This window comes from Protofrankia sp. BMG5.30 (assembly GCF_001983005.1).
Lineage (GTDB): Bacteria > Actinomycetota > Actinomycetes > Frankiales > Frankiaceae > Protofrankia > Protofrankia coriariae.
The window spans coordinates 1-49,966 of record NZ_MOME01000047.1 but is presented as its reverse complement, the minus strand read 5'-3'; the positions used below and the strand labels follow the sequence as shown (position 1 = coordinate 49,966).

The 49,966-nt window shown below is 69.7% G+C and carries 51 protein-coding genes; 33 read left to right on the top strand and 18 right to left on the bottom strand.

Annotation, left to right across the window (positions count from 1 at the left end):
- Positions 1-971, bottom strand: a 971-nt coding sequence (locus BL254_RS21320) for an Ig-like domain-containing protein (protein ID WP_254858370.1), incomplete at its 3' end; no start/stop codon positions are given.
- A gap of 341 nt (positions 972-1,312) precedes the next feature.
- Between BL254_RS21320 and BL254_RS21315 the strand changes: the two genes are divergently transcribed.
- The 3 genes from BL254_RS21315 (at position 1,313) to BL254_RS27410 (ending at position 4,894) form a co-directional block, all read left to right on the top strand.
- Positions 1,313-1,636, top strand: coding sequence for a hypothetical protein (locus tag BL254_RS21315; protein WP_217699340.1), 324 nt, complete (start codon positions 1,313-1,315; stop codon positions 1,634-1,636).
- 576 nt (positions 1,637-2,212) lie between these two features.
- Complete coding sequence (locus tag BL254_RS21310; protein WP_047224191.1) at positions 2,213-2,758, top strand: class IV adenylate cyclase; 546 nt, start codon at positions 2,213-2,215, stop codon at positions 2,756-2,758.
- A 1,728-nt stretch (positions 2,759-4,486) separates the two neighbouring features.
- A complete protein-coding gene (locus BL254_RS27410) occupies positions 4,487-4,894 on the top strand; it encodes a BlaI/MecI/CopY family transcriptional regulator (RefSeq protein WP_076844781.1) in 408 nt (135 codons plus the stop codon).
- Positions 4,895-5,051: 157 nt separating this feature from the next.
- On the opposite strand, the gene BL254_RS21300 is transcribed toward BL254_RS27410, so the two are convergent.
- The 3 genes from BL254_RS21300 to BL254_RS21290 form a co-directional block, all read right to left on the bottom strand.
- Entirely contained in the window at positions 5,052-5,510 is a 459-nt protein-coding gene (locus BL254_RS21300; protein WP_013875256.1) for a Fur family transcriptional regulator, read from the bottom strand.
- Entirely contained in the window at positions 5,483-5,929 is a 447-nt protein-coding gene (locus BL254_RS21295; RefSeq protein WP_076844779.1) for a Dps family protein, read from the bottom strand. Before BL254_RS21295 ends, BL254_RS21300 begins: the two co-directional genes overlap by 28 nt.
- Positions 5,930-7,047: 1,118 nt before the next feature.
- Entirely contained in the window at positions 7,048-7,275 is a 228-nt protein-coding gene (locus BL254_RS21290; protein WP_013875254.1) for a hypothetical protein, read from the bottom strand.
- 77 nt (positions 7,276-7,352) lie between these two features.
- On the opposite strand from BL254_RS21290, the gene BL254_RS21285 reads away from it, so the two are divergent.
- From BL254_RS21285 to BL254_RS21260, 6 genes are all read left to right on the top strand, one after another.
- Positions 7,353-7,664, top strand: coding sequence for a hypothetical protein (locus BL254_RS21285; RefSeq protein WP_047224194.1), 312 nt, complete (start codon positions 7,353-7,355; stop codon positions 7,662-7,664).
- A gap of 26 nt (positions 7,665-7,690) precedes the next feature.
- Positions 7,691-7,954: a hypothetical protein gene (locus BL254_RS21280; RefSeq protein ID WP_139342435.1), complete on the top strand. Its 264-nt coding sequence runs from the start codon at positions 7,691-7,693 to the stop codon at positions 7,952-7,954.
- A 1-nt stretch (position 7,955) separates the two neighbouring features.
- Positions 7,956-8,585, top strand: coding sequence for a 5-formyltetrahydrofolate cyclo-ligase (locus tag BL254_RS21275; protein ID WP_254858359.1), 630 nt, complete (start codon positions 7,956-7,958; stop codon positions 8,583-8,585).
- Positions 8,586-8,804: 219 nt separating this feature from the next.
- Positions 8,805-9,203, top strand: a complete 399-nt coding sequence (locus tag BL254_RS21270; RefSeq protein ID WP_076844775.1) for an FmdB family zinc ribbon protein — start codon at positions 8,805-8,807, stop codon at positions 9,201-9,203.
- A 188-nt stretch (positions 9,204-9,391) separates the two neighbouring features.
- Positions 9,392-10,219, top strand: coding sequence for an SAF domain-containing protein (locus BL254_RS21265; protein ID WP_076844794.1), 828 nt, complete (start codon positions 9,392-9,394; stop codon positions 10,217-10,219).
- A gap of 416 nt (positions 10,220-10,635) precedes the next feature.
- Positions 10,636-11,007, top strand: coding sequence for a hypothetical protein (locus BL254_RS21260; protein ID WP_076844773.1), 372 nt, complete (start codon positions 10,636-10,638; stop codon positions 11,005-11,007).
- A 26-nt stretch (positions 11,008-11,033) separates the two neighbouring features.
- Here BL254_RS21260 and BL254_RS21255 read toward each other — a convergent pair whose 3' ends face one another.
- Complete coding sequence (locus BL254_RS21255) at positions 11,034-11,504, bottom strand: hypothetical protein (protein WP_076844771.1); 471 nt, start codon at positions 11,502-11,504, stop codon at positions 11,034-11,036.
- Between the two features lie 373 nt (positions 11,505-11,877).
- Here BL254_RS21255 and BL254_RS21250 point away from each other — a divergent pair, with 373 nt between their 5' ends.
- The 6 genes from BL254_RS21250 (at position 11,878) to BL254_RS21225 (ending at position 17,871) form a co-directional block, all read left to right on the top strand.
- Entirely contained in the window at positions 11,878-12,273 is a 396-nt protein-coding gene (locus BL254_RS21250) for an STAS domain-containing protein (RefSeq protein WP_047224199.1), read from the top strand.
- Positions 12,274-12,749: 476 nt separating this feature from the next.
- Positions 12,750-13,853 (top strand): phosphate ABC transporter substrate-binding protein PstS, encoded by a 1,104-nt coding sequence (pstS, locus tag BL254_RS21245; RefSeq protein ID WP_076844769.1) that lies wholly within the window; start codon positions 12,750-12,752, stop codon positions 13,851-13,853.
- 126 nt (positions 13,854-13,979) lie between these two features.
- The gene (gene pstC, locus BL254_RS21240; RefSeq protein ID WP_047224222.1) at positions 13,980-14,999 is read left to right on the top strand and encodes a phosphate ABC transporter permease subunit PstC; all 1,020 of its coding nucleotides are present in this window, start codon (positions 13,980-13,982) and stop codon (positions 14,997-14,999) included.
- Positions 14,996-16,054: a phosphate ABC transporter permease PstA gene (pstA, locus tag BL254_RS21235; RefSeq protein ID WP_076844767.1), complete on the top strand. Its 1,059-nt coding sequence runs from the start codon at positions 14,996-14,998 to the stop codon at positions 16,052-16,054. The genes pstC and pstA overlap by 4 nt, the downstream gene beginning before the upstream one ends.
- Positions 16,055-16,149: 95 nt before the next feature.
- Positions 16,150-16,926 (top strand): phosphate ABC transporter ATP-binding protein PstB, encoded by a 777-nt coding sequence (pstB, locus tag BL254_RS21230; protein ID WP_076844765.1) that lies wholly within the window; start codon positions 16,150-16,152, stop codon positions 16,924-16,926.
- 120 nt (positions 16,927-17,046) lie between these two features.
- Positions 17,047-17,871, top strand: coding sequence for a response regulator transcription factor (locus BL254_RS21225; RefSeq protein ID WP_235433693.1), 825 nt, complete (start codon positions 17,047-17,049; stop codon positions 17,869-17,871).
- Positions 17,872-17,994: 123 nt separating this feature from the next.
- On the opposite strand, the gene mshD is transcribed toward BL254_RS21225, so the two are convergent.
- A complete protein-coding gene (mshD, locus tag BL254_RS21220; protein ID WP_254858357.1) occupies positions 17,995-19,164 on the bottom strand; it encodes a mycothiol synthase in 1,170 nt (389 codons plus the stop codon).
- Between the two features lie 291 nt (positions 19,165-19,455).
- Complete coding sequence (locus tag BL254_RS21215; RefSeq protein WP_076844761.1) at positions 19,456-20,205, bottom strand: response regulator transcription factor; 750 nt, start codon at positions 20,203-20,205, stop codon at positions 19,456-19,458.
- Between the two features lie 169 nt (positions 20,206-20,374).
- Here BL254_RS21215 and BL254_RS26480 point away from each other — a divergent pair, with 169 nt between their 5' ends.
- The 7 genes from BL254_RS26480 (at position 20,375) to BL254_RS21185 (ending at position 24,868) form a co-directional block, all read left to right on the top strand.
- Entirely contained in the window at positions 20,375-20,665 is a 291-nt protein-coding gene (locus BL254_RS26480) for a hypothetical protein (RefSeq protein ID WP_139342434.1), read from the top strand.
- Positions 20,653-20,907 carry a MoaD/ThiS family protein gene (locus BL254_RS21210; protein WP_047224203.1) on the top strand — a complete coding sequence of 85 codons (255 nt, stop codon included), beginning with the start codon at positions 20,653-20,655 and terminating at the stop codon, positions 20,905-20,907. Before BL254_RS26480 ends, BL254_RS21210 begins: the two co-directional genes overlap by 13 nt.
- Positions 20,908-21,115: 208 nt before the next feature.
- Positions 21,116-22,285 (top strand): hypothetical protein, encoded by a 1,170-nt coding sequence (locus tag BL254_RS21205; RefSeq protein WP_076844759.1) that lies wholly within the window; start codon positions 21,116-21,118, stop codon positions 22,283-22,285.
- A gap of 140 nt (positions 22,286-22,425) precedes the next feature.
- Entirely contained in the window at positions 22,426-23,151 is a 726-nt protein-coding gene (locus tag BL254_RS25395) for a thioredoxin family protein (RefSeq protein ID WP_083731281.1), read from the top strand.
- Positions 23,152-23,320: 169 nt separating this feature from the next.
- The gene (locus BL254_RS21195; protein WP_047224206.1) at positions 23,321-23,734 is read left to right on the top strand and encodes a DUF4395 domain-containing protein; all 414 of its coding nucleotides are present in this window, start codon (positions 23,321-23,323) and stop codon (positions 23,732-23,734) included.
- Positions 23,731-24,564, top strand: a complete 834-nt coding sequence (locus tag BL254_RS21190) for a sulfurtransferase (protein WP_076844757.1) — start codon at positions 23,731-23,733, stop codon at positions 24,562-24,564. Before BL254_RS21195 ends, BL254_RS21190 begins: the two co-directional genes overlap by 4 nt.
- A gap of 4 nt (positions 24,565-24,568) precedes the next feature.
- Positions 24,569-24,868 (top strand): DUF1416 domain-containing protein, encoded by a 300-nt coding sequence (locus tag BL254_RS21185; protein ID WP_013875232.1) that lies wholly within the window; start codon positions 24,569-24,571, stop codon positions 24,866-24,868.
- Positions 24,869-25,579: 711 nt separating this feature from the next.
- Here the strand turns inward: BL254_RS21185 and BL254_RS21175 are convergent.
- Positions 25,580-25,942, bottom strand: a complete 363-nt coding sequence (locus tag BL254_RS21175; RefSeq protein WP_047224209.1) for a DsrE family protein — start codon at positions 25,940-25,942, stop codon at positions 25,580-25,582.
- Between the two features lie 365 nt (positions 25,943-26,307).
- On the opposite strand from BL254_RS21175, the gene BL254_RS21170 reads away from it, so the two are divergent.
- The gene (locus BL254_RS21170) at positions 26,308-26,844 is read left to right on the top strand and encodes an FABP family protein (RefSeq protein ID WP_076844792.1); all 537 of its coding nucleotides are present in this window, start codon (positions 26,308-26,310) and stop codon (positions 26,842-26,844) included.
- 129 nt (positions 26,845-26,973) lie between these two features.
- On the opposite strand, the gene BL254_RS21165 is transcribed toward BL254_RS21170, so the two are convergent.
- Positions 26,974-27,465 carry a YbjN domain-containing protein gene (locus tag BL254_RS21165; protein WP_076844754.1) on the bottom strand — a complete coding sequence of 164 codons (492 nt, stop codon included), beginning with the start codon at positions 27,463-27,465 and terminating at the stop codon, positions 26,974-26,976.
- Positions 27,466-27,571: 106 nt separating this feature from the next.
- The gene (gene mshA / locus BL254_RS21160; RefSeq protein WP_254858372.1) at positions 27,572-28,810 is read right to left on the bottom strand and encodes a D-inositol-3-phosphate glycosyltransferase; all 1,239 of its coding nucleotides are present in this window, start codon (positions 28,808-28,810) and stop codon (positions 27,572-27,574) included.
- Positions 28,811-29,407: 597 nt separating this feature from the next.
- Here mshA and BL254_RS21155 point away from each other — a divergent pair.
- The gene (locus BL254_RS21155; protein ID WP_076844752.1) at positions 29,408-30,352 is read left to right on the top strand and encodes a hypothetical protein; all 945 of its coding nucleotides are present in this window, start codon (positions 29,408-29,410) and stop codon (positions 30,350-30,352) included.
- Positions 30,353-30,372: 20 nt separating this feature from the next.
- On the opposite strand, the gene BL254_RS21150 is transcribed toward BL254_RS21155, so the two are convergent.
- From BL254_RS21150 to BL254_RS28730, 5 genes are all read right to left on the bottom strand, one after another.
- Entirely contained in the window at positions 30,373-31,326 is a 954-nt protein-coding gene (locus BL254_RS21150; protein ID WP_013875224.1) for an aldo/keto reductase, read from the bottom strand.
- A gap of 165 nt (positions 31,327-31,491) precedes the next feature.
- Complete coding sequence (locus BL254_RS21145; RefSeq protein ID WP_083731280.1) at positions 31,492-31,983, bottom strand: hypothetical protein; 492 nt, start codon at positions 31,981-31,983, stop codon at positions 31,492-31,494.
- A 102-nt stretch (positions 31,984-32,085) separates the two neighbouring features.
- Positions 32,086-32,889 carry a helix-turn-helix domain-containing protein gene (locus BL254_RS29135; protein WP_047224213.1) on the bottom strand — a complete coding sequence of 268 codons (804 nt, stop codon included), beginning with the start codon at positions 32,887-32,889 and terminating at the stop codon, positions 32,086-32,088.
- 491 nt (positions 32,890-33,380) lie between these two features.
- Entirely contained in the window at positions 33,381-34,619 is a 1,239-nt protein-coding gene (locus tag BL254_RS21135) for a DUF349 domain-containing protein (RefSeq protein ID WP_076844750.1), read from the bottom strand.
- 534 nt (positions 34,620-35,153) lie between these two features.
- Positions 35,154-35,375 carry a hypothetical protein gene (locus BL254_RS28730; protein ID WP_076844749.1) on the bottom strand — a complete coding sequence of 74 codons (222 nt, stop codon included), beginning with the start codon at positions 35,373-35,375 and terminating at the stop codon, positions 35,154-35,156.
- A 308-nt stretch (positions 35,376-35,683) separates the two neighbouring features.
- Here BL254_RS28730 and BL254_RS21125 point away from each other — a divergent pair, with 308 nt between their 5' ends.
- Positions 35,684-36,838 (top strand): extracellular solute-binding protein, encoded by a 1,155-nt coding sequence (locus BL254_RS21125; RefSeq protein WP_235433695.1) that lies wholly within the window; start codon positions 35,684-35,686, stop codon positions 36,836-36,838.
- A 487-nt stretch (positions 36,839-37,325) separates the two neighbouring features.
- The gene (locus BL254_RS21120; protein ID WP_047224226.1) at positions 37,326-38,675 is read left to right on the top strand and encodes a transcriptional regulator; all 1,350 of its coding nucleotides are present in this window, start codon (positions 37,326-37,328) and stop codon (positions 38,673-38,675) included.
- Between the two features lie 122 nt (positions 38,676-38,797).
- Here BL254_RS21120 and BL254_RS21115 read toward each other — a convergent pair whose 3' ends face one another.
- Both BL254_RS21115 and BL254_RS21110 read right to left on the bottom strand, forming a co-directional pair.
- Positions 38,798-40,150, bottom strand: a complete 1,353-nt coding sequence (locus BL254_RS21115) for a folate-binding protein YgfZ (protein WP_083731278.1) — start codon at positions 40,148-40,150, stop codon at positions 38,798-38,800.
- Between the two features lie 7 nt (positions 40,151-40,157).
- Positions 40,158-40,709, bottom strand: coding sequence for a Fur family transcriptional regulator (locus tag BL254_RS21110; protein ID WP_083731277.1), 552 nt, complete (start codon positions 40,707-40,709; stop codon positions 40,158-40,160).
- A 790-nt stretch (positions 40,710-41,499) separates the two neighbouring features.
- On the opposite strand from BL254_RS21110, the gene BL254_RS21105 reads away from it, so the two are divergent.
- On the top strand, positions 41,500-42,237 hold the full coding sequence (locus tag BL254_RS21105; protein ID WP_076844745.1) for a phosphoglyceromutase: 738 nt from the start codon (positions 41,500-41,502) through the stop codon (positions 42,235-42,237).
- 134 nt (positions 42,238-42,371) lie between these two features.
- Here the strand turns inward: BL254_RS21105 and phoU are convergent, their stop codons facing one another.
- Positions 42,372-43,013, bottom strand: a complete 642-nt coding sequence (gene phoU / locus BL254_RS21100) for a phosphate signaling complex protein PhoU (protein WP_047224216.1) — start codon at positions 43,011-43,013, stop codon at positions 42,372-42,374.
- Positions 43,014-43,777: 764 nt separating this feature from the next.
- Between phoU and BL254_RS21095 the strand changes: the two genes are divergently transcribed.
- The 6 genes from BL254_RS21095 to BL254_RS21070 all read left to right on the top strand — a co-directional run.
- Positions 43,778-44,983, top strand: coding sequence for a sensor histidine kinase (locus BL254_RS21095; RefSeq protein ID WP_371391106.1), 1,206 nt, complete (start codon positions 43,778-43,780; stop codon positions 44,981-44,983).
- A gap of 64 nt (positions 44,984-45,047) precedes the next feature.
- Entirely contained in the window at positions 45,048-45,728 is a 681-nt protein-coding gene (locus BL254_RS21090; protein WP_076844743.1) for a response regulator transcription factor, read from the top strand.
- A gap of 492 nt (positions 45,729-46,220) precedes the next feature.
- A complete protein-coding gene (locus tag BL254_RS21085; protein WP_083731276.1) occupies positions 46,221-47,342 on the top strand; it encodes a Ppx/GppA phosphatase family protein in 1,122 nt (373 codons plus the stop codon).
- A 123-nt stretch (positions 47,343-47,465) separates the two neighbouring features.
- Positions 47,466-48,443: a sugar phosphate isomerase/epimerase gene (locus BL254_RS21080; protein ID WP_254858354.1), complete on the top strand. Its 978-nt coding sequence runs from the start codon at positions 47,466-47,468 to the stop codon at positions 48,441-48,443.
- A gap of 163 nt (positions 48,444-48,606) precedes the next feature.
- Positions 48,607-49,371: a class I SAM-dependent methyltransferase gene (locus BL254_RS21075; RefSeq protein ID WP_076844741.1), complete on the top strand. Its 765-nt coding sequence runs from the start codon at positions 48,607-48,609 to the stop codon at positions 49,369-49,371.
- 208 nt (positions 49,372-49,579) lie between these two features.
- On the top strand, positions 49,580-49,966 hold a 387-nt coding region (locus BL254_RS21070; protein WP_175648439.1), incomplete at its 3' end, for a transposase.

The following is a 49,966-nucleotide window of genomic DNA, read 5'->3' as shown; positions in this document are numbered from 1 at the left end:
CCTTCTTGTCCGATGGCGCGGACGAGGAGGTTGGTCAGGACGGCGCCGGTGGTCTGGTCGGCCATGACGCCTTTCTGGCTGTTTTGGATGGTGAAGCCGTCGAGGTGCCAGTGGTCGGCGTTGTCGAGGTGGACGGCGTAGCCCTTGGTGAGGTCGCCGCCGTCGATGATGGCGTTGTGGGTGCCGCGGATGGTGATGGGGGTGGTGGGGGTGGCGGGGTGGTTGGCGGTGAAGGTGCCGCGGTAGGTGCCGTCGGCGAGGTGGATGAGGTCGCCGGGGCGGGCGCCCGCGAGGGCGGTGGTGAGTTGGTCGGTGGTGGTGACCTCGATGGTGCGCAGGGGGGGTGGGACGGACGGGAGCGCGGCGAGGACCGCGGCCGGCACCGGCGCGGCCGATACGGTGGGCGCCGGCACCGCCCCGCCACCGGTGATGGTGAAGGTGGACTCCACCTCGACGCTGCCGTCGTCCGTGCGGACCCGGGCGGTGAGGGTGTGTTTGCCCGGGCTCGGATTGCCCAGCGGGACGCTGAACGGCGTGTCCCGGTCGTCGAGCACCGTGTCACCGTCGAGGGAGAACTTGACCCGTTCGACCTTGTCCAGGGTGTCCGTGCCCGCGGTCAGGTTGATCTCGGTACCGCCCTGGATGGACTGTCCCTCGAGGGGGCTCGTACCGACGGTGAGAACCCAGCGGCCGAGGGGGCGGGCCGGGGTGGACGCTTCGGCGAGCGCGGTCGGGGGCGTGGCGGCCGCGGCTATCTGGGTGGGCACCGGCCTCCGCCCGCCCCGGGCGAGGAGGATGCCAACGATGATGACAAGCACAAGCCCGGCGGCGCCGATTCCCAGCCACGGCCGGTGCCGTGGGTCCGTCAGCGCACGCAGGTTCAGCCTGCGCCCTTCGGACCGGGTGTCGGTGCTTTCGCCGTGGAGGTCCGTGTCGGTGCGGGTGTGGCCGTCCACGGGTGTGGGCCTCATCCGCTTCTCCTTGCTTTCCGGCGTCCGAGTTCGGTCAGCATCGGAGCATACCCGGATCTTTCTGGGCAATCTGCCAGGCTGTAGGCGCCCAGTTGATCGGACACCGAACTGATCGGACCTGATGGTGTCGGCATGTTTGCCAAGTCTGCGCCTGCGGGCTGTCGCCGATGATGCCGGGTCCGACGCCGGGGCGGCGCCGGCCGGCCGCGCCCGCTGCCGCCCGGCGCCCATGTCCCGAGCCCTGCCCCGAGCCCTGTCATGCGCGTGTGTGGTGGCGGGTCGGGGCGATCCGGCGGGCGGCGGACGCCGCCGTCGAGGCCGGGGCATCATGGTGCCACCGGATGGTGCCACCGGCCGGTCCGTCGGTGTTGGCCGCGGGCCGCCACGGTTCCTTTTCCATTACCGCGAAAACGCTGTTCATTCGGCCCGGGACGGGCTGTGTCATCCCGGCTTTCCAGGCTGGCGGGCCGGGACCACCGGACGCAGGAACGGCCACTGCCGACAAGGCAGCCGCGGCCGGCCGGCCGGCGGGCGAACTGTTCCGGATGGCTTTTCCGGGGCTGTCGCCATACCGTGTGGCCGACCTCGGCCCGGATTTCCCGGACCGGCTGCCGCACGCACTGGACCTGCTGGTCCGCGCGGCGGCCGATCGTACCGGGAAATGATTGTTCCGGGGGCTTTCCGAGCCTTTCCGGAAAGCGGGGTGAGCCGGGAGCCGCCCCGCGCCGGCGGCCCGCGGCGGCCAGCCTCGCGACGGGCTGCCCGCGTACCGGCCGGCGGGGATTCGGGGTACGGGCCAGGGCCGCGCCGCGGGCTTTGCCGGCCCCGCGGCCGACCTCGCCGCGGGTGCGTCACCGCATGGCTGGGCGAAGATCTGACCGTCATCCGTTGTGAAACATAAACGTAACCTGATGTAGGTCTGCCTGCGGATATGCGGCGCCGGCATCCGGGGCCCAGTGCGGGGGCGGGTGCCGCTCGAGGGTGAGCGACTCGCCGACCTGCGTCTGGATGAGCTCGACGAAGGTCGGATCGTGTGCTTAATGTTGCTGGCTGTCACCACGACGTTGATATCGTGCCCCGGGCCCCGGACACACGCTAGAAAGATGTAGTCATGGCCGCTTGCCCGCGTCCAACGCCCATCCGACTCTATAGCTTTGGCGGTGGGCGTCACTTCTGGTTGGTTGGTTATGTGTCAGGTTGTCGCCTCGGGGGATCGCCGGGTAGACGATGGGGAGGCTTGTGTGCGTGAGGTTAAGGTCAAGTTCCACGTGTGGGACCGGGAGGCGCTCTTCCTGAGCCTCAAGGCGCGAGACATCGAGTTGGGTGAGCCGTTCTTTCAGGACGACCAGGCGTACGCCCCTGATCGTTGGACCTTCGAGGACAGTCGGCTGGGGGTGTCCTTCCCGCGGCTGCGTACCATAAACAACCGTCATTTTTTCACATTGAAACAGCCCACGGTCAACGCCCAGGCGTACGTCTCGTTCGAGACCGAGGTCGCCGATCGTGATCAGATGCATCAGGCCATTCTGAACATGGGTTTCTGTCCCACGGTACGGGTGGCCAAGATCCGGCGAACGGCGCGCCTGGGCAACATGTCGCTCTATGTGGACGAACTCGACGGGCTGGGTATGTTCCTGGAGCTCGACTGCCCGGTGCCCGCGCACGAGTCGGCGGTCGCCGTACAGGAGACGTTGAATGCCTTTGTGGCATCCCTGGGAGTTGATGTGACGCGTACCGAGGAAACATGTGACGCGCTGGTGCGGACCGCCCAGTTGCGTGCCGCCTGAGATCCCTTGAGTGCTTTTTCGGATCTGCTGTCCGGGTGGTCCACGCCCAGGCGGTCCCTGGTGCGCGTCGTCGCCCGCATGCCGCCGCCGCCCCTGGCGGACGTCGCGGCCCGGACCGCGACGGCACCGGGACCCCGGCCGGTCGAAACGGTCCCAGTCGGCCGATACCAGTCGAATAGTGCCAGTCGGGCGGCGCCAGCCGTCCGGTACTAGTCGTCCGGTACCAGCCGGCCGGCGCCGGTAGCCCGGTGCCAGTTGTTCGGTGCCAGCCATGTGGTACCAGTTGTCCTGTATTAGCCCCTTTCGGGACTTGTTGCCTGGCCGTTGACAGAGGAGAGTTCGTTTCCTGTTGGCTGGGTGTCCGGATGCGGTTTGGCCTCCCGCCGCACGGTCCGCGTCGGGCTGTGGGCCTCTGGCGACCGCGGCGGCGTGAGCCCGGTGGCGCACGATCRCTGGTATCTGGCCGGGGCGAGGTCGGGTGGTCGCGGCGGCGGGGTGGACGGGCGGCGGCGCGGCCGGGACGGGCCGTGCGCGATCCGCGCCAGCATGAATACGCCAGGTTCATACTGAGGGGGCGGCCACAAAGGTTTCCGGCCGGTTCGGCGCACCCGGTCCCGCCGCTCGCGGATAAAATCTTTCCCGGGTGGCAGGATGCTCGCGCCTGGTAATCATTTGTCGACGTAACCGTGGATTCCGGCCGGAATGGTGACGTGGCGTACCAGCGAGGTGTGAGGTTCTCCACCAGATTTTCCCGCGGATGACGCGGGCAGCCACGGGCGACTACATATGTCACACGACCACATATGACCCGGCTACCCGGGCGATGCAACCGACTACAGACGGGTGGGCCACGGCACATGGTGCAAAGCTGTGCCCGGGCAGATGGCCCGGCCGCGCTTTCACGGGTGTCGGCCACGGCCAGGCGGCCCGGACGGCGGGCCGGCGTGCTGTGCGCCGCTGCTGCCGGTCGTGCCCGAGCGCTCGTCGTCCGCATCGTTCACGCCGTGCTGTCGATCCTGCTCCCGGCGGCGCTGCCCGGCCGGAGCGTCTCTGCCGGCCACGGTGTGCGCCTGGCCCAGCCACGCGGTTCCTCCGTGGTGTCTTCAGCGGCCGGGACTCTCAGGTATGCGATGGCCCGCCGGGGCCCGCCGGGAGCCGTCCACCGGCCGTGAGATGAGCGTTGGCCGGTCCGGCGGTTAGCCCGGCCCGTGGCGGTGTGGCCGTCACGGCGGGGGCCGGCGGCACCACACCCGACAGAGCAGATCGTTTTTCGGGTGCTCGGGGCCGGCACAGCCGCCGCCGGCACGTTGATCCGTCGACGTCGTCTTCCGTCGAGGAGGCTGATCCGACGACCGGATGACGCCGCCACCCACGGCCGCGCCCGCTGCTCGCGTCCGTCTGCCAGCTCACTGTCCATATGCCACGCGCCGGCAGGCTCCTCAATGCCGGCGCTTTCCCTCGATGCCTCCGGGCTGCGCGGTGTGGCGCATCGGTGCGTGCCTGTCACGACCGACACACCGGCCATTCGCGCCCGCCACTGTCACTTCGGCGGATCATGCCGCCGACACGCCCTTCACCATCCAAGGACGGTCCGTGTTGACTACTCTGGGCCCTGAACCCGCCCCACGAGGTGACGCTCCGCGAGGCGACGCCTCACAGGATGACACCCCACGAGATGACGCCTCACGAGATGGCGGCGAGCACCAGCCGCCAGCTGCCGATGGTCCGGTGGCCCGGCGCCAGCCCGGTCAGTTGGAGGCGGCGGTCCTCGCGGTTGTCTGGGCGGCGCGCGCACCGGTGAGCACCGGCGACATCCAGCGGGAGCTGGGTGGGGAACTCGCGCACAGCACCATAGCCACCACGCTCGCCCGCCTCATCGGCAAGGGGCATGTCGAGCGGGTCCGAGTCCGTCGGCTCTGGATGTATCACCCGACCCGGCGCCAGGAGGAACACGCCGCCGCCCAGATGCTCGCGGCACTTCAGCGGGCGGGCGACCCCGACGCGGCACTGGGCCATTTCGCCGCGGCTCTGCCGCCCGGGCAGGCACGCCTGCTGCGCAGGCTGCTGGAGCCCGCGGCCACGGACACCCCTGCGACCACAGATGCTCCCGGAGGCRGGGATCCGGACGCGGGGTGAGGTGACGATCCGAGCACCGGGCGCGGTACCGAGGGGACCGACGGCGATCGTKGCGCGAAATGCGGGATGAGACGGTGCAGGCTGGGACGAGGCAYGGACGGGACGTGGACGGGACACAGCCTCGGGCCTCGGCTCGGCATCTGCCGGGCGGCCTTCCTCACGGGAGCGGCGCGTTCCCACGAGGCGTGCCACAGCCGGCACACAGGCCGCGAAAGATGATCTGTGCCTCGTCCAGGGTGGCGATACCGGCATGGGCACCGGCGTCCGGATGCAGACAAGGGGGTGTGCCGAGGACGCAGGCGATGTCCTGGATCGACCCGCAGGAGCGGCAGACGAAGTGGTGGTGGAAGGTACCGCCCGCTTCGTAGAGGGTCACGCCCGAGCCGACGTCCGCCAGCAGCGCGAGCCCGGCGGTGGTGAGGTCGCGCAGGACGTTGTAGACACTGGCCCGGACAAGATCGTAACCCTGGCCCGTCAGGTGGTTGTGCACCTCGTCGGCACGCCGGTGGCCACCGAGACGTACCAGGGCGTCCAGCACCGCGAGCCGGGGGCCGGTGGCCCGCAGGCCCGCGGTGCGTAGCCGGGCGCTCAGTTCAACTGTGCGCCAAACATCCATGTGTGCTTGTCCAGGGTCGCGGTGAGGCCGATCAGAAGGTCCTGGGATACCGGGTCGAGTTCGTCGAGCTGGTCCACCCGCGTACGGAGGGCGTCGGTGACCTTCCGTAGCCGGTCGGCGATCGCGCGAAGCACGTCGGCGTCACCGATCGGCCCCGCGGGCAGTTCACTCAGCGGTGTCTCCTTGGCCACGGTAGCGCTGCGCCCGTCCGGATGGTAGCCAATGGCCACCGCGCGTTCCGCCACCTCGTCCGCGCCCAGCCGCACGTCGTTGACCAGTGTGTCGAGCTGTTGGTGCACCGGGAGGAAGCGGGGGCCGACGACGTTCCAGTGGRCCTGTTTGCCCTGCTGGGCAAGATCGATGAACTCTACCAGTGTGGCTTGGAGCAGACTACCCACGCGATCAACCTTGTTGATCATATTCGCGTCTCCTCTTCTTTGGACTATGTCCAATCTACCCGCTGTCCGTGATGTGATCACGATGTTTTTCCGGGTGGCCGAAGACGCCGGAGATGCCGTCGCGAAGCGGCGTCGCGGTGTCGCGGGGCCCCGTGCGGGTGAGGGTGTGGCCGTCGGGAGTCGGGACGGTCCACCCGGCCGGGCCCGACCGAGGCGGGCGGGGCGGTCCATACCCCCTCGCGGGCGGGCCGACACCAGGCCGATCGCGACGGCGAGCGCCGTGCGCTCGAGAGGACGAGTGCCGCGTACCCGCGAAAAAGGACCGTCGCGGCGATGGCGAATCCGCCGCCGCCGAGCGCGTTCGACGTCACCGACAGTGGTGGTGTGACTCGTGCGCGCCGGTTCTGGGTGGGAAAGGGATGGCTTTGGCGGGTAGGGGGCCTGGGCGGTTGTGCCGCCGTCGGCCCGTCGGGTATCGGATCAGCGCTGGTGATGGGCGTCCCCGCGGGTCTCATGCCTGGCCTGGCTTGACGAGATGTGGTTGAGCCGCGTTCTCAAATACAGGCAAATGATTGTCATGTTTCTGTCCAGTTGGCCCGCATGGTCGACCGTCGAAGCCACCTGGAAGTCCGGTGTGACAGGGAAGGCGATCTGGTTGTCTTCGGCTGTCCGGGTGACGCCGCGGGCCCGCTGTATCCCGTCATTCCGTGGATTTGAGGTCGTTGCGGATGACGTCGACAACAGCGACCAATGGGGCGCTCGTGCCTGGTGGATGTCACTGGACAGGGCCGCTGAACAGGGCATTCGTCAGTACGGTGCGGTATCCGGGCCGGGGTGCGGCCTCCGGTGGTGGCCGTTGTCCCCCACGGTTGTCTTCCGTGGTCTGAAGGCGGGCGTTCACCGCCGAGAGGGCTCGGGCTGGCGGACGGAAAGGCCCCGGGGCATCCGCCGGACAGTGGTCAGTCAGATCCGCTGCGGTTGCACGCCCGGGCATCGGAAGCCCGTCGATGTGGGTACGTCGATTGTGTGTCACACGGTGTTGTCCAGGGGCCTCTCCGGGGGCTCCCGTCCGCGCGCTCCCTGCCCGCCGGCTTGTCCGATTGCTCACGAAGAGTGACGATCGAATCGTCTTCGTTCGGTCAGATCTTTCGCCGTCGGTAGTACTCGACGATCCACGCGTCGATGTCGCGCTTGCGCCAGACCCGGGTCCCTTTGGAGCCCTCGGTCGGCGCGTTGACAACCTGCAGGGGAGGAGGGAACTGCGGGTCTTTGCGCGTCCAGTAGTCAACCGCCTGGCGCGTGATCTTCAGTTGGAACGCTATGTCCCCGATGCCAACCAATCGCTCACCGTCGTCCACGCGGAACATCGTAGCCTCTTTGCTAACCGTCAAGGTTGCCGCTATGGTTTGTTTTGCTAAACAGCAAATACTTTGGGAGGACGTCGATGGTGACACCGGTGACCCGTCGTGCCGGCGTTCGAGCGATGCTCGACCGCGACGAAGCATATGATCAAGATCCGAAAGGGGAGCCTCCGATCTCGGTACCCCGGTACCGCCGGGCCCTGCGGGCAGCGATCGATGTCGGCCCCGAGCTCGTGGCAGAGCAGGGAATGCCCAGGTCAGGAGCGGAAGCCAAGGCATACTCGGCAGGCGTGCGCGACGCGCTGGACACGGTTGTGGGCGCTATCGCACAGGAAATCGAGTATGTCCCGGCCACGAGCCCCTCGGCCGACGAGCCCCCGCGGACCGAGAGGTGACCGGTACGACACCCCAGGAGCGGGGCATGCGTGCTCAGGAGGAAGGCCGGCTGGCACCGGACGGGCCGGGCGGGCCGGACAGGCCGGACAGGCTTGTCGGACGCTTCCAGCAGGTCGGATGCTTCCAGCAGGGAGGAGGAGCGCTCGTGTGGGACGGGGAACGGTCCGACGACGACCGTGACATCGGTTGGGGTGACGATCAGGACTGGTTGGAGGAGGAGCCGGACGCCGACCTCGAGCGGTTGCGTGCCGAGCGCCCCCCGCACCACATCGAACGGGACGTCCGCTGACGTGYGCGAGGACGGGACCAAGACGTCGCTGCGCGCACGCCTGCTCGCGGCGCGAGCAGGTCGCATCACCGGTACGGACCACCCCGTCGCCGTAGGGGCGACCGAGACGGACGGCGCCGCGACGACGGCTCGGCGGATTCTCGATCTCCCGGAGGTCGCCTCGGCCCGCTGGGTGGCGGCCTATGCGAGCCTGCCCGGTGAGCCCGAGACCGGTCGTCTGCTCAGACGGCTCAGGGGGCGAGGGATACGGGTGCTGCTGCCCTCCATGCGGCCCGATCTTGATCTGGATTTCCGGGAGTACACGGGCGCGCTGATCGCCGGCGCGTTCGGTACCCGTGAGCCGCCTCTCGGTGCGGCCATCTTCGAACTCGTCCAGGCAGATGTGATCRTTGTCCCGGCGCTGGCGGTCGACGTGCACGGCCGCCGGCTCGGTCGTGGCGGGGGGTCCTACGACCGGGCGTTGCGCCGGGCGAGGCCGGACGCCCTGATCGTGGCTGTCGTGCACGACAACGAGCTGGTTGATCGTGTTCCCACCGAGGCGCATGACGTCGCCGTTCATGTCGTTGTCACACCAAGAGTCACGCTGCGTTGCGGAACGTCCGATGGTKCACAGGATTCATACTCGCGGTGACGTTGTGGGTGCGTGATGTTGTTCGTGTCACTCCACCGGGCAGAGATCGAAGATCATGTTTTTGCCGGCGGAGCTCGCGGGCCGACTCGGAGAAGGGTGTCCGGAGCGTAGGGCGCCGGGCCGTTCGCGGCTGTCAGGGTGCTCTTGGAACGCGCGAGGTGTGTCTCGGGTTAGAGTTAGCAGTCGTCGAAGTCGAGTGCTAACTCCGGGGAGGAGTCCGTGCCGCGCTACGAGTACCGCTGCACCGCATGCGATCGTGACCTCGAGGTTGTGCAGAGTTTCAATGACGCGGCGCTGACCGAGTGCCCCACCTGCAGCGGCAGACTGCGCCGGGTGTTCAGTTCGGTCGGGGTCGTGTTCAAGGGCTCCGGTTTCTACAAGACCGACAGCCGGTCCGGCGGTAGCAGCGGCGTCCGGGACAGGGCGAAGGACAAGACCGGCAAGGATGCCGGCGCTGGTACGTCGGGCAAGGAGGCAGTGGGTGCTGGTGCCGCTGCCGGCGGTTCGACGGAGGGCTCGTCGAGCACGTCCAGCTCTTCGACCTCCACGAACTCGTCGTCATCCCCGTCGTCCACGTCATCTACGGGATCGTCCACTTCGGGTACCGCCGCGGCCTGAGCCCCGGCTGCCACGATGTACGTCTTCGTGCATCACACGTCCACCGTCATGGCCTGATATTCACAGGCCATGACGGTGGACGGCACTTGGCCGCGAGTTGTCCACAGCGCGCGGTCGAGCGATGACGCCGGTTCGCCGGACGGCTAACGTGATCTTCGTTCTGTCGAACGATGATCACGGAGGTCACGATGTCGCTCGTCGAACGCCGGGTGGCCCGTTCCGGGTATACGCGTGCCTGGCGAATCGCGGTCGGCGCACGACGTCGGGTGCTGGCGGCCGTTCTTGCCGCTTCGGCCATGCTCTTTGCCGTCGCGGCGGCGCGCCCGGCACGGCCGCCGTCCCCGACGCCGGTGGTGGTCGCGGCTGCTGATCTGGCCGGTGGGGCCACCATGGCGGCGACCGACGTCCGGATGGTGTCGTTGCCGACGGATGTCGTACCGGCCGGCGCCGTACGCAGCCCGCAGGATGCGGTCGGACGTACACTGACGGCCGCGGTCCGGCAGGGCGAACCGATCACCGATGCGCGCGTCCTCGGCCCCGGGCTGATCACGCGGAGGCAGGCGGCGGCTGGCCTGGTGGCCGCACCGGTCCGTATCACGGACGCCGGTTCGGTCCTGTTCCTGCGTGTCGGTGACCATGTGAACGTGCTCGCGGCTGCCACCGACGTCGGTGGCATGTCGCTACCACAGCCGCGGGACGGGGCAGCATCCGTGGGCCAGCCCGCGGGCCAGTCCACGGATCACGCCGGGCCCGCCGATATCGAGGGGTCGGTGACGCCGCCGGCGGAGGTCCCGCGCGCGAAGGTCCCGCGCGCGGAGGTGGTTGCCTCGGACGTCGTCGTTCTCGCGCTTCCCGGAATCGGGGAAACCGCGCAACGCGGTCTCGGTACGGAAGAAGGCGCACTGGTCATCGTTGCCGCGACCGCCGGGGTGGCCGCGGCGCTCGCGGGCGCGGCAGTGCACGCCAGGCTGTCGGTGACCGTGCTGGGCGAGACGTCCGTGGCCGTTACATCGTGATTGCTAAGTTGTGATCGTTACGTCGTGATTGCTACGTTGTGGTTGGTGCATCGTGACTGGATCCGTGGACGCCGGCATCCACCCGTGTCCGTCCATCCCGTGCGTCCGTTCGCCCCGCACGCCGGGGCCAGCCTGTCCGATCAGCTGGTTGCGCACTGTCCAGTCGCACTCCCGCGCAGCCCCTCCGCTGTGGTGGCCGGTCGTCGATGCCCGCGGTTCGTTACGCTAAGAAGTCAAGACAAAACGGAAAGTTTTAACCCGGTGTACGGGCTTCGGGCTGTGCGTGCTTGTATCGGGCTTGTCGGCCGAGCGGACTTTGGCCGTCCCCGGCACGGGACTGTTCACAGCGACTGATCCGTGCCACTGGTAACTGGGCTGCGACGAGGCAGCTCAGACACACGCAGGAGGGAACGACGATGGGTGTCTCCATCGACGATGGTGCCTGTGGCACGTGGCAGYGTGTGCCCGAGGAGGTCATCGGCCGGTTCGACGGCCTTCCGGGCGCGGCGTACGAAGTACCGGACGAGGTCACGTGCGCCCTGGAGAGCGGGCACCCCGACAAACACATGGCCGTTCTCCAGGGCTGGGGGAATCGGGAAGCGTGGCTGGTCTGGAGCACACCCGCGACGGTCACCGCCCCTGGATGCCGCGCCGAGGGCCTGACCTGCCTGCTGTCGGCGGGACACGCCGGCCGACATCATGTGATCATGGCGGACGTGGTGGAGGACGAGGGCCCCTACTGGTGCGACAGCCGTGCCGACCTTGAAATGCAGCGTGCGCGTACCTGAAGGCCGGCCAGCATGGATCGCCGTCCTCACCCGTGGTCGGCGGCTGCGTCTGCGCCGTCCGCGCTGAAGATCAGGACGACGTCGGTGTCGCTGGCGAAGTCGACAAGACGGGCACTGGCGGGCAGCCCGCCGAGCAGCCAGGAAAGATCGAAAACGGTGGTTCCTTCGCAGACCGTGACGGCATGCTCGTGCGACGTGGCGTTGTCCGGGTGTGGGCGTGGCGGGTCGTCGCTCGCTGTCCGTAGCTGATCRCCGGGTTCGCGGGCAGCGCGCGCGGCGGCGGTGAGGGCTTCGGCAAGGCGGTGGGCCTCCGGCGCCGCCAGGTAGGTGGCGTGGTCGGTGTCGGGCAGCGATGGCCGGATGCGGAGCAGGATCGCTGCCGGCCCGATGCCGGCGCCGGGCTGGACGCCGATGCTGATCTGAGTGCCGTCGGCCCGGCTGACGAGGGTGGACACTCGGTCGTTCCCCGATCGGGACTGTGCTGCTGCGTTGGTCATGCGACCAGCGTCGTTGGTGATGGTTGTCGGATCCATCCCGTTAGGCGGGGAGTTTTACTGGTTTGTCTGGTTTGGGAATGATATATTCGCCTGCTGGGAAGCCGTCTGTCGCCAGTGGCCCGTCCAGGGGTGGGCCGTTCGTCGAGCTGGTCGGAGGGCCGGTCACTGAGCCGGCCACGGTTGGCTGCGGAGAGCCATGGTTGTTCGTAGTGGTTGTCCGCAAGGGGCCGTGGTTGTTCGTAAGGAGACAGTGTGGGTTTTCGCGGTTCGGGGTAGAGCCGGGGTTGTCACGTCCGATCAGGGGCGGACAGCGACGCGGGAGCGCACCGGCCAGCTCTCGCACCGCTGGGAACGTCCGGTCGGTGCGGGAGCCATGTATCCCAGCGTTCGTGTCGAGGTGAGCGGCCGGCAGGCCGTGGTCGTCCGTCCCATCGGTGACGTCGACTACTCTTCGCTGGAACCTCTGCGCGAAGCGCTGCTGGACGCGCGGATCGCCGGGGCCAGGGACATCGTCGTGGACCTTGCCGAGGTCAGCTTCATGGACTCGCAGGGTCTCGCTGTGATTCTTTTTGCGCACCAGCGCCAGCGTTCCGTCGGTGGTCGCCTCATCCTGCGCAGCCCCAGCGAGGAGATCACTCGGTTGCTGTGCGTCACCAATGTTGCCCATGTCATCGACGTCGAGAGCGGGAACAGCCAGCGTGACCCCGCTGTTCCGCGTGCCGGGGGAGAGGCTCCCCGACGTTCCCAGTGGCGCGGACAGCGCGGATAGGATCGTGGGCGCGCGGCTCGGCGCATCCCGCGGTCCCAACGTAGACGGCCGGGCACACCACAGAACGTCTCGGCGTCCAGTCCCGGTGGCAGGGCTGTCCCACCGTCGGTGGTGACCGGCCGTCCGCGCCACCGTCGCCGACATTTCTCCGGCCTCGCCCGGCAAACGCCGGCGGTCGTCGGTGCGGACAGCGGACGGACAGCAGGCGGACAGCGGACATCAATGGGCCAGGGGAGGTCCATATCGCCGGACGGCCGGGGTCGCTGTGGCACGGGCGCGTCCATGCCGGTCGGGGGGCGTACCACCGTGACCTCCGTGGCCACTTTTTTCGATCCCGGATGTGTTCTGATCAGTGTTCGTTTCGTGTCCGCTTCCATTCATCTTTCGTTCATGCTGAATCGCTTCGATTCTCGCCGGCACCCCAGTCCGGGGGCGGACGGAGCAGCGCTGTTGCGCTGAAGTCGAAGGGTCGCTTTGTGAACATAGGGAAGCGTCGGGTTGCGGTCGTGGGCCTTGCGATGTCGGCGGTGCTGGGGGCGGCCRCCTGTGGTTCCGACAACGAGGAGGTGACGCCGCCGGGAGGTGGCGGCACCACGTCCGCGATCTCCTGCGCGACAGGGTCGATCACCGCGTCGGGCTCCTCGGCGCAGAAGAACGCGATAGACGAGTGGGTGAAGAAGTACCAGCAGGCATGCGCCGGTGCGTCGATCAACTACCAGTCGGTCGGCTCCGCCGCGGGCAGGCAGGCGTTCATCGACGGYCAGACGGCGTTCGCCGGCTCGGATTCGGCGATCAGCGGTGACCSGGCGGCCAACGCGGCCAAGCGCTGCACCGGCGGCCAGCTCGTCGACCTGCCCGTGGTCGCAGGGCCGGTCGCGGTTATCTACAACCTCGCCGAGGTGAAGGATCTGCAGCTCAGTGCCCCGGCGCTGGCGAAGATCTACACTGGTGTGGTCACCAGGTGGAACGACCCCGTGATCGCGGCCGACAACCCCGGGGTCTCCCTGCCGGACAAGGCGATCGTCTCGGTGCACCGTTCCGACGGCTCGGGTACCACGGACAACTTCACCAAGTATCTCGGTGGTGTCGCCAAGGCCGACTGGACGCACGGATCCGGCTCCGACTGGAAGGCTCCGGGCGGCCAGGGCTCCAAGGGCAGTGACGGGGTGACCCAGACCGTCAAGTCGACCGCCGGTGCCATCGGCTACGTCGAGCTGTCCTACGCGGAGAACGCCGCCCTGTCGACAGCAAAGATCAAAAATGGTGCCGGTGAGTACGTCGCGATCAGCACGCAGGCCGCGTCCAAGGGCCTGGGCACAGCCAAGATCGCCGAAGGTAACGACCTGAAACTGACCTTCGACTACACCGCGACGACGTCCGGCGCGTACCCGATCTACCWGGTCACCTACGAGATCACCTGCACCAAGGGTCTGCCCGCGGACCAGGCCGCGCTGGTGAAGTCCTTCCTGGCCTACACCTCCTCCCCGGACGGTCAGACCGCTATCGCCGATCTCGGTTACGCTCCGCTCCCGAGCGAGCTCGCGGCCAGAGTGAACTCGGTTGTAGCGACAATTTCATGATCCTGAAACGGCGATCAGGTACCCAGTCCGGTACCCACAAGTCCTGACCGGACGATCCATCGCTGTGCCCGCCCGCCGCGTGAGGCGGGCGGGCACACTGCCTGACACAACCTGTTGAGAGGCATGATGAGCAGTGAGCCGGACGGCCCCCGGAAAGGCTCGTCGAGAAACGACACCACCGTGGCCGCGGCGAAGTCCGCCAGCAGCAGTGACGGCGCCCGGGTCAAACCCGCGGACGCCCTGTTCAAGAATCTGACCCGGTCTGCCGGTCTCGGCCTTCTCGCGCTCATCGCCGCGATCGCGGCCTTCCTGGTGCTGGAGGCGACGGACGCTCTCAGCGCCAACACCGGCAACTTCCTGACCACCACGGAGTGGTTCCCGAACGGCTCGCCGCCGGTCTTCGGGGTCGCGGCCCTGCTGTTCGGCACGCTGCTCACAGCCGTAATAGCGATGGTCATCGCCGTGCCGGTGGCGGTCGGCATCGCGCTGTTCATCACGGTGTACGCGCCTCGCCGGCTCGCGACCCCGCTGGCGTTCGTCGTGGACCTGCTCGCCGCCGTCCCCAGCGTCATCTTCGGGCTGTGGGGCCTGATCGTGCTCGTCCCACGGATGGAGGGCGTCCAGAAGTTCCTCACCGACTATTTCGGCTGGATTCCGCTGTTCGCCACCGACAACGGCGTTGTCGGACGCTCGATCTTCGTCGCGTCGGTCGTCCTGGCCATCATGATTCTGCCGATCGTCGCAGCCCTCTCCCGGGAGGTCTTCCTCCAGGTGCCGACCGCGCACCGGGAGGCCGCTCTCGCTCTCGGCGCGACCCGGTGGGAAATGATCCGTACAGCGGTGCTTCCGTATGGCCGGCCGGGAGTCATCAGCGCGTCGATGCTCGGGCTCGGGCGCGCGATGGGGGAGACGATCGCGGTCGCCCTGGTGCTGCCCGCGTCCTTCGACATCTCCTGGCAGGTCCTGTCGCCGGCCGGCAACACCATCGCCGCGAACGTGGCGAACGGCTTCGCCGAGGCCAACGACGTCGGTCGCGGGGCGCTCATCGCCTCCGGTCTCGTCCTGTTCGTCGTCACCATGATCGTCAATATGATCGCCCGGGCCATCATCGCCCGCCGACGTGAATTCTCGGGTGCCGCCGCATGAGTACATCGACTGCCACCGTGGCCGCCGCCCCCGGTGGCCTGAACCTGGTCGGCCGACAACTGCCGCGGGCGGCGTTCCCCGCGATCGGCGCCGGTGCCGTCGCCGTCACCGTCGTGCTGTACGTGCTGGCCCCGATAACGAGCCGGATCCAGTTCGTGCTGATCGCCGGGGCGCTTTACCTGATCGGCCAGACGGTGGCGTCGATCGCCGTCGAGGGCTCCCGGCGGGCCACCGACCGAGGCGTCACCACCCTGGTGTATCTCGCCTTCCTGCTCGCGGTCATCCCGCTGGTCGCGGTGCTGGCGAGCGTGATCTCCAAGGGCGCGCAACGTGTCGACGTCGATTTCCTCACCCACTCCATGCGGAACATCGGGGCGCGTGACGCCGGTGGCGGCATCTACCACGCCCTGATCGGGACCCTGGAGCAGATCGCCCTGGCCAGCCTTTTCGCCGTCCCGTTCAGCCTGCTGGTAGCGATCTACCTGGTCGAGTACGGCCGGGGACGGATCAGCCGGACCATCAGTTTCTTCGTGGACGTGCTGACCGGCCTGCCCTCGGTCATCGYCGGCCTGTTCATCCTGGCGTTCTACATCCTCGCGCTCGAGCGGAAGCCGACCGGTTTCGCCGGTGCGCTCGCCCTGACGATCCTGATGATCCCCGTTGTCGTGCGCTCCGCCGAGGAGATGCTCAAACTCGTCCCGAACGATCTTCGGGAGGCCAGCTACGCGCTCGGTGTCAGCCGGTGGCGCACGATCGTCAAGGTCGTGATCCCGACCGCGCTGCCGGGAATCATCACCGGGGTGATGCTCGCGGTGGCCAGGGTCGCCGGTGAGACCGCGCCGCTGCTGCTCACCATCTTCGGGACCGACTCCATCAACTTCAACCCGTTCTCCGGCCCRCAGTCGGCGCTGCCGCTGTACATCTACTCGCAGGCCGGCCAGCCCCAGCAGGTCGCCATCGACCGGGCCTGGGGCGCCGCGCTGACGCTCATCGTCCTGGTGATGCTGCTCAACGCGGCCGCGCGGCTGGTCGCCCGGCTGACCAGGGTCCGGTGATGCCCTCCTCTCCCGCGTCCCCTGCCCCGTTCATGTCGTCCGCACCGTCCACACCGTCCGTCGAACGACCGAAGCGCGAGAAGCCGAGGTAACCCATGGCCACCCGTATCGACGTCTCCGGGCTGACCGCCTACTACGGAAAGTTCAAGGCCGTCTCCGACATCCACTTCAGTATCGAGCCGAAGAGCGTCACCGCTTTCATCGGACCGTCCGGCTGCGGCAAGTCCACGGTGCTGCGCACGCTCAACCGCATGCACGAGGTGCTGCCCGCGGCCCGGGTCGAGGGCCGGGTGCTCCTCGACGGCGAGGACCTCTACGGGCCGGGGGTCGACCCGGTGAACGTGCGCCGCGCCGTCGGGATGGTCTTCCAGCGGCCGAACCCCTTCCCCACGATGTCCATCTACGACAACGTCGTCGCCGGCCTGCGGCTCAACGGCGTCCGCAAGAAGTCGCTGCTCGACGAAAGGGTCGAGGAGTCGCTGCGTGGCGCGAACCTGTGGGAGGAGGTCAAGGACCGGCTCGGCCGGCCCGGCGCGGGCCTGTCCGGCGGCCAGCAGCAGCGCCTGTGCATCGCCCGGGYCATCGCCGTCGAACCGCAGGTACTGCTCATGGACGAGCCGTGCTCCGCCCTCGATCCGATCTCCACCCTGGCCATCGAGGACCTGATCAGCAAGCTCAAGTCGAGCTACACGATCGTCATAGTGACCCACAACATGCAGCAGGCCGCCCGGGTCAGCGACACCACGGCGTTCTTCACCCTGGACCGGACCGGCGATCCCGGCCGGCTGGTGGAGATGGACCGGACCGAGAAGATCTTCTCCAATCCGACGGAGAAGCGTACGGAGGAGTACATCACCGGACGCTTCGGCTGAGCCGGTCCTGTCGTGTCCGTGAGCCACTGTGGAGCCATCACGATTCCTCGGATGCGTCTTGTGCGGCCATCTGATGACGGGTCCGGGCCGGTGGGGCGGCACCGTCCGGCCGACGAGCCCATGACGTCCGGTTCGCCGCGTCCACCGGTGCCGGTGCCGGTATCGGGCCCGCTGCTACCCGGTCCGGTGCTGTCACCGGGCCCGGCGGCGCTGACAGGCCCGGTGAGGTCGGGCCTGTCAGCGCCGCCGGGCCCGACGCTGCTGGTCGCCGACGCCGCCGCGGACACCGAATTGCTCACTGCCCTCGCCGACGAGGGCATGGGGGTCAGCGTCGCCCCCGACGGCGCCCGGGCGCTGCTGGAGATCGGCCGTCTCGCGCCGGCGGTGGTGCTGATCTCCGCCCGGCTGCCGATCGTGGACGGGGTGACGGTCATACGGACCGTCCGTACCCGGGACGACATGCCGATCCTGCTCGGGGTCGGCCCGCAGGACCGGCGACAGGCCGCGGCGGGGCTCGCGGCCGGCGCGAGCGCCTGTGTCGCCAAGCCCTACCGGGTCAACGAGGTGCTGGCGCTGGCCCGGTCCATGTGGGGAAGCGACCTGGAGCGCGCCTGGCCCACGGTGCTGCGAGCCGGAGCGATCACACTGAATCTCGCCGCCTACGACGTGTGGGTGGACGGTATTCCGGTGCGGCTGCCGCCGCGGGAGTTCAGGCTCCTGCGGATCCTGCTGGAGCAGGCCGGATCCGTGGTCACCCACCAGACGCTGCTCGAGCGTGTCTGGGGCACGAGCAGCCACGAGACGAACACGCTCGCCGTGCACATCCGCCGGTTGCGCGGCCGCCTGGGGGACACGGGGAAGCCGGGAAAGCCCCGGCTGATCGAGAGCGTCCGCGGAGTGGGCTACCGTCTCCGGCTCGCGGACAGCCCGACGCCCGGCCCCTGATCCTGATGCCCGGCTCCACCCGGCGGCCGTGGGCCGGCGGGACGTCACGTGGCTGGCGGGGACTAGGCCGCCGGCCGCGTGACCGGATGGCGAGCGTGATCATGCGCCCGTCGGCTGGGCGGATCAGGGCCGGTCGGAGCCGGACTCGGGCTGGACCCTGGGCCTGCGCAGGTAGGAGATGTCGCAGCGGTAACGGCTGAAGCCGAGGGTCTCGTAGAGACGTACTGCCGGGCGGTTGGTGTCGTCGACGTAGAGCATCACCGTGGCCAGGCCACGGTCGCGCAGGTGGTGGAGGCCGATCAGGGTCAGTACCCGGCCGAGCCCGCGTCCGGCGGCGGTGGGCGCGACCCCGACGACGTACACCTCGCCGATGCCCGCCTCCACCTTCGTCCAGTGGAAGCCGACGAGCTGGCCCGCCGCTTCGGCGAGGAAGAAGCCCGCCGGGTCGAACCACGGCTCGGCCTCGCGCAGCCGGAGATCCTCCACCGTCCAGCGTCCCTGTTCCGGGTGGGTCGCGAAGGCGGCGCTGTTGACCACCACCCACGCGTCCTCGTCCTGCCCTGGGACGAAGGTCCGGATGGCCACCCCGGGTGGCGGCGTCACGTCCGGAAGAGGGGGGACATCGGGACCGGAGAAGTGGCCAGGGCGGGGGCCGGGAGGGTGACCGACGGGGTTGTCGGGGTGCGCCGTCCCACGCTCGTCGGGGGAGCCCGGGGTGGGCAGCGGGCGGCGCATCTGCCACAGCACCCGCTGCCGGGCGAAGCCGTACCTGTCTGCCAGGGTCGCCGCCGCGGGTGTGTCGCCGTGCGCCCAGACGTGCAGGTCCGCGCCGGCCTGGTCGGCGGCCGTGGTCAGGGCGGCCAGCAGGTGCCCGCCGACACCCTGACGGCGGTGGGCGGGGTGCACGACGACCTCCGCCTGCCAGTCGTGGTCGTCAGGGGCGGCCAGATGGGCGTATCCGGCGATCGTTCCCGCGTCTGTTCCCGCGTCGTGGTCCCGGGCGGTCCCCGCGTCGTTCCGGGAGGCCGCCGCCTCGCCGTCCTGGGAGGCTGCGCTGGCCGGGACGTCCGCGGGCGCCGCGGGGCTCGGAACGGTGACGATCAGGTRCTGCGCGGCGGTCAGCGGCTGCGTCGTCAGCCGTAACGCGGCGTCGTCGGACAGCGGGCCGACTCCGTCGGTCTCCGCGGCCGCGGCTACCAGGTGCCGCAGGTCGTCCACTGTTCGGGGAGCCAGGTGCCGCGTCCAGCGCAGTTTCATTCCCGCGACATTATGGTGTTCCGTACCGACTTTCATCCGGGCGGGCCTGACGTGGCCGGAGATTTCCCGGTTCGGTCACGAATCTTTCTTGATCACATCGCTGGCCGGATATCGGACGATGCCGTGGCGGCGGGAGCCCCGGCGCGCGAACACCTGCTGGTCACAGCGTCAGACGGGCGTGTCGTGCCCGTCCGGAGATGACACCGTACGTTTTCTCGCGCCGAGGTTCCCGCCATGTCGCGAAACGGCCCGGAGGTCCGGGTAAAGCGACATGACCGGTCCGGCGGACCCGGACTCCGGCTGGAACCACCCGGACCCTGACGGGCACTACACGCGTTCGGGAGTACGTATTACTTCCCGACTGTCGGAGCCGGACACCGCCTCGCCGCCGGGAAGCGGGGCGATCGGAGGAGCGACGAACTTGTAACCGACGTGCCGCACGGTGCCGATCATCGATTCGTGCTCCGGGYCGAGCTTGGCCCGCAGGCGACGCACGTGGACGTCGACGGTCCGGGTGCCACCGTAGTAGTCGTAACCCCAGACCTCCTGCAGGAGTTGGGCGCGGGTGAAGACCCGGCCCGGGTGCTGCGCGAGGTACTTCAGCAGCTCGAACTCCTTGAAGGTGAGCTCAAGCGGACGGCCACGCAGCTTGGCCGAGTAGGTGGTCTCGTCCACCGACAGGTCGCCGGAGCGGATGACACCGGCTTCGGCGGTGCCACCGGCGGCCGCCACCCGGCCGATCGCGAGCCGCAGCCGCGCCTCGACCTCGGCCGGCCCGGCGCTGTCGAGCACGACGTCGTCGACGCCCCAGTCGGCCGACACAGCGGCCAGCCCACCTTCGGTGACAAGGGCAAGCAGCGCGGTGGTGAGCCCGGTCGTGCGCAGCAGGCGGCACAGGCCACGGGCGACAACCAGTTCCCGGCGCCCGTCCACCACCACGACATCCACCGGGGGAGCGTCGAGGAGGGCGCTGGCCTCAAGCGGAGCGACACGAACGGTGTGGGTCAGGAGCCCGAGCGAGGGAAAGGACTCCGCGGACGGTCCGGGGGCGTTGGTGAGCAACAGGACGACGCTCAAGTTGACTCCTCCAGGGTTCGGTTGCGATGTTGGGGCAGCGTCGACCCACGGATACGTTGCGGTCGGTTCGCGTTCCACGGCCGTCATGGGCGCGAAACGAAGACCGGCCTGTGGGGAGGATAGCGGAGTGTCGTACTCCACTCCTACCGCATGAGGAGTTCTCCCCGCTGTGGGCGCTGAGATTCTCGCCACGGTCCATCGTTACCGTGATCGTTCCGTAACCAGCCAAGATTTTGATCTTGACAGGGTCGCCGCTCGTGGCTTTTCCGGATTTCGTGACAAGCTCCCGGTAGAGGTCGGCGCCGACACCCTCGGGCGTTGCGTCGACGCGCTCGCGGCCGGCCAGCGCGACCCTGGCCGGCCCTGGATCKGACGCGCTCTCGGTGACCACGACGCCCCTCGGGAGGTCGGGGATGCCGGGGCGGACAACAGCGGGAGGATGGGTCGATGGCCCGCGTGACGGTCCACTACTGGGCCGCTGCCCGGCACGCGGCCGGCGTGCCCGAGGAGCGGCAGGACGCCGAGACCCTTGCCCACCTGCTGGCAACCGTGGCGAAACGCCACCCGGGCACCCTCGCGGAACTGCTGACCCGCTGCGCGTTCCTGGTGGACGACCTGCCGGTCGGTCACCGTGACCATGCCGATGTGACGCTCACGGACGGCGCTGTCGTGGAGGTGCTGCCGCCGTTCGCCGGCGGGTGAGCCGTCCTGCCCCGAGGCCGCCCCGCTCGGTGTGGCCTCGGGATGGCCACGGCCACGAGGAGCCACGAGGAGTCGCGAGGAGCCGAGGGGAGTTCCGGCCGGCGTCGGAGTGTGGCGGTGATACCCGTCTGGGCGTCCACCTGGGTGTTTCACCCGGTTCGTCGCTGTCGTCCACGGCCGTCCACGACAGCCGTGGGAATATGGGGGCGTGTGCGCCCGCGGAGGCAGGACGGCCCTCAGGACGAAGCCGGCCGGCACGCCGGCGGACAGCCCCCCGCGGCGACCGGACGGCCTCCGCACGGCCCTCGTCGGCTTCTGCGTCGCCGTCGCCACTGTCGTACCGGTGCTCGCCGCGGCCGTGGGGCGGCTTCCGCTCGCCGCCGTCATTGCCGTCGAAGGGGTCCTGCTCGGCCGGGCCTGGGTGCGTGCGCTCGGAGCGTCGACCGGGACGCTCGCGATCGTGCTGGTGGCGGCGCTGGCCGCGGACGCCACCGCCGCGCTGACCGATTCCGACGGGATCGGGAACCTGGCCGGGGTCATCGGTCCCGCCGTGGTGGCGGTCATCCTCGTCCAGTTGACCAGACGGCGCGGGCGGGCGGAGGCCGCCGGCGCTCCGCCGCGGGCCGGGCTGCCCGCGGTGGCCCGGGTCCGGCAGTGGAGTGATCATGTTCTTTCCGTGACGCCGGTCGGGCGGCTGCTCGGGGCGGGCGGGCCGCGGGCCGCTGCCCGCCGTCACGGTTCCCCCGCGGGACGGTCGGCGACGGTCACGGTCGACATGGCCGCGGGCCTGAGCGGGGTGGTCCTGGTCGCTCTGCTGGCCGGCTGTCTGAACGTGGCCGCCATCCGGACGCCGGACGGCCGGGTGGTCGGCCCCACGGTGCTGGCCGCCGGTCTGCTGGGCGCGGGTACGGCCGTTCTCGTCACACGGCTGTGTGCCGTGAGGCTGCGCGCGGGGGCGTCCGCCGGACCCGTGGGAGCGGTGGGACTCGCCGGGCGGGGCAGCGTTCGCCCTGGTCGGCGGGCCGGCGGGCCGGCCGTCGCACTGGCTGTCGTGCCAGCCRTCGGGCTTGCCGCGGGTATCGGCGCGGGTGCTCTCCTCGGCGGGTTCGCGGACGATTCGGCGGCCTGGGAGGCGGCGCTGATCGCGGCTGCCGCTGCCGTGGCGGCGGTTGTCGCCGACCGTGCCGTCGCCCGCGCGGCCACCGGGATCCGCACCGAGCCGGTGGCCGGGCCAGGCGGCGCGGCGGTGCCCGCCGGCGTCCCCGGGCAGGTGCCCCACCATGACGGCCACCCCGCTGGATGGCCGCTGGTAGCGATCCTCCCGCTGGCCGCGGCCGCCGCGTTCGTGTATGCGGTGGGCCACCTGCTGCTGGGATGACCGACACCCGACGCGCAGCCCAGGCCGTGCCGAAAGGATCCGGACCGCGGTGAAACAGTCCAGCCGGTGTTGGGGTAAGCGGGCTGGGGGAGTGTGGGTGGGCGGGAAGATGTGGATGGGCGGGGGCGCTGGTCAGTGGTGTGACCGGTTTGTGGGTGCTGGTGGCCGCTGTTGGATGTGCCGTCGGGTTGGCGGTGCTCGTCCGGCTGCGGGACGGGCGGTTTCGGGTGGCCCCTCCGGGCCCGCCGGCGCCTGCGGTGGTGCTCGRCAGGGCCGCGGCGGATGCCACCGGGGCTGCTCCGGCCCGGCCGGTCGGTAACGACGTGAGCGCCGGCAGCGACGGGAAAAACAACAACGTGAAAAGCAAGGTGACGGACGGCGACGAAGCGCCGGCCCACCATGACGGGACTCGTCCCGACGATGCAGGTCCGGACGGTGCAGGTCCGGACGAGGCAGGTTCGCTGCCCGCGGTGGACGCCGAACTCGTCGCGCTCGGGGTGACTCCCGGGACGCGGGCCACGCTGGTGCAGTTCTCCACCGCGTTCTGCGCGCCCTGCCGGGCGACCCGGCGGATTCTCGCGGACGTCGCCGGCAGCGTCCCGGGCGTGCGGCATGTGGAGGTCGATGCCGAATCCCATCTTGAACTGGTCAGACGGCTGCGGATCCGGCGCACGCCGACCGTCCTGGTCCTTGACTCGCGGGCCCGTGAGGTCTGTCGGGCCAGTGGTGCCCCACCAGGGCGGGCGGCTGTTCTCGCGGCGCTGGAGCTGGCGGTTGGTGGGTCGCGCGGGCGGGATCCGGGGGCGCCGCCGGACAGTACCATGATCGATTTGTCCGATCGACCCGATTGGCCGTYGGATCAATAACACATCCGTCATGTTCGCTGCTACGGTCAGGGGGTTATGTTCTCCACCGAGCTCGTCCGGCGCCGCACGGTCGATCTGTGCCGTGTGCGTAGCTCGCTGTGTCCATTTTCCTGAACCGTGCGTTGATGCCGTCCGCCGTCGGCGGGCCTGCCCGTCAGGAGATGAGCTCGTGGTCGACCCAAGAGGTCCCAGGTTCAGCGCGGCTGTCACCAGCGTCGTCCTCGCGGTCGTGTTGCTGACCGCGAATGGCTGGTTGCTCCTCGCGCAGACCGTGGTATTTCTGACAGGTGCGGTGATCGGCGTCCGTCGTGCTCCGTACGGGGTGCTGTACCGGACGCTGGTTCAGCCTCGGCTGGGGCCGCCGGCCGAGCTGGAGGACGACCAGCCACCGCGTTTCGCGCAGGCGGTCGGGGCGGTGTTCGGCGTGCTGGGTACGGTCGGCTTTCTCGCCGACGTCCCCGCGTTGGGGTACGTGGCCACGGCGTTCGCGTTTGTCGCGGCGTTCCTGAATGCCACGATCGGTTTTTGCCTCGGTTGCCAGATATATCTCGTCGTACGTTCTGTGAAAGGAGCGCAAGCATGAGTCGCGCCAACGCGCTTGTCGATGCCGCCTGGGTCGAGGCACATCTGAACGATCCCAAGGTTGTCCTGGTCGAGGTCGACGAGGATGTCTCCGCATACGACAAGGGGCACATCCGCGGCGCGGTCCGGCTCGACTGGAAGTCGGAGCTGCAGGACCCGGTGATCCGTGACTTCGTCAACAAGGAGCAGTTCGAGAAGCTGCTGTCCGGCAAGGGCATCTCGAACGACGAGACCGTCGTTCTCTACGGTGGCAACAACAACTGGTTCGCCGCCTACGCCTACTGGTATTTCAAGCTCTACGGGCACGCCGAGGTCCGGCTGCTCGACGGTGGCCGGAAGAAGTGGGAGCTCGACAGCCGTGAGCTGACCGAGGAGCTCCCGAACCGGCCGGCGACCCAGTACGTCGCCAAGGACGCCCGCACCGACATTCGGGCCTTCCGGGACGAGGTCGTCTCCGCGATCGGCTCGAGGAACCTTGTCGACGTCCGTTCGCCCGACGAGTTCGCCGGCCGGCTGCTCGCCCCGGCCCACCTTCCCCAGGAGYAGTCGCAGCGCGCCGGGCACATCCCCACCGCGAAGAACATCCCCTGGGCGAAGGCCGCGAACGAGGACGGCACCTTCAAGTCGAACGAGGAGCTGACCGCCCTGTACGCGGAGGCCGGGGTGGACCTGAGCCAGGACACCATCGCCTACTGCCGCATCGGCGAGCGCTCGGCCCACACCTGGTTCGCCCTGCACGAGCTGCTGGACCTGCCGAACGTCAAGAACTACGACGGGTCCTGGACCGAGTACGGTTCACTGGTCGGCGTCCCGATCGAGAAGGACGCATAGGACCGTGTGTGGCGCGACCCGTGGCGGACCCTCGCTGGAAGGAATTGACGTGGCAAAGGAAACTGTCATCCAGGGCGTCGTACTGAAGGACGGTTCGCCGGTCGCTTCAGGTTATGCCCGCCTGCTCGACGAGGGTGGCGACTTCACCGCCGAGGTTCCGCTGTCGGCGACCGGGCAGTTCCGTTTCTTCGCCCGGCCGGGCTCGTGGACCGTCCGGGCACTCGTCCCGGGAGCGTCCGGCGAGCGGAAGGTCGTCGCCCGCCAGGGCGAGCCCGTCGACGCCGAGATCGAGGTCGCGGCATAGGGAGCCCCTTGAGACGGGTATCCCGGGACCGGGCCGGATAGTTCCGGTCGGTTCCAGGTGGGCCTTTTCGGGGGTCCGGAGAACTTCCGGGCATCCTGAAAAGGCCCATCTTCGTGTTTTGTGGGGGCTGTCCCGGCGCGGGGCGGATTTCGTGGGGCTCAGGAACTGCCGGCCCGGGGCGCGGGAACACCGTGGTACACGGGTGCCACCCGAGTGGGCACGGCAAACGACRTCGGGCCGACGGAGTAGTTGTGCAGATCGTTGTCGGTCGCGAACAGCGCGGCGGAGCTCCGGTCCGGAAATGGTGCGACGACGCGCCGGACTGTCCGCTGCGCGGTGCCGTCGAACTGGACAACTGCGTACAGAACCTCGGGTTCGTGCATCACACAACCACCAAACCGCATCCTCTCGGTGCCGTGAAGGAGCCGCATCGTGTGCCGTGCGTGGTCTGCTGTCGCAGGAGCGGTTGCGGAGCTTGCGTACGACACTACCTACAGTCCTGTTGACTGGCTACTCACAGTTCCTCGGGTGTCCCGCGGGAGACCCGCGGAACACCCGAGGGACACGGAATGGACCGAATGACCGCCCGCCGTGACGGCCGTCGCCCGCGGGCGGGTCGTTGCCTGCCGTCGGTGGCCGTCTTCAGACTGGGGCCGTCCCGCGGCTGGCGGGTACGGCCATCGGCGGCGGACGGCCGTCAGCAGATGGCCGTCAGTAGACGAGAGCCCGCGCCCCGTCGGCGAGCACCTCGGAGACGAAGACCGCCGCGCCGGCGATGCGTATCCCGGGGAGCACGTCGTCGGGGCCGATGGCCCGTCGTGCCGCGCACTGGGTGCACAGCGTCACGCGTCCGCCGGCCAGGATGGCGTCCAGCAGTTCGGTCAGCGGGGCCGACTCGGGCAGCGCGAACCCGGCGGCACGCCCGGGCAGAGCGAACCAGGCCGACTCGCCGGTGAGCCACAGGGAGACGTCCGCGCCGCTGGCGAGCCCGACCGCGGCGACCGTGAACGCCTGTGAGCACCGCTCTGGCGCGTCCGCGCCCGCGGTGGCCTTGATGACCAGTGAAGCTGTCATGGCTGTCAGTCTGCACTGGGCGGTTCGTACCGGTCGTCCGGCCCGGGCCCGTACGGTTGCCCTGGCAGGGCTCGGCGTCCGCCGTCGCAGGGCCCCGTGCCCGGCGCCGGAAGGCCCGGCTTCGCAGGGGCCGGACGGCTTGGCCGATGTCACACAGCTACCGCCAGCGGGGCGGGAAGAGGGCGGTCAAGGCTAAGCTGGTCCCGTGCTGGAAATATTTTTCACCGCTTTGTTGATCCTTGTAGCGGTGCTCATCGGGTGGTTCTCCGTCTACGCGGTGTACAAGCTGTACTCGGGCCAGCGTTGAGCGTCCCGGCCGTACCCGCACCCGTACCCGTGCGCACCGCTGGCGCGTGGACGTGACCGTGCGGCCCGGGCCGGTGGTCGACCTGCACCCGAGCCTGCTGCCGATCGCCTTCCTGCTGGGCACCTGGCGGGGCGAGGGCGTCGGCGGCTACGAGGGGATGGACGCCTTCCGTTACGGCCAGGAGGTCGTCTTTTTCAGCACCGGGCGTCCCGCCCTGTCCTACACGTCCCATACCTGGTGGATCGGTGAGCCCCGGGACGGGCGCAGCGAGGGCAGCCCGCTGGCGACCGAGACCGGTTTCTGGCGGGTGCAGCCCGGGGAGRGCGACGGGCCGCCCACGGTCGAGGTCATGCTCGCCCATCCCTTCGGGATCAGCGAGATCTACGTCGGGGACGTCGTCGGGACGCGGGTGGAACTGCGTTCCAACGTCGTGATCCGGACCGCCACCGCACGTCGGGTGGACCGCTCCCAACGGCTGTACGGCCTTGTCGAGGGTGATCTTGCCTATGCCATCGACATGGCGGCCGAGGGCAAGCCGTTGCAGTCACACCTGTCCGCCCGGCTCCAGCGGGTATCGGCTGCTGACCGACCGTAGCCTGATCGGTCCGCTCGGCGTGTCCGACCGGTTCCAGCTCGGCGCTGACCGGCTCGGCCGAGGCTGGCCCGGCAGAGCCGGTCAGCGGCCGGGCCTGGCCCGGGCCGCCAGCCAGCTGCCGGGGCCGGCTCAGGCGCGCATCCGGGAGCCGTTTTCGGCGGCGACCCGGGCGCGCCAGGCCTTCTCCCGCGCGATGGCGCCGGCGAACCCGAGAGCGACCGCCGGATCGAAGTTCTCGTCCGAATAGGTGCGGGTGCATCCGAGCACTCGGTCGATCTCGTCGGCGGTGACCGCCGCCAGCGGAAGCTGGCCGGTGAGGTAGACATCGCCGGCGAGATCCACCGAGAAGTGCACACCGTAGGTCTTCGCGTTGCGCCCGAGCAGGAAAGCGTATGTACCCGCCTCGTTCTCGGCGGGCCTGCGCATGAAGAACGCCTCGATGAGCAGCGTGTGGTCCCCAACCACCAGCCAGGTCATCGTCCTCAGCCGGTGCTCGCCCTCCAGGGTGGCGAGGAACGATCCCTCGCTCACCCGTTCGTAGGGCAGGCCCAGCTCCGCCAGGGCGTCGTCGATCAGGCGGTCGAGGCGTGCCCGTTCGGCGCTGTCGACAGGTACTGACACCGGTTCCCACCTCCACCATGATCCTCATGGGTCGGACGGCTGGATCACTGCCGTGGCCACCGGAGACTTTCCAGGCCGCGGCCGACGGCGGCCGGACGCGCGGGCGTCAGGCCGTTGCCGGGACGGTAACCGGTGTCGCAGCGTTACGGTAACCGGTGAGAACGCCGCGTGCTGTCGCGGACCAGCCGAACTCCGCCGCCCGCGCGACCGCCCCGGCGGCCAGGCGCCGGCGCCGGCACGGCTGGCCGATCACCTGGGCCAGGGCGTCGGCGTAGGCGGCCGGGTCGCGCTCCGCCACCAGGATGCCGGAGACGTCGTGCTGGACCGCCGTCCGCAGCCCGCCGACCGCGGCCGCGACGACCGGTGTCCCGCAGGACTGGGCCTCCAGCGCGACCAGGCCGAAACTCTCGCTGTGGCTGGGCACCACGACCAGGTTCGCGGCCCGGTACCAGTCAGCGAGTTCCGGCTGTGGCACTGGCGGCTGTAACCGGACGATGTCGGAGATGCCGAGCTCGGCCGCGAGCTTCACCAGCGCGTCCGGACGGTCCAGGCCGGACCCGCTGGGACCGCCGACCACCGCGACGACCAGGCGGTCACGCAGCGCCGGTTCACGCGCCAGCAGGTGCGCGGTGGCGTGCAGCAGCATGTCGGGCGCCTTCAGCGGCTGGATACGCCCCACGAACAACAGCACCAGCGCGTCCGGCGGGACACCGACGCGGCTGCGGGCCGCCGCCACGTCCCCGGGGCGGAACACCTCCAGGTCGACGCCGGGTGCCACCACGTCGACCAGTTCGGGGGCGGCACCGTAGAGATCGACCAGGTGGCGCCGCTCGTCCTCGGTGGACGCGATCAGTCGGTTCGAGCCGTCGACGACGTCCTGCTCGCCGGCGATGCGGTGCGGTGGATCGGGGCGGTCGCCGTCGGCGAGCGCGCTGTTCTTCACCTTCGCCAGCGTGTGGGCGGTGTGTACCAGCGGGACGGCCCACCTGCGCGCGACCGCGAGCCCGACCTGGCCGGAAAGCCAGTAGTGCGAGTGGATGACGTCGAACCAGCYGGGTTCGTGCGCGGCCTCGACCCGCAGCACGGCCGCGGTGAAGGCGCACAGCCAGGTGGGCAGGTCCTCCCGGCCGACGTCCTCGAACGGCCCGGCGGCGACATGGCGCACCACGACCCCCGGCGCGAGGGCGACCTTCGGCGGCATCCTGCTGCTGGTGGCCCGGGTGAAGATCTCCACTTCGGTGCCGAGCAGGGCCAGCTGCCGGGACAGCTCCACCACGTACACGTTCATGCCRCCGGCATCGCCGGTACCCGGCTGCTCCAGCGGCGACGTGTGCATCGACAGCATGGCGACCCGACGAGGGAAGCCCGACCGGACCCGACGCACCAACCACCTCCACACCGATCCGGACTCACCGACCACTGGATGGCCCGGTCCTGCGAACAACCGATCCGAGGGCCGCATGCCCGGCGCCGACTGCCCCGGATCCAGCCGCCTGGCGCCGGCCGGCCGCGCCCGCGCCTGCCTGCCGACCGCGCTGGGTAACCGCGGTCGCGGCCCGTCACCGGATGCCACCATCCGGATCCGCTGGCCCTGTCCTGCCGACATCCGCCATTACGTTCCGTTATGGACTCTTTCCCGGCGGACGCCCGGACTCATCCTGCCAGTGGCGCGGCGAACCGGCGATTGGGTGACAGGTGAGATTCACCTGTTTTTCTGCCTCCGGCCCTGGACATCGAACCGGGAACGCCTGACACGGCCAGCCGCCCGGCGTGTACTTCATGATCGTTGTTGGTGTTCCGTACCGGCCCGGTAACCCGCCAGTCCTGGCGAGCCGGCCGCCAGAGCCCTCCGGGGCGGATCGTCGATCGCGCGGATCGGTGCCGCTCGGGACACGATGCCCGCGGGGAGAGGCGGCCGGGCCGGTTCTGCGATCGTGGATGCGTGTCAGGTACCTCCCCCGCCCGCCGCCGCGAGCCGCGGCTGGCCGCGGGCCGCGCCAGAACGCTGGGGCTCGCCACCCGTGGGACGACCGCTCCCAACCGCCTGCGCCGGGTCGATCGTTGGATCGTCGGGACACAGGCGGCCCGGTTACGCGCCGCCGCCAGCCCGCTTGTCGTCGACCTCGGATACGGCTCGTCGCCGGTCACCACGGTGGAGCTCTACCAGCGGCTGAGCCGCCTGCGGCCCGACGTCCGGGTCGTCGGCCTGGAGATCGACCGGGATCGGGTCGCCGCGGCGGCCCCGGCCGCGCGTCCACCAGGGCTGGTTTTCGCCCGTGGCGGCTTCGAACTCGCCGGGCTGCGCCCGGTGCTGGTCCGCGCGATGAACGTGCTGCGCCAGTACGAGGAGGCGGCTGTCGCCCCGGCCTGGGCGGCGCTGCTCGAGCGCATCGCGCCCGGCGGCCTGCTGGTCGAGGGCACCTGCGACGAGATCGGCCGGCGTGCCTGCTGGTTCGCCGTCGACCGCCCGCCCGAGGCGTCGTCGGAAGTGCCCGGGGCGCCCGGCGGACCTGTCGGGACGCCGCGGCCGCGGCGCCAGGGCCGCACGCTCACCCTGGCCGCGCACCTGCCGAGCCTCGCGCGTCCGTCTGAGCTGGCCGAGCGGCTGCCCAAGTCGTTGATCGCCCACAACGTTCCCGGCGAGGACGTGCACACGCTGCTGGCCGCGTTCGACGACGCCTGGCGGCGCGGCGCGCCGCGGGCCGTGTTCGGGCCGCGGCAGCGCTGGACAGCCGCGGTCGAGTCCCTGCGGGCGGACGGGTGGCCCGTGCGGGGCACCCGTCCGCGATGGCGGCTGGGTGAGGTCACCTTCGCCTGGCCGCCGGTACGGGCGGACGCGGACGTCACCGTCACCGCCCCCGGCGGCAGGGGCGGACACGACGGGTGAGGTCCGGGACGGCCCGCCGCTCAGGCGCCCGGCCGCCGGGACGGCGCGATCTTGTCGAGGACGGCGAGGTCGTCGGCGCGCGGCTGCCACTCGCTGGCCGCGACGTTCGCCCGGACCTGCTCCGCCGTCGTCGCCCCGGCGATCACGGACGCGACCGCGGGCTGCGCGGCCAGGCCACCGATCGCCACGTCCAGCAGCGAGCGGCCGCGTTCCCGGCCAAAGGTCTCCAGGGCTTCGACCTGGTCGAAGACCTCGTCGGTGAGTTCGTCCTGGCGGCCGGCCAGCCGGGTGCCAGGCGGGGGCTGCTCGTCCCGGAAGTACTTGCCGGTGAGGATGCCGTTCGCGAGGGGGAAGTACGGCAGAATRCCGATGCCGTACTTCTGCGCGGCCGGGACGAGTTCGGCCTCGATGCCACGCTCCAGCAGGTTGTAGTGGTTCTGGGCCGAGATGAAGCGGGTCGTGCTGGAGGCGCGCGCGGTCCATTCGGCGTCGGCGACCTGCCAGGCCGCGAGATTCGACGAACCCACGTAGCGCACCTTGCCCTCGCGCACTATCTCGTCGAGAGCGGCCAGCGTCTCCTCGATCGGGGTGAACGCGTCCGGGCTGTGCAGCTGGAAAAGATCTATGTAGTCGGTCTGCAGCCGGCGCAGCGATCCTTCCACGGCTTTACGGATGTACCGGCGCGAGGCGCGGGCGTTGAAGTCGGGCCCATACACCCCACCCATGTCGTTGCCGAACTTGGTGGCGAGAACCACCTCGTCGCGCCGGGTCCGCAGGATATGGCCGAGCAGGGTCTCCGAACCACCCTTGTTGCCATATGTGTCCGCTGTGTCGAACAGGGTGATGCCGTTGTCGAGCGCGGCCGTGACGACGGCCCGGGTGCCCTCGAGGTCGACCCGTGAGCCGAAGTTGTTGCAGCCGAGACCGACGACGGATACCAGTAGGCCGGAAGATCCCAGTGGGCGATATCTCATATCATCAGTACAACACGACATACCATGAACCCCGGGCGCCAGGTACCGGGATTCTCCACAGGCCATGATCACAGGGCTGGGTCGGTGGTGTCTGGTTGTTCTTTTCGAGTGGCGGCGAAGTTGCCGTCGTGAGACGGAACGGCCAGGGTGCGCCCGGCCGTTCGGTCAGTCGGACTGYGCGGTGCCGCTCTTCTTCTCGGCGCTGTCCGCGGACTTCGTCGTGGCCGAGGAGCGCACCGCCCGGGCCCGGTTGACCACGTTGCGGGTCCGGGTCACGGCCTCCTCGGTCGTCGGGTTCTGGCGGATACGGGCAACGCGCTTCTCACCGCGGTCGGCGAAGTTGCTGTAGAGCGAGCTCGYGCGTCCCTGAAGGTCGGAAAGCTGGGAACTCACCGACGTGGGCAGGGAGGTGACAGCGGTCTGCACGTTGGCCGGAAGCCGCTGGGCGTGGACGGAGAGGCCGTTGACCCGGCTGGAGAACTTCTTGATCTCGTCGGCGTAGACGGTGGGGATGCTCCGGATCTTCTCCACCGCGGCGTCCGCGGCACCCACATAGGCGTACAGGGGCTTGCGGACCTCCGACAGCGGGATCTTGACGTCGGCCGAGGCCTCGACGGTGTCGCCCGACTTGTCGGCGCTGGTTCGGATGGTGGCCATTGCTACCTCCAGTTTTGTGACTCAGTTTTGAGGCTCAGTTTTGTGACTCAGTTGCTGGCTCGATCTGTGGCTGTGACACGCCCGTCGAATGTTGTTCCGTTGTTACTTTGTTGATGATGAGGTGTCGTCCGACGAGTCGTGGGCGGCGGCTCCGTTGGTAGCCGCGGTGGTGCGGGTGGAGCGGCCGGTGGCTCGGCCGGCTTTCGGGGCAGCATCCCCGCTGCCTCCGTCGGCCTTGCCGGTACCGCCGGTGGCCGCTGTCGTGCGTGGCCGCCGGGTCGCCGTTGCCCGCTTCGGGGCGGCGTCGGAGGCGCCGGGGGCGCGCGGGGTGGGCGTGGCCGCCGCTCGGGTGGCCCCGGTGGCCCGGCGGGTGGTGCCAGCAGGCTTTACCTCGGTGGCCGTGGTCGCGGTAGCCGACGCGAGGCCGGTGGGCGCGGTGGATCCGGTGGGCGCGGAGCCGGTGAGGGCCGTCTTCGTCGCGGGCGGGGAGGCGGACACGGGCGGGGAGGCGGATATGCCCTGCCGCAGGCCGTCCGGCAGGGTGGGGCGGCCGGTCAGCCCGTATACGGCGTTCTCCTTCCGGAACGCGTCGTAGATCTCGACGATGACCTGCTTCTGCCGTTCGGTGAGCGTCGAGTCGGCGAGAACCGCCGCGGTCACATCGCTGTCCGACGCCCGTTCGTCGAGAATGCCGGCCTGCACGTACAGCACTTCCGCGGAGATCCGGAGCGCCTTGGCGATCTGTTGCAGAATCTCCGCGGACGGCTTGCGCAGGCCGCGCTCGATCTGACTCAGATAGGGATTGCTGACGCCGGCCTGCCGGGCGAGCTGACGAACCGAGATATGTGCGGCCTTGCGCTGGTCCCGGATGAAGTCTCCGAGATCGCGTACGTTCAGGGGCGGCACGTTCAGTGTCGGCCTCCTCTCCTTGGGGGTATGCGCCGGTGCGCTGGGTGGATCATGTTTGCCGGATGGACTTCACCGGGTGAGCCATGCGCACGGTCACGGGACCCGCTGTGTCGCTGAACCGATGGTTCGCAGCGTACGTCCAGATGCTAGCTGTGGCAAGCGTTTGGCAAGCATCCTGGAATGCTTGGRACGCCTTCGCCCGGGCCGACCCTGGCGGTTTCTGTGCGTCCGTCGCGTACGGATACGCGCACGCGGAAATTCAATGTGTATTCGCTGTATTAACGATGTTGCAGATGCGCTAAACGCGGTGAACACTGTGAGTATTGATGTATGTATCAAGCGTTACGAAACGCTTTGCGTAGCCATATTTCAGTCACTGAAAGTAGTCAAAATGACCCGTATGGTCATACGTCGGCGAGTTGTTGATCGGAGCTGCTGATCGGCAGCCGGCCGATGGTGGTCAGTCGGTTGCCTGCCGGTCCCGCTGGTCAGCGGGTCGCGTGTGCTAGCCACTCGCGCTGTGTTGCTAGCGCCGACTCGGTCTCGGCCACCTCGTCCGTGCGTCCGTGAGCTCGAGCACGTTCCAGCCGCGCCTCCAGCTTGGCGACCGACTCCCGCAGCGTCGCCACAAACGGGGACTCGACGGCCTCCTGCCGGCGCCACCGGGCATCGGACGCGGACCGGATGCGGTCACTGACGGCGGACAGCCGTCGTTCGAGGTCGCTGACGGCGTCCCGGGGCACCTTCCCGATGAGGTCCCACTGTTCCTCGATCTGTCGCAGCCTGCGCAGTGCCTGGTCGGGCCGGGCGAGGTCGAGCGCGGCAACCTCGGCGAGCAGTTGCTCCTTGGCGGCCTGGTTCACCCGCAGATGCGCGTCCCGCTCGGCGTTGGCGGCGTTGCGCCGGGCGAAGAAGGTGTCCTGCGCGGCGCGGAAACGGGCCCACAGCGCGTCCTCGACGTCCCTGGGCGCACGTCCGGCCGACTTCCACTGGTTCATCAGCGTTCGGTACTGGGCGCTGGTGGCCGACCATTCGGTGGAGTCGACGAGCGCCTCGGCCTCGGTCACGATCGCTTCCTTGCGCTGCCTGGACTGGGCTCGCTGCTGGTCGAGCGCGGCGAAGTGAGCGGTCCGGCGCTGGTTGAACTCCTCGCGCGCGGCGGTGACCCGCTTCCACAGGTCGGCGTCGGTGCGGCGGTCCACCCCCGTGATCGCCCGGAAGTCGACGGCGATCGAACGGAACCGCTCTCCGACGGCCTTCCAGTCGGAGCTGCGGGCGAGGCGCTCGCTCTCGGCGACGAGCGCCTCCTTCGCCTCCACCGCGGCGGCGGCCCGCTGGGCGCGCTCGGCCTCGCGCTGCGCGGTACGTTCGCCGACCGCGTCCAGCACCGATCCCAGACGTCCGGTGAGCGCGTCCAGATCACCGACCACCGCCGCGGTGCCGAGGGAGGCCAGCAGCCGCCGCGCGCTCGCGGCAAGACCCGTCAGGTCGGCGCTGGGGACGGTCAACCGCTGTTCCAGCAGCGTGACTTCGGCGGCCAGATCGTCGTAGCGCCGGGCGAAGTGGGCAAGGCCCTCCRCCGGGGAGCCTGCCCGCCAGGAGCCGACGGGGCGTTCACCCGCGGTCGTGCGTACGTACACGGTGCCGTCGTCGCCGACACGCCCCCATTCGGAGCTGTTGCGCTCGCTCATCGTGGTCCCGAAGATCGGCGTCAGGTCAGGTGCCATTCTTACAGGGATCGCGCGGATGGGGCACATTCTGCTGGCCGCCGGCAAGCCGAGGAGGCGCTGGCGGGCGTCGGGGCCGGGCGTCGGGCATCGTCCTGGTGGGAGCGCCGGACGACCGGGTCCTCTCCGGTCGCCCCGGTGCCCGTCCCCGGTGTCGGGCCGTGGCGCGCGCCCACAGCGCCCACCGCGCTGTTTCCGGTACCGCCTCGATGGCGGGCGGAACGCTTCCACGGCGGAAATCGCACCCCGGACGGAATCGCGGCTGGCGGATTTCTGATGTGCGTTCCCCAACATTGTCGGAAATATGACAGCAGGCTGCTGGCCGGAAATCCCGTGTCAACCACGGTTTTTCTGAGCGGGCCGTCACGCGTGTGGCCGCGGTGACATGCCCCGGTCGTACACAGATGTTCTCCTGACCGCCAGGATTCCAGCCGTGTACCGAGCAGATGGGACCCGCCCGGGGACGCCGGCAGGAGCGCCTGCCGGCGGTCGCGCCCATGGGCGGTCGGCGGCCGGCGAGCCTTCCAGGCGTTGTCATGCGCGGTGTTCCGTGCGGCCGACGGCGGTACCGGTGCCCGGGGCGCGTGCCCGCGACGGCGCCCGGTGCCGGGCCGGCCCAGCGGCCGCCGCGCTCGAGGCGGCCCCGGCGACGCGGGCGGCCCGGCGGCCCACGGGCCCGCGAGCCGCATTTCCGTTGTCGATTCCCGCGTCCCGGCCACCGGCCGCGCCGAGTATCGCGAAATCGACCGTGCTCATTCCGGTCCGATGTCGGCCGGCCGCCGGAGCCATCGGCGGCACCGGCCTCGGCACCGGCGTCAGAACCGGCGGCGTCGGGGCGTGAAAGCCTGAAAGGAAGAAAATTGAACCGGATTCCGCGGGCGACGCGGTTCGTCGCCGTCGCCGCCGCCGTATGCACGATCGCCGCGTGTGGGGTGGGCGGTTCCGGCGGCTCGTCGCCGACGGCCGGCCTCCGACCGCCGGTCCGCCCGGCCACCGTGGCCGTGACCGACGCGAACGGGGCCACGGCGTCGCTCCAGTGCGCCACAAGTGTCAGGACGCTGCGGATGATCGTCAGTGGCCCGCTCGCCGACACCGCGAAGGCGGCCAGGGCGCACATGGAAAAGGCCCATCCCGGCCTGACCGTCGACATCACGTCCACCGCGACCAGCTATTCCCAGATCGTCCAGCAGATCGGCGCCGACGCGGCCGCCGGGCGCAGCACGGACCTCGCGGTGGCCGGGCTCGACCTGCTGGCCACCTTCGTCGAACGGCTCGACGCCCAGGAGGTGTCGCCGCGGTCGCTGCGCGCCTCCTACGACCAGCGGTTCGCCACGCTGGGCACGGTGGGAGGCAGGCAGCTGTTCGTCGTCCCGCAGCAGGTCTCCGTGCCCGTCCTGCTCTACAACGCCGACATGCTCGCCCAGGCCGGGGTGGACCCGGGGTCGCTGAAGGACACCACCGGTCTCCTTGCCGCCGCCGAAAAGATCAGACAGGCCCTGCCCGGCGTCCAGCCGGTCGACCTGCCGACTTCGGACCAGTTCGGGCAGTGGTTCTTCAACACCATCGCGGGGTCGAAGGGCGCGAGCATCCAGAACGCCGTGGGGCAGCCGGACTTCACCAGCGCCGCGGCGCGTGACACCGCAAGCTTCCTGGCCAGGGTGGGCGGTTACGGGCCCCAGTCGAACACGCCGGCCGACGCCATGGTCCGCTTCGCCCTCAACCGGAAGTCCGCGATCGTGGGCGCGAGCATCAGCTCGGTGGTGCCGGGGCTGCAGACCATCGAACGCCAGGGCAAGGGCGCGTTCCCGCTCGGCGTGGCGCCGCTTCCCGTCCTGCCGGGTGGGACGCAGCATCCGGTGGCCAGCGGGAACGGTCTCGTGATGCTGGCCACCGACCGTTGCCAGTACGAGATGGCCACCGAGCTGATGATGGCGATGCTCGCGCCGGACGTGGTGGCCGCCGAGGTGACGACGCTGAGCTATCTGCCGGTCGACATCGAGGCCGCGAACCGGCTGGTRCCGTTGTACCAGCGGTATCCGCAGGTCGTGCCCTTCAACGCGCTGATCGATTCGATCGTCCGCGCGCCGTACTGGTCCGGGCCGCGCGGCGGTGAGGTGCCTGTCCTCGCGTCCGAGGCGGTCGCGAGGATCATGATGGGCGCGAATCCGACGACCACGCTGACCGAACTGCAGAAGCAGGCGGAGGCGCTCCTTATGTGATCACCGATCATCTGATCGGTGATCATCGGGTCGGCGGTCGCTCGGTCTGCGGCCGCCGTGAGGCCGTTGTTCGTCGGGGGTGCTCGCCTTTGCCGCCGCTTTGCTCCCGTTCTGTTCGCGGTTCTATTTCTTTCTATATTCATTAAATTCTTTTATAAGATTGAAAGCGGAGAGTAGGCAACCTGGAACGCTCCGTGTGATCTCGCTGTGGTACGGCCTCTTGTGGGACGCGCGACCGGCGGTAGCATGATGGCAGGATCTTGCTGAACAGCAAGCAGATGAGCAGTCAATGACCTGTGCGGGATTTTGTGCGGTGCATTCGCGGCCATCGTGTGAGCACGCGTGCAATCGGTGTTAAACGGTGCGTGTTGTTGTCCTCCTGTGGTCTTTTGCGCACGCATCGCTTCCTGTTTGTCACTGTGTCGCGAAGATGTCACCACATAGCGTCGTTAGCTGCTCACCAGATGCGACTCGAAGGAGACAGATGATGTCGACCGAGGGCGCCGGCGCCTGCGCTCACCCGCTCGCGTTCGTCCGGGCGCAGCGTGGCTGGTCCTATCAGCGACTGGCCCGGGTGGTGGCGCGCCGCGCACGCGACCTGGGCGTGGCCAACATGGCGGCGGAACGTCAGAAGGTCTGGCGCTGGGAACACCGGGGTGTCGTGCCCGACCGGGTCTCCCAGCTCGCCCTTGCCGCTGAGCTGGGAGTCTCGGCCGAGAAGGTCGAGTCCCATCCCTGGCCAGCCTGGCTGCCGACCGGTGACGTCGTACGTACCGACTACCCGTGGAACAGCGCAGGCAGTGTGACATCCATGATCGATGTTGTCGAAGGCGCCCTCACCGACCGTCGAGGGTTTCTCACCATCACCGGAGCGGGTGTGGCGAGCCTGGCCAACGAGTGGCTCAACCTGGAGCCCACCCGGCTCGTCGCCGCCCTGGACGGCGGTCGGGTGGACGAACAGGTGGTCCACCGCATCGAGCACAACATCCCGGGGTTACGGCTGATGGACGACCGGCTCGGCGGGGAGGGCGTCCGGCGGCTTGTCGACGCCGAGCTGCGAGTGGTCACCGAACTGCTCGCCAAGGGCTCGTACACGGAAAAGATCGGGGCGAGCCTCCAACTGCTCGCAGCCGAACTCGCCCGGATCGCCGGGTGGGCATCGTTCGACGCCGGCTACCACACGAGCGCGCAACGTTACTGGATCGCGGCCCTGCACGCCGCCCACGCCGCCGGGGACCGGCTGGTCGGCGCGAACATCATGAAGAACATGTCATTGCAGTGCGTCGACTTCGCCCGTCCCAAGGAAGCCCTCGACCTGGCGGAAGCGGCCGTGGCGAGCGGCGGCGGCATCAGCGGACGCGTCGGCGCGATGCTCCAGATGAGGCTGGCCCGGGCGCACGCGGCCCTGGGCGATCAGGCCGGATGCTTCCGCGCGCTGGCCCAGGCCGAAACGGCGGCCGACCGCTCCAGCCCGCAGGATCCGGCCTGGGCGGGCATCTTCGACGAGGGGTTCCACGCGGCCCAGCTCGGGATCTGCTACATCGATCTCGGTCAGTTGCCGCAGGCGGACCGGTGGCTGACGCACGCCCTCAAGGTGCACCCGGTCGCCCGCGCCCGTGACCACGCGACATACCTGCTCCGTCGCGCGGCCGTGCAGATCGACCTGGGCAACATCGACCACGGGTGTGCGCTCGTCCGTCAGGCGGTGCCGTTCCTGGAGGCCACCCGCTCGCAGCGCAACGCGCGGCGGGCGGAGGAGCTCCGGCGCTCCCTGCGCCGGCACGCGGCGCATCCGGAGGTCCGCGAGGTGGATCAGCTCCTCGCTCGTCCCACCTGATCGTGTCCTGTCGTCTCGTCCCAGCTGGGTGGTGGCCGCCCCCCGCCGGAGCGGCCGCCACGGGGCGACACGCGGAGGCGACGTATGGGGGCGACGTATGGGGGCGGACTGTCCGGCTCGGGTCAGTCGACGAGACGGCCGGCCGGGCGAGTCGGCTGGTCGGGCCCGCTCGCCGGCTCCACGGATGCCGCGACATCACCCGTCTCCGGGTCGACGACGACCAGGGCGGTGTCGTCGGGCACGGTCCGTTTGACGATTGCCAACGCGATCGGGCCGAGTTCCGCGTGCACGACGGACGTGCCCACGAACCCGACCGTCCGGCCACCGCCGCTCACCGGGGCGCCCCGGGCGACCGTCGTGCCGTCCAGATGCAGCAGGACCATGCGTCGGGGTGGGCGGCCCAGATTGTGCACGCGGGCAACCGTCTCCTGACCGCGGTAGCARCCCTTGTCGAGGTGGACGGCGGTGGTCAGCCAGCCGACCTCGTGCGGGATCGTCCGATGGTCGGTCTCCGCGCCCAGGCGAGGGCGGCGGTCAGCGACCCGTGCCGCCTCGAACGCGCCGACACCGGCGAGGGACGCGCCTGCGGCGACGAGCCGTTCGACCGTCCCGCGCAGCGCCCGGCGCGGGACGAGCAGGTCGAGGCCGTCGGGCATCGCCCGGACGAGGATGTCGTACCCGTCCGGATCCTCCTGGCCGCCCGCACCGCCGCCGGCCACCGGGCCGCCCGTCGCGGGGGCGCCGGCCACGGGACTGTTGGCCACGGGACTGTCGGTTATGGGGCTGTCGGTTATGGCTGGTGATGCGGCGGCCGGCCGGACGAGCGCCCGGGCAAGCGGGTACGGGCCCCGGGCCAGCAGGTCACCGTCGTAACCCACCGTCACATCGCGGCGGGCAGGCCGGTGGAGCGGAGGGTCGAGCGGAGCGAACGCGCTGGTCACGACGTCCACGGCGGTCGGGCCGAGGACCGACAGCACGGCGTGGTCGGCGTGGACGTCGACCGGTTCGACCCGCAGCAGGAAACGCATCGACTCCAGGTAGGCGAGCAACGCGGCGCTGGTGCCCGGTTCGACGTCGAGCCAGGTGGCCGTCCCGTCGTCGGAGATCATCAGATGGTGTTCGACATGGCCGTGCGGGGAGAGCACCAGCGCCTCGCTGCCCCGCATGGCCGGCAGCGCGGCGAGATGTTGGGAGGTGATGCTGTGCAGCCAGGACAGCCGGTCCACACCGGTGATGCGCAGCACTCCGCGGTGCGAACGGTCGACGACCACCGCGCCGCGCTCGCCGGCGCGTTGCTCGCGCAGCGGATCCCCGTAGTGGTCGGCGACCCCGAGGTCGGCTCCGGTGGCGGGCACGGCACCGGCGATGTCCAGCAGCGGTGAGCGGTAGCGGGAGCCGTCGTCCGGGCTGCCGGGGCCGCCGGGCGCGGGCGGCCGGGTGCCGGTTGCGGGCGGGGCGATGGAGTCGGCGGTCATGGCCTGTTCAACCGGAACCCGGGCCCGCGCAGTCCCCGCACYGGCCGGCAAGCGCGACATGGCTGACGTCCACGGAGAAGTCGAAGTCGTCGCGCAGCCGGGTGACGATGTCGGCCAGTACGTCCGAGGGGATCTCCTGTACCGCGCCGCAGCCGCCGCACACCAGGTGGGCGTGCTCGGCGAGGCCGGCCGCGTGATAGGTCGGCGCGCCGTGGCTGAGGTGCGCGTGCGAGACGAGATCGAGCTCCTCGAGAAGGTCCAGGGTGCGGTACACCGTTGAGATGTTGACCCCGCCCGCGGTACGGCGGACCTCCGTGACGATCTCCTCAGGGGTGGCGTGGCCGAGCCGGGTGACCGCTTCGAGAACAAGCTGACGTTGTGGGGTGAGACGGTAGCCGCGGGAACGCAGCTGTGTCTGCCAGGTGTCGTCCCCCGCCGGCCCCGCGGCCGGTGAGCCTGGGGCCTGGACCTTCGGCGGCACAGCGGAAACCGGCGCGGTGCCGGGCGCGGCGTCGCGCCGCTGCCGGCTCTCCCGGCCTCCCGCGACGTCCACCGCCATGGAAACGAGTTTAGGCCGTGCTCGATGGATCTTCGATCGCGCGGACGGTGGTCTTGCCGTGCCACTGTCACGACCGACCAGGACCGTAGCTGAAAGTTATGTATATGTTACTTTTTGCTGTCGTGAAGTCGCCGGCGACGCCCCGAAGGTTGGTGGGGAAAAGCGGTTGCCGAGCCCACCCCGTCCCCGTAGCGTTGTCCGTACACGGGAAGGGAGGTGGTCCAGTTTTGTGTGATAAACGGACTCGTGAGGTGACTGTCCGCTAGCCGGTCTCGTGGTCCTCACCCCTGCCGGGTGACCTACGGGCACCGGCACCGGCGAGAACCAGACAGGCACCGGACCTCCGGGCGTCGTCGCTGGTCCCGACGGCCCGTCGTCCCTTCTATGGGCGATGGAAACGCCCGGAGGTCTCTTTTGTTTCCAGCCGTTTTGTCTCTAGCCGGGCAAGCGAGAACGTCACCTAGTGGCCGCGGTGGCAGTACGCGGTGGCAGTACGCGGTCACCGGCGGTGGACGCGTCTGGTATCTGATCGACGACTCGAACCAGAGCGCCTGGGTGATCTATGCCGGTACCGGCCATCCCAGGGTCACCGACTGACACCCAGGTTGACAGCCAGGACGGCGGACGAGGGCGGACGCCAGCGGGCCGGGCGGCCAGGGCCGGGGGTACCGGTGTGGGGCGGTGAAGGGCCGGGCGTCGCGGTCGGAGCGGCCCTGAAAAGTGTCCCGGGCGGGTGCGCCACGGCCGATCCAGCCGCATCGCGGCGGCGGGTTGCGGCAGGATCGAAGTCATGCCGACGCTCGTTCTGCTCCGCCACGGCGAGAGCACGTGGAACCGAGAAAACCTGTTCACCGGCTGGGTGGATGTCGACCTTTCCGACAAGGGCCGCCAGGAGGCGGCCCGCGGCGGTGAACTGCTGCGTGACGCGGGTGTGCTCCCGGACGTGGTGCACACGTCGTTGCTGCTGCGCGCGATCCGCACCGCCTGGATCGCGCTCGACACGGCCGGCCGGACATGGATCCCCGTGCACCGCTCCTGGCGCCTGAACGAACGGCACTACGGCGGCCTGCAGGGGCTGAACAAGGCCGAGACCCTCGCCGAGTACGGCGAGGAGAAGTTCACGCTGTGGCGCCGTTCCTATGACACCCCACCGCCGCCCATCGGCCCCAACCAGGTCAGTGGTGTGGACGAGCGCTACGCCGACCTGCCGCCGGACCTCGTCCCGACGACCGAGTGCCTCAAGGACGTGGTGACCCGGATACTGCCGTACTGGTACGACGCGATCGTGCCGGACCTGCGGCGCGGGAGGACCGTGCTCGTCGCCGCCCACGGCAACTCKCTGCGTGCCCTGGCCAAGCACCTGGATGGCATCAGCGACAGCGACATCGCCGCCCTGAACATCCCCACCGGCATCCCCCTGCGCTACGAACTGGACGACGACCTGCGCGTCCTGGCCTCGTCCTACCTGGACCCGGAGGAAGCGGCCAGAGCCGCCGCCGCCGTAGCCGCCCAGGGCAGGAAGAAGTAACGAACGCCGCCCCCGGGCGAGCCGCCGCGGTGCCGAACGGAGCGGTGACGTGGGGAACGTGGGCCCAGTCGGGGGCGCAAACCACGCCACCGCTCCATTCGCGCAGCCGTCGGGCTTTGCGGGAAGGCGGGTGGTCAGACGCGTTTGCCGGTGACCAGGTAGATCACACGATGGGCTACTGAAACGGCGTGGTCGGCGTAGCGCTCGTAGTAGCGGCCACACAGGGTGATGTCGATCGCGGCCTCCATGCCGTAGGTCCACTCCGTTTCCAGCAGCACATGGAAGAGCCTGCGGTGCAGGGCGTCCATGGAGTCGTCGTCGCTTTCCAGCTCCTTGGCCAGGGCCGCGTCGTGGCCGGCGATGACCGACCCCGCCTTGGCGACGATGCGCTGCGCGACCTGGCCCATCTCCAGCAGGGTCGAGTGCAGCTCCGGTGGGACGGCGCGGCCGGGGTAGCGCCGGCGGGCCACCTTGGCGACGTGCAGCGCGAGATCGCCCATGCGTTCGAGGTCAGCCACGATACGCAGCGTGGTGACCATTGTCCGCAGGTCGGTGGCGACCGGTTGCTGGCGCGCCATTATGTCGAAGGATCGCTCCTCGATTTCGTTACGTAGCAGGTCCACGGTCTCGTCGGCCGTGATCACACCCTCGGCGAGTTGTAGATCGGCGTCGAGAAGCGCGGTTGTCGCTCGCGCCATTGCTGAAGCGACCAGGTTGGTCATCTCGACGAGTGAGGAGTTGATGCTCTCGAGCTCGTCGTGGAAGGCGTCCCGCACGGACGGCTCCTTCGTGTCTGTAGCGGTTGTCAGCCCATCGGATCACAACAGGGTGAGACGGGGACGGCCGGCAGGATGCGATCATGTTTCTTTCGCACTGCCGGAAGCCGCGGATCCCCGTGGTCACTGGAACAGCGGCCGCATCCCCGGCCTGCCGGGGTGGCGACCATGCGCGGGCCGGCTCCCGGCGTTGCGAGCCGGCGTCGGCTGTCCGTGGGAAAGCCGCCGTTTCGACCTTCGGCGCGTCACACGGTGCGGGCGAACAGCGATTGCTCCTGGACATATGACCCCGAACGCCGCACATACCCTGTCGCGATCAACGATGGTCGGCGGTGCTCGCCCCACGGTGAACACATTCTGTTGGCCGGGTGAACTCCTGACGACTATCGGCGCGGGTTGGGCGGATACATCCACAGTCCACCTACCATTCGGCCGTGGGCGAGGGTGAGTGCGAGCGGGATGCAGGCTTCGGTCTTCCCGGTTTCGGGCCCTCCGGTTTCGGCCGTTCCGGCTTCTCCGGCTTCGGGCTCTTCGGTGGCGGAGCCAACCCGGATGCCGCCGGTCCCACGCCGCGCACCGGCCGGGAGCGTTCCGCGGCCCGTCCCGGCCCGCGACCGATCTCGGCCCAGGCACCGCCGGCCCAGACGCCGTCGGGTTCTGTGCCGTCGGGTTCTGCATCGTCGGGTTCGGCGGGCTCGGTACCGCCGGCGCAGATACCGCCGGGCCGAGGTGCGTCCACGATCCGGGCAGGTGACAGTACCGTTGTGTCCCCGCGGCGGCGGATCCGCGATGCCGCGGCCGCGAACCCGCCGACCGCCGCGCGCGCGGCGCTGCCCTCGCGGCTCGTCCGGCACCTTGTCGACGGCCTGCCCTCCGGGCTGATCGTTCTGGACGCCGACGGCGTGGTGGTCCTGGCCAACCCGGCGGCCCACGCCATGGGGGTGATCGTCGACAGCCGTCTGGACCTGGTCGAGCTCAGCGACCTGGCCGCCCGCACCCGCGGCGACGGCGTCGACCGTGACCGGCAGCTCGACCTGCCACCCCGCCCCGAACCGCCGCTGACCCGGCCCCGTCCCGACCAGGAGGCGTTCGCCGTACGCGCCCGCACCTCGCGGCTGGACTCGGACGGCCATGTCGCCGTGATCCTCGACGATCTCACCGAGGCCCGCCGGGTGGAGGCGGTCCGCCGGGACTTCGTGGCGAACGTCAGTCACGAGCTGAAGACCCCGGTTGGCGCGCTGCACGTGTTGGCCGAAGCCGTCGCCGCGGCCAGTGATGATCCGGCGGCCGTTCGCCGGTTCGCCTCCCGGATGACGCACGAGTCCGCCCGGCTGGCCCGTCTCGTGCAGGAGATCATCGATCTGTCCCGGCTGCAGGGCGCGGACCCGCAGCCGGATCCCCAGCCGGTGCAGGTGTCGGTGGTGCTGGCCGAGGCGCTCGACCGCACCCGGCTGGCCGCCGCCGCCCAGGAGATCACCGTCGCGGTGATCGGCGACAGCGACTTCGTGGTCAGCGGGGACGAGGGGCAGCTGGTCACCGCGCTGGCGAACCTGCTGGACAACGCGGTCACCTACTCCCCGCCGGGGACCCGCGTCGTCGTCGGGGTCCGACGCGCCGGCGACACCGTGGAGCTCTCGGTCGCCGACGAGGGCATCGGCATCGCCGAGAAGGACCTGGAGCGGGTCTTCGAGCGCTTCTACCGGGCGGACCCGGCGCGTTCCCGCACGACCGGCGGCACCGGGCTGGGCCTGGCGATCGTGAAGCATGTCGCGACGAACCACGGGGGAAGTGTGAGCGTGTGGAGCTCCGAGGGGGCCGGATCGACGTTCACGATCAGGCTGCCGCTGCTGCTGGCCGACGCCGATACCGATATCGATACCGACGTCGAGATCGATACTGGCGCCGAGATCGATACTGACGTCGAGCGCGGACGTGACAACGACGATGGACGACTGACGGATGACGACTGACCGACGGACGACTGACGACTGACTGACGGACGGATGACGGACGGATGACGAAGGAGTGTGACGCGTGACCCGCCTGCTGGTCGTGGAGGACGAGGAGTCGTTCTMGGACGCGTTGTCGTTCATGCTGGAACGGGAGGGTTTCGACGTCGCGGTGGCCGCCGACGGGCTGGCCGCGCTGACCGAGTTCGAGCGGCACGGCRCCGATCTCGTCCTGCTGGACCTGATGCTGCCGGGTCTGTCCGGTACGGAGGTCTGCCGGGCGCTGCGGCAGCGGTCGACCGTCCCGGTGATCATGTTAACGGCTCGCGACAGCGAGATAGACAAGGTCGTCGGCCTGGAACTCGGCGCGGACGACTACGTCACCAAGCCGTTCTCCGCCCGTGAGCTGGTCGCCCGTATCCGCGCGGTGCTGCGCCGCCGCGGCGAGATCGACGAACGCGTCACGGCGACGCTGGAGGCCGGTCCGGTGCGGATGGACGTCGAACGCCATGTCGTCACGGTCGCCGGCGCCTCCGTMCCGCTGCCGCTGAAGGAGTTCGAGCTGTTGGAGATGTTCCTGCGCAACGCCGGCCGGGTCCTCACCCGCGGCCAGCTGATCGACCGCGTCTGGGGGTCGGACTACGTCGGGGACACCAAGACCCTCGACGTCCACGTCAAGCGTCTGCGTACCAAGATCGAGGACGAGCCCGGAAACCCGCGCCACCTGGTGACCGTCCGAGGTCTGGGGTACAAGTTCGAGCCCTGACACCGGTGGCCTCTCCGCATCCTCCGCATCCTCGCCTCTCCGGTGATACGGCTTGATCTTTCCGTGACGATTCCGATCCTCTGATCGGCGTTCCGGCCTGACAGCGGCGATCACTTGTGTACGTTGGTCGGGTGAGGGCTCCGCCCGGCCGGGTCGCTGTGCGTACCTGATCACTGTCATGGTGGTTCGCCGTCGCTGTCATGGTGGTCCGCCGGGCGCGTTGTCCGCCGGCTGCCGGTACTGGTCTGGTTCGCTGGATGCCGGTGCCGGCCGGCCGTGGCCGGCTCGATGYACGACCGGGAGTGGATGCGTGAAGTTTGGCCGCGCGACGAGGGGGACGCACACCCTCCGCCCGTTGTCCGATTTTCCCGATGTTTCCGTCCTGCTCGATCTGACCGATCTGGATGATCTGTCTGGTCCGGCTGGTCCGGCTGGTCTGTCTGGTCCGGCTGGTCCGGTCGGGCTGCCGGTTGCCGTGCGGGTGAGYTGCCAGTGTGTCCGATGTCACTGAAGCCCGTGTCCGAGGCCGCCGCCGCCGAGATCTCCGCCGCCACCCGRCCCGGGGCCGGTGAGCCGCCCGTGACGCTKCCCGCGCCGGCCTCCTTCGACGGTGGCCAACAGCCCCCGCCCCATCATGATCATGCCGTCCCGCACGTCGCCGTCCCGCCGGTCACCGGCCGGATGCGCCTCGGCGTGATCGACATCGGCTCGAACACCGTGCACCTGCTGGTGGTGGACGCCCATGTCGGTGGCCAGCCGCTGCCGGCCGCCAGCGCGAAGGTCCCGCTGCGGCTGGTCGAACTTCTCGACGGCGACGGAGCGCTCTCCGCCGAGGGCGAGCGGATCCTGACCGACTGTATCATCGACATGAGCGCGCGCGCCGACGAGCTCGGCGTGGACGATCTTGTGGCGTTCGCCACTTCTGCGCTGCGAGACGCTACCAACAGTGAGGACGTCCTGGCTCGCCTGCGGGCCGCCAGCGGGGTCGCGCTCGCGGTCCTGCCAGGGCAGGACGAGGCCCGGCTGACCTTCCTGGCGGTGCGGCGCTGGTTCGGCTGGAGTGCCGGCCGGCTGCTCGCGCTCGACATCGGCGGCGGCTCCCTGGAGATCGCGGCCGGGATGCACGAGGACCCCGACGTCGTGTCCTCCCTGCCGTTGGGGGCCAGCCGGCTCACCCGGGACTGGTTCGCCAACGACCCGCCGAAACGCTCCGAGGTGACGGCCCTGCGGCGCTATGTCCGGGCGCACATCGCCCCGGTCGTCTCCAGGCTGTACGTGGTCGGCGAGCCCACCAGGGCGGTGGCGACGTCGAAGACCTTCAGGTCGCTGGCCCGGATCGCCGGCGCGGAGCCCTACAGCCGCGGCCCGTACGTCCGCCGGATCCTGCGTCGGGACGCGCTGCGCGAGATATCCGCGCGGCTGTGCCGGATGTCCGCCGCCGAACGATGCGACCTGCCCGGGGTGTCGGCCGACCGCGCGGGCCAGCTGGCCGCCGGGTCCGTGGTCGCAGCCGAAGCCCTCGACCTGCTGAACCTGGACGAGGTCGAGATCTGCCCGTGGGCGCTGCGGGAAGGYGTCATCCTGCGCAGGCTGGACTGGCTGACCTCCGCATGATCTTCATGTGATCTCCGCGTGGCCCCCGCATGGCCCCCGCGTGATTTCGCTCGGTAGCCGAGCTGGTACTTCGGCGTTCTGGCCCGGGCGTCGATTGTCGCGCACAGGCACTACTCTGGAAGGATGTCCGAGGCGCAGACCCCAGCGCCGCGGCTCGGGGACGCCGAGGTCGCGGACAACCGTGGCCCAGGTTTGTGGCAGCCGACAGCGGATTCCGCTGGTCCGCCCCCTGGCACCGGGTACCGGACCTTGCTCACGCCGCGTGGCGGTGGGCGTGCCATCGCACGGGTCCCCTCGGCCAGGGTGGCGCTGTCGACCGCGTCGACGTATCCGGAGTCGACGGCGGCAGCTTTCGAAATGGCTGCCCGGCTTGGCTACGACGGCGTAGAGATCATGGTGTGGACGGATCCGGTGAGTCAGGATCCGGAAGCCCTGCGGCGGCTTTCCGACTATCACGGCATCCCGATCCTGGCGATCCACTCCCCGTGCCTGCTGCTCACCCAGCGCGTCTGGGGGGTCGAGCCGTGGGCGAAGCTGCAACGGGCCCGCACCGTCGCGGAGACGCTGCGGGCACCGACCGTCGTCGTCCACCCGCCGTTTCGTTGGCAGCGTGACTACGCCCGCGACTTCGTCGAGGGCATCGAACGGATGGCGAACGAGACGGACATCCGCTTCGCCGTCGAGAACATGTTCCCGCTGCGGGCCCGCGGGCGGGAGGTGTCCGCGTACGCGCCGGACTGGTCGCCCGTGGGTGACGACTACCGGCACGTCACCCTGGACCTGTCGCACACCAGCGTGTCCCGCTCCGACGCGCTCGCCATGGCCGACGAGCTGGGCGACCGGCTGGTCCACGTGCACATGGCCGACGGGATCGGCCTGGCCAAGGACGAGCACCTGGTGCCCGGCCGCGGCAACCAGCCATGCKCCGACCTGCTGGAACGGCTCGCGGCCCGGGGCTTCGACGGGACAGTCGTCGTGGAGATCAACACTCGCCGCGCGGAATCCCGGGCGCAGCGGGAGGCCGACCTCGCCGAGGCTCTGGCGTTCACCCGCCTCAACCTCGCGGCCGCCCCCGTCACCGCGGCCGGCCGCCTGCCCTGACGTTACGGGCTACGGTCCGGGCGCCGCTGGTCCGGGTGCTGTCGTCGGGTCGGTCGGTGATACCGGCGAAATACCGGAGGGAAGTACCGKAGCCAGGAAGTACCGGAGACAAACAGCGGCGAACAGCCGTATCCATCCTGCGCGACGATGTCACCATGCGGTAATGAGCGCCAGATCGCTTTTCGACCCGATGGTGGACGCCTACGACGCCGCCCGACCATCCTATCCCGATCAGCTGTTCAAGGATCTGGAATGGCTGGCCGGACGTGAGCTGGCCGGCGCGGACATCCTCGAGGTCGGCGCCGGAACGGGTATAGCCACCCGGGACCTGCTCGCGCGCGGCGCCCGGGTGATCCCGGTGGACCACAGCTCGGGCATGCTCGGCCGGCTGCGGGAACGCACCCCCGAGATCGGCGTGGTACGCGCCGACGGTGAGGCGCTGCCGTTCTCCGGCGCCGTGGCGGACCTCGTCTGCTACGCCCAGGCGTGGCACTGGGTACGGGTGCCGGTGGCTGCGGCCGAGGCGGCCCGGGTGCTGCGTCCCGGCGGCGCGCTCGCGGTCTGGTGGAACGACGTCGACGGCGAGGACCTACGCTGGTGGGAGCGTCAAMAGCGGCGTCTGGAGGCGATGAGCCCCGGCTACCGGCGCGACTACCGCACCCGCCCCTGGGCGGACGAACTGCGCTGGACGGGCCTGTTCACCGAGGTCGTGACGGTCTCCGGCCGCTGGAGCCGGACGCTCCCGCTGGACCGGTACGAGCTGTGGCTGCGCTCGAAGTCGTACATCCAGGCGATCGGGGACCGGCTGGAGGACTTCCTGGACGCCGAGCGGCGCTCMCTGCTGAAGGCTTTCCCCGACGGCCTGATCACCGAGCCCTTCCACACGATCCTGACCGTGGCCCRCCTACCACCCCTCACCCCGTCATAAGCGGAACCCCCCGCCAGGCCCCCAGAACCCACGAAGGTACCGATCTTCCCCTTCGTCGGAACGAGTGCGTAAGTGGCTGCTACGGCAACCACTTGTTCCCTCGTTGTCATGATCGAAGGGACTGTTTCAAGATCGGTGTTTCCGGCCCGACACGCCGGGCCCTCGGGGTCCGGCGGGATGGGCACTGTGAGTGATGACATCGGGTGATATGACCCCTCGCAAGCAAGATCGTGAATCGGGGCGGCAGCTGTCGCCGGAGCAGGCCGCTGCGGCGGCTTTGGTCGCGGACGCGAAGGCGCGTGGGCTGGCGCTGACGGGGCCGGACGGGCTGTTGAAGCTGTTCACCAAGGCGGTGCTGGAAACGGCTTTGGCCGAGGAGATGACCGAGCATCTCGGCCATGAGAAGAACCGGGTACCGGCGGAGCGGGAATCGACCAACGTCCGTAACGGCAGCCGGACGAAGACGGTCGTTTCCGAGGCGGCCGGTGAGGTGGAGATCTCGGTTCCGAGGGACCGGGAGGGCACGTTCGAGCCGCGGATCGTGAAGAAGCGGCAGCGGCGTCTGACCGGTGTCGACGAGATTGTGCTTTCACTG

Excerpts from the sequence above, each read along its gene's own strand:
- BL254_RS21315 (WP_217699340.1), top strand. The coding sequence starts at position 1,313 with ATGGTGCCACCGGCCGGTCCGTCGGTGTTGGCCGCGGGCCGCCACGGT.
- BL254_RS21300 (WP_013875256.1), bottom strand. The coding sequence starts at position 5,510 with ATGGATGTTTGGCGCACAGTTGAACTGAGCGCCCGGCTACGCACCGCG.
- BL254_RS21290 (WP_013875254.1), bottom strand. The coding sequence starts at position 7,275 with ATGTTCCGCGTGGACGACGGTGAGCGATTGGTTGGCATCGGGGACATA.
- BL254_RS21285 (WP_047224194.1), top strand. The coding sequence starts at position 7,353 with ATGGTGACACCGGTGACCCGTCGTGCCGGCGTTCGAGCGATGCTCGAC.
- BL254_RS21280 (WP_139342435.1), top strand. The coding sequence starts at position 7,691 with ATGCGTGCTCAGGAGGAAGGCCGGCTGGCACCGGACGGGCCGGGCGGG.
- BL254_RS21265 (WP_076844794.1), top strand. The coding sequence starts at position 9,392 with ATGTCGCTCGTCGAACGCCGGGTGGCCCGTTCCGGGTATACGCGTGCC.
- BL254_RS21250 (WP_047224199.1), top strand. The coding sequence starts at position 11,878 with ATGTATCCCAGCGTTCGTGTCGAGGTGAGCGGCCGGCAGGCCGTGGTC.
- pstC (WP_047224222.1), top strand. The coding sequence starts at position 13,980 with ATGAGCAGTGAGCCGGACGGCCCCCGGAAAGGCTCGTCGAGAAACGAC.
- BL254_RS21225 (WP_235433693.1), top strand. The coding sequence starts at position 17,047 with ATGACGTCCGGTTCGCCGCGTCCACCGGTGCCGGTGCCGGTATCGGGC.
- BL254_RS21210 (WP_047224203.1), top strand. The coding sequence starts at position 20,653 with ATGGCCCGCGTGACGGTCCACTACTGGGCCGCTGCCCGGCACGCGGCC.
- BL254_RS21175 (WP_047224209.1), bottom strand. The coding sequence starts at position 25,942 with ATGACAGCTTCACTGGTCATCAAGGCCACCGCGGGCGCGGACGCGCCA.
- BL254_RS28730 (WP_076844749.1), bottom strand. The coding sequence starts at position 35,375 with ATGAGCACGGTCGATTTCGCGATACTCGGCGCGGCCGGTGGCCGGGAC.
- BL254_RS21120 (WP_047224226.1), top strand. The coding sequence starts at position 37,326 with ATGTCGACCGAGGGCGCCGGCGCCTGCGCTCACCCGCTCGCGTTCGTC.